At 70.3% G+C, this 56,059-nt stretch carries 53 protein-coding genes and 4 tRNA genes (1 of these 57 cut by a window edge); 15 read left to right on the top strand and 42 right to left on the bottom strand.

Translation table 11 applies throughout. The features are described 5' to 3' along the window. The 6 genes in view from carB to pyrR are tightly spaced (each overlapping or abutting the next) and all read right to left on the bottom strand, a layout consistent with a single transcriptional unit that may run on beyond the window. Positions 1-2,610 carry the 5' portion of a carbamoyl-phosphate synthase large subunit gene (carB, locus tag ACVFI9_RS11350; protein ID WP_474762333.1) on the bottom strand. 678 nt of this gene lie to the left of the window's left edge, so the window shows 2,610 of its 3,288 coding nt (coding positions 1-2,610); its start codon is at positions 2,608-2,610; its stop codon lies off the left edge, out of view. Next, entirely contained in the window at positions 2,610-3,767 is a 1,158-nt protein-coding gene (gene carA / locus ACVFI9_RS11355) for a glutamine-hydrolyzing carbamoyl-phosphate synthase small subunit (RefSeq protein ID WP_474762334.1), read from the bottom strand. The genes carB and carA overlap by 1 nt, the downstream gene beginning before the upstream one ends. Next, positions 3,760-4,311 carry a PH-like domain-containing protein gene (locus ACVFI9_RS11360; RefSeq protein ID WP_474762335.1) on the bottom strand — a complete coding sequence of 184 codons (552 nt, stop codon included), beginning with the start codon at positions 4,309-4,311 and terminating at the stop codon, positions 3,760-3,762. Before ACVFI9_RS11360 ends, carA begins: the two co-directional genes overlap by 8 nt. Continuing rightward, positions 4,304-5,647: a dihydroorotase gene (locus ACVFI9_RS11365; RefSeq protein ID WP_474762336.1), complete on the bottom strand. Its 1,344-nt coding sequence runs from the start codon at positions 5,645-5,647 to the stop codon at positions 4,304-4,306. Before ACVFI9_RS11365 ends, ACVFI9_RS11360 begins: the two co-directional genes overlap by 8 nt. Continuing rightward, complete coding sequence (locus ACVFI9_RS11370; RefSeq protein ID WP_474762337.1) at positions 5,647-6,597, bottom strand: aspartate carbamoyltransferase catalytic subunit; 951 nt, start codon at positions 6,595-6,597, stop codon at positions 5,647-5,649. Before ACVFI9_RS11370 ends, ACVFI9_RS11365 begins: the two co-directional genes overlap by 1 nt. Next, positions 6,597-7,139, bottom strand: coding sequence for a bifunctional pyr operon transcriptional regulator/uracil phosphoribosyltransferase PyrR (gene pyrR / locus ACVFI9_RS11375; protein ID WP_474762338.1), 543 nt, complete (start codon positions 7,137-7,139; stop codon positions 6,597-6,599). The genes ACVFI9_RS11370 and pyrR overlap by 1 nt, the downstream gene beginning before the upstream one ends. A gap of 119 nt (positions 7,140-7,258) precedes the next feature. On the opposite strand from pyrR, the gene ACVFI9_RS11380 reads away from it, so the two are divergent. Then, positions 7,259-7,948, top strand: coding sequence for a hypothetical protein (locus ACVFI9_RS11380; protein ID WP_474762339.1), 690 nt, complete (start codon positions 7,259-7,261; stop codon positions 7,946-7,948). A gap of 45 nt (positions 7,949-7,993) precedes the next feature. Here ACVFI9_RS11380 and nusB read toward each other — a convergent pair whose 3' ends face one another. From nusB to ACVFI9_RS11445, 13 genes are all read right to left on the bottom strand, one after another. Then, entirely contained in the window at positions 7,994-8,407 is a 414-nt protein-coding gene (nusB, locus tag ACVFI9_RS11385) for a transcription antitermination factor NusB (RefSeq protein WP_474762340.1), read from the bottom strand. Then, the gene (gene efp, locus ACVFI9_RS11390; RefSeq protein ID WP_474762341.1) at positions 8,407-8,970 is read right to left on the bottom strand and encodes an elongation factor P; all 564 of its coding nucleotides are present in this window, start codon (positions 8,968-8,970) and stop codon (positions 8,407-8,409) included. Before efp ends, nusB begins: the two co-directional genes overlap by 1 nt. 75 nt (positions 8,971-9,045) lie before the next feature. Further along, the gene (locus tag ACVFI9_RS11395; protein WP_474762342.1) at positions 9,046-9,486 is read right to left on the bottom strand and encodes a type II 3-dehydroquinate dehydratase; all 441 of its coding nucleotides are present in this window, start codon (positions 9,484-9,486) and stop codon (positions 9,046-9,048) included. A gap of 79 nt (positions 9,487-9,565) precedes the next feature. After that, positions 9,566-10,648, bottom strand: a complete 1,083-nt coding sequence (gene aroB / locus ACVFI9_RS11400; RefSeq protein WP_474762343.1) for a 3-dehydroquinate synthase — start codon at positions 10,646-10,648, stop codon at positions 9,566-9,568. Then, on the bottom strand, positions 10,645-11,163 hold the full coding sequence (locus ACVFI9_RS11405) for a shikimate kinase (RefSeq protein ID WP_474762344.1): 519 nt from the start codon (positions 11,161-11,163) through the stop codon (positions 10,645-10,647). Before ACVFI9_RS11405 ends, aroB begins: the two co-directional genes overlap by 4 nt. Beyond that, complete coding sequence (gene aroC / locus ACVFI9_RS11410; RefSeq protein ID WP_474762345.1) at positions 11,156-12,376, bottom strand: chorismate synthase; 1,221 nt, start codon at positions 12,374-12,376, stop codon at positions 11,156-11,158. Before aroC ends, ACVFI9_RS11405 begins: the two co-directional genes overlap by 8 nt. A gap of 24 nt (positions 12,377-12,400) precedes the next feature. Continuing rightward, positions 12,401-13,231 carry a shikimate dehydrogenase gene (locus tag ACVFI9_RS11415; RefSeq protein WP_474762346.1) on the bottom strand — a complete coding sequence of 277 codons (831 nt, stop codon included), beginning with the start codon at positions 13,229-13,231 and terminating at the stop codon, positions 12,401-12,403. Further along, on the bottom strand, positions 13,221-14,969 hold the full coding sequence (gene mltG / locus ACVFI9_RS11420) for an endolytic transglycosylase MltG (protein WP_474762347.1): 1,749 nt from the start codon (positions 14,967-14,969) through the stop codon (positions 13,221-13,223). The genes ACVFI9_RS11415 and mltG overlap by 11 nt, the downstream gene beginning before the upstream one ends. A gap of 47 nt (positions 14,970-15,016) precedes the next feature. After that, positions 15,017-15,493, bottom strand: a complete 477-nt coding sequence (gene ruvX, locus ACVFI9_RS11425) for a Holliday junction resolvase RuvX (protein WP_474762348.1) — start codon at positions 15,491-15,493, stop codon at positions 15,017-15,019. A gap of 7 nt (positions 15,494-15,500) precedes the next feature. Continuing rightward, a complete protein-coding gene (gene alaS / locus ACVFI9_RS11430; protein ID WP_474762349.1) occupies positions 15,501-18,158 on the bottom strand; it encodes an alanine--tRNA ligase in 2,658 nt (885 codons plus the stop codon). Between the two features lie 51 nt (positions 18,159-18,209). Beyond that, positions 18,210-18,461, bottom strand: a complete 252-nt coding sequence (locus ACVFI9_RS11435) for a hypothetical protein (RefSeq protein ID WP_474762350.1) — start codon at positions 18,459-18,461, stop codon at positions 18,210-18,212. Positions 18,462-18,549: 88 nt separating this feature from the next. Beyond that, entirely contained in the window at positions 18,550-19,173 is a 624-nt protein-coding gene (rpsD, locus tag ACVFI9_RS11440; protein ID WP_474762351.1) for a 30S ribosomal protein S4, read from the bottom strand. Positions 19,174-19,370: 197 nt separating this feature from the next. Beyond that, a complete protein-coding gene (locus tag ACVFI9_RS11445; protein ID WP_474762352.1) occupies positions 19,371-20,750 on the bottom strand; it encodes a replication-associated recombination protein A in 1,380 nt (459 codons plus the stop codon). Positions 20,751-20,863: 113 nt separating this feature from the next. Between ACVFI9_RS11445 and ACVFI9_RS11450 the strand changes: the two genes are divergently transcribed. From ACVFI9_RS11450 to ACVFI9_RS11460, 3 genes are all read left to right on the top strand, one after another. Beyond that, positions 20,864-21,649: a peptidylprolyl isomerase gene (locus ACVFI9_RS11450; protein WP_474762353.1), complete on the top strand. Its 786-nt coding sequence runs from the start codon at positions 20,864-20,866 to the stop codon at positions 21,647-21,649. Positions 21,650-21,735: 86 nt separating this feature from the next. Then, complete coding sequence (locus tag ACVFI9_RS11455; RefSeq protein WP_474762354.1) at positions 21,736-22,968, top strand: DUF349 domain-containing protein; 1,233 nt, start codon at positions 21,736-21,738, stop codon at positions 22,966-22,968. A gap of 120 nt (positions 22,969-23,088) precedes the next feature. Next, positions 23,089-23,694 carry a type IV toxin-antitoxin system AbiEi family antitoxin gene (locus ACVFI9_RS11460; protein WP_474762355.1) on the top strand — a complete coding sequence of 202 codons (606 nt, stop codon included), beginning with the start codon at positions 23,089-23,091 and terminating at the stop codon, positions 23,692-23,694. Here ACVFI9_RS11460 and ACVFI9_RS11465 read toward each other — a convergent pair. The 13 genes from ACVFI9_RS11465 to pdxS form a co-directional block, all read right to left on the bottom strand. Next, positions 23,673-25,925 carry a RelA/SpoT family protein gene (locus tag ACVFI9_RS11465; RefSeq protein WP_474762356.1) on the bottom strand — a complete coding sequence of 751 codons (2,253 nt, stop codon included), beginning with the start codon at positions 25,923-25,925 and terminating at the stop codon, positions 23,673-23,675. The two genes, ACVFI9_RS11460 and ACVFI9_RS11465, sit on opposite strands and share 22 nt — an antisense overlap. Positions 25,926-25,996: 71 nt before the next feature. After that, complete coding sequence (gene secF / locus ACVFI9_RS11470) at positions 25,997-27,019, bottom strand: protein translocase subunit SecF (RefSeq protein WP_474762357.1); 1,023 nt, start codon at positions 27,017-27,019, stop codon at positions 25,997-25,999. Further along, positions 27,019-28,758 (bottom strand): protein translocase subunit SecD, encoded by a 1,740-nt coding sequence (gene secD, locus ACVFI9_RS11475; protein WP_474762358.1) that lies wholly within the window; start codon positions 28,756-28,758, stop codon positions 27,019-27,021. The genes secF and secD overlap by 1 nt, the downstream gene beginning before the upstream one ends. Before the next feature lie 64 nt (positions 28,759-28,822). Beyond that, entirely contained in the window at positions 28,823-29,209 is a 387-nt protein-coding gene (gene yajC / locus ACVFI9_RS11480; protein WP_474762359.1) for a preprotein translocase subunit YajC, read from the bottom strand. A gap of 69 nt (positions 29,210-29,278) precedes the next feature. Further along, positions 29,279-30,358 carry a Holliday junction branch migration DNA helicase RuvB gene (gene ruvB / locus ACVFI9_RS11485; RefSeq protein ID WP_474762360.1) on the bottom strand — a complete coding sequence of 360 codons (1,080 nt, stop codon included), beginning with the start codon at positions 30,356-30,358 and terminating at the stop codon, positions 29,279-29,281. Then, positions 30,355-30,975, bottom strand: coding sequence for a Holliday junction branch migration protein RuvA (ruvA, locus tag ACVFI9_RS11490; protein ID WP_474762361.1), 621 nt, complete (start codon positions 30,973-30,975; stop codon positions 30,355-30,357). The genes ruvB and ruvA overlap by 4 nt, the downstream gene beginning before the upstream one ends. Continuing rightward, entirely contained in the window at positions 30,972-31,589 is a 618-nt protein-coding gene (gene ruvC, locus ACVFI9_RS11495; RefSeq protein WP_474762362.1) for a crossover junction endodeoxyribonuclease RuvC, read from the bottom strand. Before ruvC ends, ruvA begins: the two co-directional genes overlap by 4 nt. A 10-nt stretch (positions 31,590-31,599) precedes the next feature. Further along, a complete protein-coding gene (locus ACVFI9_RS11500; protein ID WP_474762363.1) occupies positions 31,600-32,358 on the bottom strand; it encodes a YebC/PmpR family DNA-binding transcriptional regulator in 759 nt (252 codons plus the stop codon). Positions 32,359-32,393: 35 nt separating this feature from the next. Next, positions 32,394-33,125, bottom strand: a complete 732-nt coding sequence (locus ACVFI9_RS11505; RefSeq protein WP_474762364.1) for a hemerythrin domain-containing protein — start codon at positions 33,123-33,125, stop codon at positions 32,394-32,396. 69 nt (positions 33,126-33,194) lie between these two features. Continuing rightward, complete coding sequence (locus ACVFI9_RS11510) at positions 33,195-33,731, bottom strand: DUF1697 domain-containing protein (RefSeq protein WP_474762365.1); 537 nt, start codon at positions 33,729-33,731, stop codon at positions 33,195-33,197. Beyond that, a complete protein-coding gene (locus tag ACVFI9_RS11515) occupies positions 33,728-34,363 on the bottom strand; it encodes a hypothetical protein (RefSeq protein WP_474762366.1) in 636 nt (211 codons plus the stop codon). The genes ACVFI9_RS11510 and ACVFI9_RS11515 overlap by 4 nt, the downstream gene beginning before the upstream one ends. A gap of 33 nt (positions 34,364-34,396) precedes the next feature. After that, the gene (gene pdxT / locus ACVFI9_RS11520) at positions 34,397-35,074 is read right to left on the bottom strand and encodes a pyridoxal 5'-phosphate synthase glutaminase subunit PdxT (RefSeq protein ID WP_474766244.1); all 678 of its coding nucleotides are present in this window, start codon (positions 35,072-35,074) and stop codon (positions 34,397-34,399) included. Further along, the gene (gene pdxS, locus ACVFI9_RS11525; RefSeq protein WP_474762367.1) at positions 35,068-35,958 is read right to left on the bottom strand and encodes a pyridoxal 5'-phosphate synthase lyase subunit PdxS; all 891 of its coding nucleotides are present in this window, start codon (positions 35,956-35,958) and stop codon (positions 35,068-35,070) included. Before pdxS ends, pdxT begins: the two co-directional genes overlap by 7 nt. A 123-nt stretch (positions 35,959-36,081) precedes the next feature. On the opposite strand from pdxS, the gene ACVFI9_RS11530 reads away from it, so the two are divergent. Together ACVFI9_RS11530 and pdxY are read left to right on the top strand one after the other, a co-directional pair. Further along, a complete protein-coding gene (locus tag ACVFI9_RS11530; RefSeq protein WP_474762368.1) occupies positions 36,082-37,425 on the top strand; it encodes an aminotransferase class I/II-fold pyridoxal phosphate-dependent enzyme in 1,344 nt (447 codons plus the stop codon). Positions 37,426-37,432: 7 nt separating this feature from the next. Next, positions 37,433-38,284: a pyridoxal kinase PdxY gene (gene pdxY, locus ACVFI9_RS11535; protein ID WP_474762369.1), complete on the top strand. Its 852-nt coding sequence runs from the start codon at positions 37,433-37,435 to the stop codon at positions 38,282-38,284. Between the two features lie 48 nt (positions 38,285-38,332). On the opposite strand, the gene ACVFI9_RS11540 is transcribed toward pdxY, so the two are convergent. Together ACVFI9_RS11540 and thrS are read right to left on the bottom strand one after the other, a co-directional pair. Next, on the bottom strand, positions 38,333-38,896 hold the full coding sequence (locus ACVFI9_RS11540) for an HIT family protein (RefSeq protein ID WP_474762370.1): 564 nt from the start codon (positions 38,894-38,896) through the stop codon (positions 38,333-38,335). Position 38,897: 1 nt separating this feature from the next. Then, positions 38,898-40,799: a threonine--tRNA ligase gene (thrS, locus tag ACVFI9_RS11545; RefSeq protein WP_474766246.1), complete on the bottom strand. Its 1,902-nt coding sequence runs from the start codon at positions 40,797-40,799 to the stop codon at positions 38,898-38,900. A 167-nt stretch (positions 40,800-40,966) separates the two neighbouring features. On the opposite strand from thrS, the gene ACVFI9_RS11550 reads away from it, so the two are divergent. Then, positions 40,967-41,566, top strand: coding sequence for a hypothetical protein (locus ACVFI9_RS11550; protein WP_474762371.1), 600 nt, complete (start codon positions 40,967-40,969; stop codon positions 41,564-41,566). A 36-nt stretch (positions 41,567-41,602) separates the two neighbouring features. Here the strand turns inward: ACVFI9_RS11550 and ACVFI9_RS11555 are convergent, their stop codons facing one another. From ACVFI9_RS11555 to ACVFI9_RS11570, 4 genes are all read right to left on the bottom strand, one after another. After that, positions 41,603-42,646 carry a metallophosphoesterase gene (locus ACVFI9_RS11555; protein ID WP_474762372.1) on the bottom strand — a complete coding sequence of 348 codons (1,044 nt, stop codon included), beginning with the start codon at positions 42,644-42,646 and terminating at the stop codon, positions 41,603-41,605. A 167-nt stretch (positions 42,647-42,813) separates the two neighbouring features. Continuing rightward, positions 42,814-42,888: transfer RNA gene (locus tag ACVFI9_RS11560), tRNA-Val, on the bottom strand. A gap of 23 nt (positions 42,889-42,911) precedes the next feature. Beyond that, positions 42,912-42,985 (bottom strand) — tRNA-Cys (locus ACVFI9_RS11565). Between the two features lie 52 nt (positions 42,986-43,037). Beyond that, positions 43,038-43,110: transfer RNA gene (locus tag ACVFI9_RS11570), tRNA-Gly, on the bottom strand. Positions 43,111-43,339: 229 nt separating this feature from the next. On the opposite strand from ACVFI9_RS11570, the gene ACVFI9_RS11575 reads away from it, so the two are divergent. Then, positions 43,340-43,412: transfer RNA gene (locus tag ACVFI9_RS11575), tRNA-Val, on the top strand. A 128-nt stretch (positions 43,413-43,540) separates the two neighbouring features. Continuing rightward, entirely contained in the window at positions 43,541-44,755 is a 1,215-nt protein-coding gene (locus ACVFI9_RS11580) for an IS30 family transposase (RefSeq protein WP_474762373.1), read from the top strand. A 56-nt stretch (positions 44,756-44,811) separates the two neighbouring features. Here the strand turns inward: ACVFI9_RS11580 and ACVFI9_RS11585 are convergent, their stop codons facing one another. The 3 genes from ACVFI9_RS11585 to zapE all read right to left on the bottom strand — a co-directional run bounded on the left by ACVFI9_RS11585 (position 44,812) and on the right by zapE (position 47,929). Continuing rightward, positions 44,812-45,354 carry a type II toxin-antitoxin system PemK/MazF family toxin gene (locus ACVFI9_RS11585; protein ID WP_474762374.1) on the bottom strand — a complete coding sequence of 181 codons (543 nt, stop codon included), beginning with the start codon at positions 45,352-45,354 and terminating at the stop codon, positions 44,812-44,814. A 65-nt stretch (positions 45,355-45,419) separates the two neighbouring features. Continuing rightward, entirely contained in the window at positions 45,420-46,700 is a 1,281-nt protein-coding gene (locus ACVFI9_RS11590) for an ammonium transporter (protein WP_474762375.1), read from the bottom strand. 173 nt (positions 46,701-46,873) lie between these two features. Further along, positions 46,874-47,929 carry a cell division protein ZapE gene (gene zapE / locus ACVFI9_RS11595; protein ID WP_474762376.1) on the bottom strand — a complete coding sequence of 352 codons (1,056 nt, stop codon included), beginning with the start codon at positions 47,927-47,929 and terminating at the stop codon, positions 46,874-46,876. 141 nt (positions 47,930-48,070) lie between these two features. On the opposite strand from zapE, the gene ACVFI9_RS11600 reads away from it, so the two are divergent. Both ACVFI9_RS11600 and ACVFI9_RS11605 read left to right on the top strand, forming a co-directional pair. Then, positions 48,071-48,973 (top strand): sulfurtransferase, encoded by a 903-nt coding sequence (locus ACVFI9_RS11600; RefSeq protein ID WP_474762377.1) that lies wholly within the window; start codon positions 48,071-48,073, stop codon positions 48,971-48,973. 64 nt (positions 48,974-49,037) lie between these two features. Then, positions 49,038-49,481 (top strand): SufE family protein, encoded by a 444-nt coding sequence (locus ACVFI9_RS11605; RefSeq protein ID WP_474762378.1) that lies wholly within the window; start codon positions 49,038-49,040, stop codon positions 49,479-49,481. A gap of 30 nt (positions 49,482-49,511) precedes the next feature. Here ACVFI9_RS11605 and ACVFI9_RS11610 read toward each other — a convergent pair whose 3' ends face one another. Then, positions 49,512-50,726 (bottom strand): alpha/beta hydrolase family protein, encoded by a 1,215-nt coding sequence (locus ACVFI9_RS11610; protein ID WP_474762379.1) that lies wholly within the window; start codon positions 50,724-50,726, stop codon positions 49,512-49,514. Between the two features lie 89 nt (positions 50,727-50,815). Between ACVFI9_RS11610 and ACVFI9_RS11615 the strand changes: the two genes are divergently transcribed. From ACVFI9_RS11615 to ACVFI9_RS11630, 4 genes are all read left to right on the top strand, one after another. Next, positions 50,816-51,406: a DUF3000 domain-containing protein gene (locus tag ACVFI9_RS11615; RefSeq protein ID WP_474762380.1), complete on the top strand. Its 591-nt coding sequence runs from the start codon at positions 50,816-50,818 to the stop codon at positions 51,404-51,406. Beyond that, a complete protein-coding gene (locus ACVFI9_RS11620; protein WP_474762381.1) occupies positions 51,399-52,595 on the top strand; it encodes a ribonuclease D in 1,197 nt (398 codons plus the stop codon). The genes ACVFI9_RS11615 and ACVFI9_RS11620 overlap by 8 nt, the downstream gene beginning before the upstream one ends. Positions 52,596-52,674: 79 nt before the next feature. Next, positions 52,675-53,883, top strand: a complete 1,209-nt coding sequence (locus ACVFI9_RS11625) for a thiolase family protein (RefSeq protein WP_474762382.1) — start codon at positions 52,675-52,677, stop codon at positions 53,881-53,883. 11 nt (positions 53,884-53,894) lie between these two features. Then, positions 53,895-56,048, top strand: coding sequence for a 3-hydroxyacyl-CoA dehydrogenase NAD-binding domain-containing protein (locus tag ACVFI9_RS11630; RefSeq protein ID WP_474762383.1), 2,154 nt, complete (start codon positions 53,895-53,897; stop codon positions 56,046-56,048). The last annotated feature ends 11 nt before the right edge of the window (positions 56,049-56,059 follow it).

Consider the following 56,059-nt stretch of genomic DNA (forward strand, 5'->3'; position numbering starts at 1 on the left):
GACCATGATCCGCGACGCGGCCTTGGCGAGCGGGATGCCGAGCGCCTTCGACACGAACGGCACCGTGCGGCTCGCACGCGGGTTCGCCTCGAGCACGTAGAGCACGCCGGCGCCGATCGCGAACTGCACGTTGAGCAGGCCCCGCACGCCGATGCCCTCGGCGATGGCGCGCGTCGCCTCGCGAACCCGATCGACCTCGGCGCGACCGAGCGTCACGGGCGGCAACGTGCAGCTCGAGTCGCCCGAGTGGATGCCGGCCTCCTCGATGTGCTCCATGACGCCGCCGATGTAGAGCTCGGTGCCGTCGTAGAGCGCGTCGACGTCGATCTCGATCGCGTCGTCGAGGAAGCGGTCGACGAGCAGCGGATGGCTCGGGCCCACGATGCCCTGGCCCTCGATGCGCTGGAAGTAGTCGACGAGCGACGCGGCGTCGTACACGATCTCCATGCCGCGGCCGCCGAGCACGTAGCTCGGACGCACGAGCACCGGGTAGCCGATGCCGTCGGCCACGTGCACGGCGCCCGCCATGTCGATGGCGGTGCCGTTCTGCGGGGAGACGAGGCCGGCGCGATCGAGGATCTCGCTGAACAGGCCCCGCTCCTCGGCGAGATCGATCGCCTCCGGCGTCGTCCCGAGGATCGGGATGCCGGCCGCCTCGATGCCCTTGGCGAGCCCGAGCGCGGTCTGCCCGCCGAGCTGCACCACGACGCCGACGAGCTCGCCGGTCTGCGACTCGGCGTGGATGACCTCGAGCACGTCCTCGAGCGTGAGCGGTTCGAAGTAGAGCCGGTCGCTCGTGTCATAGTCGGTCGAGACCGTCTCGGGGTTGCAGTTGATCATGATGGTCTCGAAGCCCGCGTCGGAGAGCGCGAACGAGGCGTGCACGCACGAGTAGTCGAACTCCACGCCCTGGCCGATGCGGTTCGGGCCCGAACCCAGGATGACCACCTTGCGCCGGTCGCTCGGCTCCACCTCGGTCTCGAGGTCGTAGCTCGAGTAGTGGTACGGCGTGAGTGCGGGGAACTCCCCCGCACAGGTGTCGACGGTCTTGTACACCGGCCGGATGCCGAGGATGTGGCGCACCTCGCGGGCGTCGGCCTCGCCGAAGCCGCGGAGCTGGCCGATCTGCGCGTCGGAGAACCCGTGGTCCTTCGCGAGCAGGATGAGGTCGGTGTCGAGGGCGTCGGCGGTCGAGATGGTCTCGGCGATCTCGTTGATGAGCACGATCTGGTCGAGGAACCACGGGTCGATCTTCGTGGCCTCGAACAGCTGCTCGACGGTCGCCCCCTTGCGCAGCGCCTGCTGCACGAGCACGATGCGGCCGTCGGTGGGAGTGCGCGTCGCCTCGACGAGCTCCTCGGCCGAGCGCTCCTCGGGGCCCCAGTGGAACGATGATCCGCGCTTCTCGAGCGAACGCAGCGCCTTCTGCAGGGCGCTCGCGTAGTTGCGGCCGATGGCCATGGCCTCGCCGACCGACTTCATGGTCGTCGTGAGCGTGGGGTCGGCGGCGGGGAACTTCTCGAACGCGAAGCGCGGCACCTTCACCACGACGTAGTCGAGCGTCGGCTCGAAGCTCGCCGGGGTCACCCGCGTGATGTCGTTCGGGATCTCGTCGAGCCGGTAGCCGATGGCGAGCTTCGCCGCGATCTTCGCGATGGGGAAGCCGGTGGCCTTCGAGGCGAGTGCCGACGAACGCGACACGCGCGGGTTCATCTCGATGACGATCACGCGGCCGGTCTCGGGGTTCACCGCGAACTGGATGTTGCAGCCGCCGGTGTCGACGCCGACCGCCCGGATGATGTCGATGCCGATGTCACGCAGGTGCTGGTATTCGCGGTCGGTGAGCGTCAGGGCGGGTGCCACGGTGATCGAGTCGCCCGTGTGCACGCCCACTGGGTCGACGTTCTCGATCGAGCAGACGACGACCGTGTTGTCGGCCGTGTCGCGCATGAGCTCGAGCTCGTACTCCTTCCACCCGAGGATCGACTCCTCGAGGAGCACCTCGGTGGTGGGCGAGTTCTGCAGGCCCTGCGTGACGATGCGCACGAGGTCCTCCTCGGTGTACGCGAAGCCCGATCCGAGGCCGCCCATCGTGAACGAGGGTCGCACGACGAGCGGATAGCCGAGGTCGAGCGCGTACTCCTTGGCCTCGTCGAGCGTCTTCGCGACGTGCGAGCGTGCGACATCCGCCCCCGCCTCGACGACGAGGTCCTTGAACAGCTGCCGGTCCTCACCCTTGCGGATGGCGTCGACCTTCGCGCCGATGAGCTCGACGCCGTGCTCGGCGAGGATGCCCGCGTCGTGCAGGGCGATGGCCGCGTTCAGCGCGGTCTGGCCGCCGAGCGTCGGGAGCACGGCGTCGGGCCGCTCCTTGACGATGATCGACTCGATGACCTCGGGGGTGATCGGCTCGATGTACGTCGCGTCGGCGAAGCCCGGGTCGGTCATGATCGTGGCCGGGTTCGGGTTCACGAGGATGACGCGCACGCCCTCGTCGCGGAGCACCCGGCACGCCTGGGTGCCCGAGTAGTCGAACTCGGCGGCCTGGCCGATGACGATGGGCCCCGATCCGATGACGAGGACGCTGTTGATATCGTCGCGCTTGGGCATCAGGCGTTGGTCTCCTTGCTCGCGACGACCATCTCGCGGAACCGGTCGAACAGGTACTCGGCGTCGTGGGGGCCCGCGGCCGACTCGGGGTGGTACTGCACCGAGAACGCCGGGATGTCGAGGCAGTTGAGTCCCTCGACGACGTTGTCGTTGAGGTCGTAGTGGCTCACCTCGACGCGGCCGAAGCCCTCGGTGGACTCGCTCACCCGGTCGATGGGCGCATCCACCGCGAAGCCGTGGTTGTGCGAGGTGATCTCGACGCGGCCCGTGGCCCGGTCGAGCACCGGCTGGTTGATGCCGCGGTGGCCGAACGGGAGCTTGTAGGTGCCGAAGCCGAGCGCGCGGCCGAGCAGCTGATTGCCGAAGCAGATGCCGAAGTACGGCAGCCCCTCGCGCAGGCTCGCGCGCAGCAGCTCCACGTGCCGGTCGGATGCCGCGGGGTCGCCGGGACCGTTCGAGAAGAACAGCGCGTCGGGCGCCATCGCGAGCAGCTCCTCCGGCGTGATCGACTGCGGCACCACCTGCACGTCGAAGCCGCGTTCGGCGAGGAACCGCAGCGTCGAGGCCTTGACCCCGAGGTCGAGGACCGCGACCGACCCGACCCGCTCGCCCTCGGCGGGGATCGAGTAGGACTCGGTCGTCGACACCGCACCCGAGAGGTTGAGCCCGGTCATCTCGGCGGCGCCGAGCACCAGTTCCAGCTGCTCCCCGTGCGTCAGCGACGCGGCGTCGCCCGAGAAGATGCCGGCGCGCATGGCGCCCGCCGACCGGATGTGCCGGGTGATCGCCCGGGTGTCGACGCCGCTGATGCCGACGATGCCGGCCGCGGCGAGGTCGTCGTCGAGGCTGCGCTGGGAGCGGAAGTTCGAGACGACGCGGGAGGGCTCACGCACGACGAAGCCCGCCACCCAGATGCGCGACGACTCCATGTCCTCGTCGTTCATGCCGGTGTTGCCGATGTGCGGCGCCGTCATCATGACGATCTGGCCCGCGTACGACGGGTCGGTGAGGGTCTCCTGGTAGCCGGTCATGCCGGTGGCGAAGACCGCCTCTCCGAGCGTGCGCCCGCGCGCACCGTAGGCGCGCCCCTCGTAGCGGCGCCCGTCCTCGAGGACGAGGACCGCGGGGTCGTGGCTGCGGGTCGGGGTCTCAGTCATCCGAGGCCTCACTCTCCTGTTCCGGCCGCGGCGCCATGGGGGCGGCGGCGATGTCGTTGACGGCCGCGATGATGCGTGCCGCGTCGCCCGGGTACCGGGCCCTGAAGGTGCTGTCGACGTGCGGCGCGACCCGCTCGGGGTCGTCGACCTGCACGATCCAGGTGACCGCGACGAGGCCCTCGGGCTCGACGCCGCGATCGATCACGTAGGTCGCCGCGCCGGCCTCGACGATCCGGTCTGCGGGAAGGAAGATCGCGGGCTCCCCGGCGATGCGGATCACGAGGCCCTCCGGCAGCACCTCGAGGTGCGCGGCACCGCGGAACGCGAGGCCCTGCACGGCGAGCCGCTCGAGGGGCTGCCCGACGGGCGTGGTCGCGACGTAGAGCACCTCGGTCTCGATGAGCGCGTCCCCGTGCTGCGCGGGCGGCGGGTACGCCGACAGGGTCTCGTCGCGCACGGTGCGCCGCTTCCACGACCGCAGCATGAGCCACGCGGCCGCCCCGACGATCACGACGGCGACCACGACGCCGATCCACTTATCCACGCTCGACCCCCCAGACGGCCGCTGCGTCGCGGGCGACGTCCTCGGCCGGGCGCACGGCGCCGTCGAGGAACGTGGGGTACCCACCGTGGAAGGTCGCCACCACGCGTCCGGGAAGGCGACGGCCGAGGTAGGGCGAGTTCACGCTGCGCCCGGCCAGGCGGCCGAGGTCGAACTCGGATGCCGCGGCGGGGTCGTACAGGGTCAGCTCGGGTGCGGCTCCCACGGCGATGGCCTCGCCGTGGCCGCGCAGCCGGCCGATGCGTGCCGGGGTCGACGACATCACGCGCGCGATGTCGGACCAGCCCAGGAGGCCCGTCTCGACGGCCGCCGCGTGCACGACCGACAGGGCGGACTCGAGGCCGACCATGCCGTTGGCGGCCGCCTCCCACTCGCTCTCCTTGGCCTCCACGGGGTGCGGGGCGTGGTCGGTGGCGACGATGTCGATGGTGCCGTCGGCGAGGGCGGCCCGCAGCGCCTCGACGTCTTCCGCACGTCGCAGCGGCGGGTTCACCTTGAAGCGCGGGTCGTAGCTCGACACGAGGTCCTCGGTGAGCAGGAGGTGGTGCGGCGTCACCTCGGCGGTCACGTCGATGCCGCGGGCCTTCGCCCAGCGGATCACCTCGACCGAGCCGGCCGTGGACACGTGGCAGACGTGCAGGCGGCTGCCGACGTGTTCGGCGAGTAGCACGTCACGCGCGATGATGGACTCCTCGGCGACCGCCGGCCACCCGGCGAGCCCGAGCTCACCGGAGAGCGCGCCCTCGTTCATCTGGGCGCCCTCGGTCAGCCGCGGCTCCTGCGCGTGCTGGGCGATGACGCCGTCGAACGCCTTCACGTACTCGAGCGCGCGACGCATGAGCAGCGGATCGGAGACGCAGAAGCCGTCGTCGCTGAACACCCGGACGTCGGCACGCGAGCGGGCCATGGCACCGAGCTCGGCGAGCTGCTCCCCCTTGAGTCCCACCGTGACGGCGCCGATGGGCTGCACGGTGGCGTAGCCGGCGGCGCGACCGAGGCTCGCCTCCTGCTCGACGACCCCGGCGGTGTCGGCGACGGGGAACGTGTTCGCCATGGCGAACACGGCGGTGAAGCCGCCCGCCGCGGCAGCCTGCGTTCCGGTGAGCACCGTCTCGCTCTGCTCGTAGCCCGGCTCGCGCAGATGGGTGTGCAGGTCGACGAGACCCGGGAGGGCGATCAGCCCGTCGGCGTCGATGACGGTCGCGCCCGAGGCATCCGCCACCCGGCCGACCTCGGCGATGATGCCGCCGTCGAGCAGGACGTCGGCCCGCTCGCCCGTGGGCAGCGTGGCGCCGGCGATGAGGAAGCGCTCGCTCATCAGGCCTCACCCCGTTCGCCGGACAGCAGCAGGTAGAGGGCGGCCATTCTCACTGATACTCCGTTCGCGACCTGCTCGCGCACCGTGGACTGCGACGAGTCCGCAGCGCGGGCGGCGATCTCCAACCCGCGGTTCATGGGCCCGGGGTGCATCACCATCGTAGTCGCGGGCAGCCGGTCGAACCTGGCGTCGTCGAGCCCCCAGGTGCGTGCGTACTCTCGGCTGTTCGGGAAGAACGCCTCGCGCATGCGCTCGGCCTGGATCCGGAGCATCATCACCACGTCGGGCGAACCGGCGAGGGAGGCGTCGAGGTCGTACCCGACGGAGGCGGGCCAGGCCGAGGTGTCGACGGGCACGAGGGTGGGCGGCGCGACGAGTTCCACCTCGGCGCCGAGGGTCGTGAGCAGCCACACATTCGAGCGGGCGACGCGTGAGTGCAGGATGTCTCCGACGATGGCGACGCGCACGCCGTCGAGGCCGCGACCGCGCGAATCGGGGCCGTGCAGGCGGCGGCGGATCGTGAACGCGTCGAGCAGCGCCTGGGTGGGATGCTCGTGCGTGCCGTCGCCGGCGTTCAGCACGCCCGCGTCGATCCAGCCGCTCGTGGCGAGGGTCTGCGGGGCGCCCGAGGCGTGATGGCGGATGACCACCGCGTCGGCGCCCATGGCCTGCAGGGTCTGCGCCGTGTCCTTCAGGCTCTCGCCCTTGGAGACGCTCGAGCCCTTCGCGCTGAAGTTGATGACGTCGGCCGAGAGGCGCTTCGCGGCGGCCTCGAACGAGATGCGGGTGCGGGTCGAGTCCTCGAAGAACAGGTTGACCACCGTGCGGCCGCGCAGCGTGGGCAGCTTCTTCACCTCGCGCTGCTGCACGGCGGCCATGTCCTCGGCGACGTCGAGCAGCTCGACGGCCGCGTCGCGGCCGAGGTCGCGCGTGGAGAGGAGGTGGCGCATCAGTCGTCGCCCCCGTCGATCGTGACGGCGTCGTCGCCGTCGACCTCGGCGAGCCGGACGTTGATGCGCTCGCGCGTCGAGCTCGGCAGGTTCTTGCCGACGAAGTCCGCACGGATCGGGAACTCCCGGTGGCCCCGGTCGACGAGCACCGCGAGCCGCACCGCCCGGGCCCGGCCGAGGTCGGCGAGCGCGTCGAACGCGGCCCGGATCGTGCGGCCCGAGTAGAGCACGTCGTCGACGAGCACGACGGTCTTGCCGTCGATGCCGCCCGGCGGCACCTCGGTCGGCGCGGGCGTGCGGGTGCGGGTGCGGGCGAGGTCGTCGCGGTACATCGTGACGTCGAGCGAGCCCGCAAGAGCGGCCGGCGCATCGGGCTCGATGCGGGCGATGTGCTCGGCGATGCGACGGGCGAGGACGACGCCACGGGTCGGGATGCCGAGGAGGACGAGATCGGAGCTGCCGCGATTGGACTCGAGGATCTCGTGCGAGATGCGGGTCAGCGCCCGCGTGATGTCAGCCTGATTGAGCACGGCACGTGCCACGGACCGACTCCCTTCTCCGCCTCACGGGACGGCCTTAAAGGTTGTCAACTTCAACGAGTCTACCGTGTGCCGCGGATGAGGGATGCCGCGAGGCGCTGCCCCGTCGCTACGCTGCGGTGATGCGCACGCACCCGTCACGGCCGCTCGCCATCGTCGCGGCGGTCGTCGCCGCCCTCTGGGCGCTCTTCCTGTTGCCGCCGCAGCAGCAGGCCTGGTCGGGGGTCTACGCACCGCGATGGCTGCGGATGCTCGACGACCTGCCCGTCTACGACGCGATCCGCGGCTGGCTGCACTCGTTCGGTCAGCACGACTTCTACCTCGCCTTCGGTGCCGCCTCCGCGCTGTCGTTCGTGCTCATCTGGTGGGCGACGGGCCCGACGCTCGCCGCGCTCGGCTGGAGCGGCCGGGTGCTGGGCTGGCTGCTACTGCTCGGCGCAGCGGTGACGGCGCTCAGCTACCTGAACCACCCAGCGGATGCCCCGTTGCACGCGTTGTGGGGCGGCGAGGCGTTCGTGCTCATGGCGATCGGCGTCTGGGCGGTGGTGGCGGCGATCGTCGCACCACGCCAACGCGGCATCCCGGGTTGGGAGCGCGCCCTGCTCGCCGCGACGCTGCCGATCCTGGTCCTTTCGACCATCGCGTTCAGCTACTGGCCGCACGGGACGCTCATCGGCTTCGCCGTCGAGGCCGCCGTGCTGGCGGCGTTCGCGCCCCGGGTCGCACCTCGGGTCCGCCCCTCCTCGCTGACGAGTGTTGATGTTCCAGCCGGGCGAGGCAGCACAGCGTCATCAGCCGGCACGGGACGTTAACACTCGCGGAAGGAGTGCTCGAAGGGGGACGGTGGGAGGCAGCGGCTAGGCCTTCGCGTGCGAGATGGCCGCGAGCAGTCCGTTCACGAAGCCGGCCGAGTCATCCGTCGACAGCACCGTGGCCGCCTCGACGGCCTCGGAGATCGCCACGGGGTCGGGCACGGCGTCGTTGTACACGATCTCCCACACGCCGATGCGCAGCAGGGCACGGTCGACCGCGGGCATGCGTTCGAGGGTCCAGCCGCGGGAGTGGGTGGTGATGAGCTCGTCGATCTCGTCGCGGTGGTCGACGATGCCGTCGACGATCTCGCGGGCGTACAGCCACGAGGCCTGGCGCTCGGGTTCGCTCACGGCGCGCTCGGCCTCGACGGCGAGCACCTGCTCGACCGGCACCTGGCGCATGTCGGCCGAGTAGAGCATGTCGAGGGCGCGCTTGCGCGCCTTCGTGCGGGCGCTCACTAGTCGTTCACGCGGCCGAGGTACTCGCCCGTGCGAGTGTCGACCTTGACCTTGGTGCCGGTCTCGAGGAAGAGCGGCACCTGGATCTCGTAGCCGGTCTCGACGGTCGCGGGCTTCGTGCCGCCCGTCGAGCGGTCGCCCTGCAGGCCCGGCTCGGTGTACGTGATCTCGAGCACGACCGACGCCGGGAGGTCGACGTAGAGCGGGTTGCCGTTGTTCAGGGCGATCGTGACCGACTGGTTCTCGAGCATGAAGTTCGCGGCGTCGCCCACGGTCGCGGCGGGCACCGTGATCTGGTCGTAGTCGGTCGCGTCCATGAACACGAAGCCGTCGCCGTCGTTGTAGAGGTACGTGAAGTCGCGACGGTCGACGTTCTCGATGTCGACCTTGGCGCCGGCGTTGTACGTGCGGTCGACGACCTTGCCGGTGACGACGTTCTTCAGCTTCGTGCGGACGAAGGCACCGCCCTTGCCGGGCTTGACGTGCTGGAACTCGATGACGTTCCAGAGCTGGCCGTCGATGGAGAGAACGACGCCGTTCTTGATGTCAGCGGTGCTTGCCATTGGGAGTGTTTCCGATCGATCGTGGGAAGTCAGCGGGCACGCGCGATCGCGTGCGACTGATCGAGTGTAGTCGACTCACCCCCGCGAACGCAGAACCCAGTCGACCGCGAGCCGATAGGAGTCGGCGCCGAAGCCCGCGATGACCCCCGTGGCCACCCCCGAGATGACGCTCGTGTGCCGGAACGTCTCGCGCGCGTGCGGGTTCGAGAGGTGGACCTCCACGAGCGGGACGCCCACGGAATTCAGCTGTGCGGCCGCGTCGCGCAGCGCGTAGCTGTAGTGGGTGAACGCCGCGGGGTTCAGCACCACCGGCAGTCGCCGGTCGACGGCCTCGTGGATCCAGCCGATGAGCTCGGCCTCGTCATCGGACTGCCGCAGGTCGATCTCGACATCGTCGGGGGTGGATGACGCGAGCCCGGCCCCGATGTCGGCGAGCGTCTCGCTGCCGTACACCTCGGGCTCGCGCGTGCCGAGCCGGCCGAGGTTGGGGCCGTTGAGGACGAGGATCGTGGTCATGCCCGAAGCCTAGCCAGCCCGTTGGTCGAGGAGCGCGCGAAGCACCCGTCTCGAGACCCGTCGACCGCAACCCGCGGCGTCACGACGCGATCTCCTGATACGCCGCGAACAGCAGCGACTGGTCGGGCGCCTGCATCACGGTCGGCTTCGCGAGGTCGTCGAGCACGATGAAGCGCAACTGCCCGGCGCGCGCCTTCTTGTCGCGCTGCATCGTCGCGAGCAGCGTGTTCCAGCGGCCCGCGGGGTACGTCGTGGGCAGGCCCAGCAGGTCGAGCACGCGCTTGTGCCGATCGGCGACCTCGTCGGAGAGCCGCCCCGAGAGCCGGCCGAGCTCGGCGGCGAACGCCATGCCCACCGAGATCGCCGCACCGTGCCGCCACTGGTAGCGCTCGGCGTGCTCGACCGCGTGACCCAGCGTGTGGCCGTAGTTCAGGATCTCGCGCAGCCCCTGCTCGGTGAAGTCCTCGGAGACCACGTCGGCCTTCATCCGGATCGCGAGCTCGACGACCCGGCGGAACTCGGCCGTCGCCGGGTCGGTCGCCACGTCGGGGTCGGCCTCGATCACGTCGAGGATCTCGGGGTACCGGATGAATCCGGCCTTCACGATCTCGGCGAACCCGGCGAGGATCTCGTTGCGCGGGAGCGTGTCGAGCAGTTCGAGGTCGCAGAGCACCGCGGCCGGGGCGTGGAAGACGCCGACGAGGTTCTTGCCCTCGTTGGTGTTGATGCCGGTCTTGCCGCCGACCGCCGCGTCGACCATGCCGAGCACCGTCGTCGGCACCTGCACGATGCGCACGCCGCGCAGCCAGGTGGCGGCCACGAAGCCAGCCAGATCGGTGATCGCTCCCCCGCCGAGCCCGACGATCGCGTCGCTGCGGGTGAAGTCGGCCTGGCCGAGGATCTGCCAGCAGAACGCCGCCACCTCGACACGCTTGCCGGCCTCGGCGTCGGGCACCTCGGCGAGCAGCACCTCGAACCGGTCCTGGAGCTGCTCGCGGATCTCAGCGGCTCGCGCGCCGAGCGTCGGCGCGTGCACGATGAGCACCTTGCGCACCGCCGCGCCGAGCGCGTCGCCGAGGTCGGCGACGACCCCGCGCCCCACGACGATGTCGTAGCCCGACTCGCCCCCGACCCGGATCGTGGTGCGGGCGTCCTGCGTCATCGTGCTCCTCCGAAGTGCTCGGTGATGTCTTCGACGATGCGTGCGACCGAGCGGCGCGACGTGTCGATGTCCAGGTCGGCGAGTGCCCGGTACACGGGGGTGCGCGCCTCGAGGATGGCCGTCCAGGCCGCGAGCCCGCCTTCGGCGAGGAGCGGCCGGTTGCCACCCGCGAGACGCGGCGCGACCGCCTCGGGCGACACTCGCAGCCACACCACCGGGAGGTCCTCGAGATCCGCCCGGGTGTCGGGATGCAGCACGGCGCCCCCGCCCAACGAGATCACGGCCGGCTCGCGCAACGCCTCGGCGACGGCCTCGCGCTCGACGCGCCGGAAGGCCTCCTCGCCCTCGCGGGCGAAGATCTGGTCGATGGGTCCGTGCCGCTCGACGATGCGCGCGTCGGTGTCGATGAAGGGGGCGCCGACGGATGCCGCGAGCCGATGTCCGACGCGGGACTTCCCGGCCCCCATGGCACCGATGAGCACGATCGGCAGGGTGATGCTGGGGCCGTCAGACACGGTCGCCCGCGACCTCCGAGCTCGAGATCTCGGTGAGCAGCGTGTCGGGGATCGCCGCGAGGTACGACTCGAGGTTGCGCCGGGTCTCCGCCACCGAGTCGCCGCCGAACTTCTCGATCACGGCGTTCGCGAGCGTGAGCGCCACCATGGCCTCGGCGACGACGCCGGCCGCGGGCACCGCGCAGACATCCGACCGCTGGTGATGGGCGGGAGCGGCCTCTCCGGTGGCGACGTCGACCGTGGGCAGCGCGTGCGGCACCGTCGCGATGGGCTTCATGCCGGCGCGCACGCGCAGCACGGTGCCGGTGGACATGCCGCCCTCGGTGCCTCCGGCACGATCGCTCGCGCGCACGATGCGTCCGTCATCGAGGTGCAGCTCGTCGTGCGCGGCCGAACCGCGGCGGGTGGTGGTCGTGAAGCCGTCGCCGACCTCGACGCCCTTGATGGCCTGGATGCCCATGAGCGCCGCAGCGAGCTGGGCATCGAGCCGACGGTCCCAGTGCACGTAGGAGCCGAGGCCCGGCGGAAGTCCGTAGGCGAGCACCTCGACGACGCCGCCGAGGGTGTCGCCGTCCTTGTGCGCGGCGTCGACCTCGGCCACCATGCGCTCGCTCGTCTCGGGATCGAAGCAGCGCAGCGGGTCGGCGTCGAGTCGCTCGACGTCGCCCGGCATCGGCAGCGGGCGGCCGTCGGGCACGCGCACCGGCCCGATCGCGATCGTGTGCGCGACGAGCCGGATGCCGAGCTCGCCGAGGAAGGCGCGCGCGACGGCGCCGAGGGCGACCCGGGCCGCGGTCTCACGGGCGCTCGCGCGCTCGAGTACCGGACGGGCCTCGTCGAAGCCGTACTTCTGCATGCCGACGAGGTCGGCGTGCCCAGGCCGCGGTCGGGTGAGCGGCGCACCGCGGCCGCGGCCGAGCGTGGCGGGGTCGACGGGCTCGGGGCTCATGACCTCCTGCCACTTCGGCCATTCGGTGTTGCCGATGCGCAGGGCGATGGGGCTGCCGAGGCTCTGTCCGTGCCGCACGCCGCCCGAGATCGCGAGCTCGTCCTGCTCGAACTTCATGCGGGCGCCGCGGCCGTAGCCGAGCTTGCGCCGCGCGAGATCGGCGCGGATGGCGTCGAGTGAGACGGGGATACCGGCGGGAAGACCCTCGAGGATCGCGACGAGCTCAGGCCCGTGCGACTCTCCGGCAGTGAGCCAACGGAGCATGCCTCCTATCCTTCCACAGCCGGATCAGAGGGAATCGCGCATGACGGCGAGCACGGCGCCCTCATCGGGCAGCTCCGTGCCGGGATCGCCGGTGACGAAGATCCGCACCTGGAGGAGAGCCTGGTGCAGGAGCATCCCGAGACCGTGCACCACCTCGCCGCCGGCGGCGGCCCAGCTCGAGCCGAGCGGCGACGGCCACGGGTCGTACCCCACGTCGAGGAGGTGCGCACGCCGCGCGAGGGCGGCGCTCGGCTCCACGCCGAGGTCGGTGCCGCCCGGCACGGTGCTGACGACGAGGTCCGCGTCCCAGACCCGGCCGAGCTCGTCGAGGCGTCCCTCCTCGACCACGACGCCGAGGCGCCGACCGAGGGCCTCGAGCTCAGCGGCCGCTGCGGCCCGGCGCACGAGGACGCGCACCCGCGCGGCACCGAGCTGCGACATCGCGACGAGCGCCGACCCCGCGGTGGCGCCGCCGCCGATGATCAGGCCATGGTGCACTCCACCGACGCCGGCCTCCCGGAGCGTGCGCACGATGCCGCCCACATCCGTGTTGAAGCCCCGCCGCCTGCCCTGGTCGAAGAGCACCGTGTTGGCCGCCCGCGTGGTCGTCGCGATCTCGTCGAGATCGTCGAGGAGGGGCAGCACATCCTGCTTCAGCGGCATCGTGAGCGACAGGCCGCGCCACGAGGCATCCAGCCCGCCGATGAACTCGGCGAGTTCATGGCCCTGCATCTCGATCGCGGTGTACTCCCAGTCGAGCCCGAGCCGTCGATAGGCGGCGCGGTGCAGTGCGGGGCTCTTCGAATGCGAGATGGGCGAGCCGAGCACGGCGAGCCTGCGCACCTCACTGCCCATAGTCGGGGTGCTCCTCGAGCCACTGGTAGAACTGCTCCGCCGCCGCCTCGTGCTCTTCCAGCGTCGAGGTGAAGATCGTCTCGCCGGTCTCGGGGTTGACGGTCACGAAGTACAGCCACGGGCCGTCGGCGGGGGTGAGGGCGGCCTGGATCGCCTCGGCTCCCGGATTGCCGATCGGGCCGGGCGGCAGGCCCGGGTGCACGTACGTGTTGTACGGGTTGGCGGCGTCCTCGCGCTCGGCGTCGGTCGTCGTGACGACCGAGTTGTCGCCGAGGCCGTAGTGCACCGTCGAGTCGAACTGCAGCGGCATCCCCTGTTCGAGGCGGTTCTGGATGACCCGGGAGACCTTCGTGAAGTCCTGCGGCAGGCCTTCGCGCTCGATGAGCGAGGCGAGCGTCGCGACGCGATATCGGTCCTCGGGGGCGACGCCGGCCGCGTCGAAGGCGGCGAGGCTCTCGGTGACCATGGTCTGCACGATCTCCTGCGCGGTGGCATCGGGGTTGAACGTGTACGTCGCCGGGAAGAGGAACCCCTCGACGCTGGTCGCCTCGGCCGGCAGGCCGAGGGCCTGCGGGTTCGCGGCGGCGGCCTGCAACTCCTCGATCGGGATCTCGAGTACCGCGGATGCCTCCGCCAGCGCGTCGCGGGCCCAGGTGCCCTCGGTGATGAGCACCGTGTTCTCGAGCTTCTTCGCGGGATCGAGCAGGGCATCGAGCGCCGCCCTCGCGCTCATCTGCTCGGCGAGCTGGTACGCACCCGGATGGAACTCGGGCTCGGGCACCTGCTCGAGCAACAGGTCGTAGAAAGCGTCGTACGAGGCCGTGACGCCTTCGTCGACGAGGTTCTCGGCGATGTCGGAGCCGGTGTCTCCGTCGTGGATCATGAAGATCACCTCGCCGGTGCCCGATCCCTGGAAGTCCTCGGCCGGGGTGAAGCGCTCGATCAATGCGGTGATCGGGCCCTGCAGGAAGAAGTAGGCGCCCGCGGCGAGTGCGCCGACGACGAGGAGCCCGATGAGGCATCCCCACCCGCCCTTTCGGCGTGGTCGCTCGTCGTCGTGGTACCCGCCGCGTTTGAGCGCTCGTCGCTCGGCACGGCTGAGCCGCCCGTGCGGCTCGTCGTCGGGGTCGTCGGTGAGGGTCTGCAGCTGGTCGTTCCACGGGAGTCCGCCCTGCTGGTCGTCATCGCGAGCGGACGCGCGGGGGTCGTCGAGCTGCCACCGGAACGTGGTCTCGGCCTGAGTCGGCTGCTGCTCGGCCGGCCAGTGCTGCGCGGGGGGCTGCTGCGTGGGCGCCTCCTGCTGCGGCTGCCATTGCTGCTGCGCCTCCCATTGTTGCTGCGCCTCCCACTGCTGCTGCGCCTCCCATTGTTGCTGCGCCTCCCACTGCTGCTGCTGCGGCCGCCACTGCTGGGGCGGTTCCGGATGCTGGGGCGAGAGCGGGAGTTGCGGCTGCCGCGGCAGTTGCGTGTGCTGCGCCGGTTGCGGGAGCTGCGGCTGGACCGCGGTCGCCTGCTCCTCGGGTCGGCTCGGGACATCGCGGTCGTACACGGGCCGCCGGGGCGCGGTGAGCGGTCCTGCGGGCGGCGGGGCGGCGGCCGCCGGAGCGGCCTGCCACTGCGGCTGCGCCGGCGGTGGCTCGTGCGACGGCGGCAGCGACGGCACGGCGGCCTGCTCCTGCTGCTGGGCGAGCAGTTCCGCCCTCCGCTGCTCGGCTTCACGGGCCTCGCGTCGGGTCATCGGAGGCCGCTCTCGTCCGCCGCCCGGTGAGGCGGGAGGGAGGTGGGTCACAGGGGGGACGACCCTTCGTCTCTCGTGAGCAGCCGCCCGGGCTCGACGCCCGACGCCCGCTCCGTGTCGATGGCGTGTTGCAGAATGATAACGGCTGCGACTTGGTCGACGACTGGGCGCTGGCTGCGAGTCGACCGGCCGGCGGCACGCAGGGCGTGCTGCGCGCTCACGGTCGACAGGCGCTCATCGACCAGCCGCACGGCGGCCCCTGCCGCCGCCAGCCGCTCGGCGAAGCCCACCGCGTCGTCGGTCGAGGCCGTCGGAGTGCCCGACAGTGACAGCGGATGCCCCACCACCAGCTCGAATGCCCCGTACTCCTCGGCCAGCTCGAGCACACGGCGCACATCTGCGTCGCCCTCGACCGCCCGCGGCACCGTTTCGACGGGCACCGCGAGGAGCGCCCCGGCATCGCAACGCGCGACGCCGATACGGGCACGCCCGACGTCGATGCCGAGCCTCACGCCCGATCGCATGCGCCGACTACCGGCCGACCTCGCGCCGCACCGCGTCGAGTGCGGCCGGGATGGCCGACAGGTCGCTGCCGCCGCCCTGCGCGAGGTCGGGCTTGCCGCCGCCGCCCCCGCCGAGGACCCCCGCCATCGTCTTGGCGAGCGCTCCGGCGTTGGCACCGGCGTCACGGGCCGCCGGCGAGGTCGCGACGATCGCGACGGGCTTGCCGCCGACCTCGGCGGTCAGTGCGACGACGGATGCCGCGTCGCCGAGCTTGGCCCGCACGGCGGTCGCGAGCGATCGCAGCTCGTCGCCCGAGCCGAGCCGGCCGACCGTCTCGGCCACGAGGAGCACGTCACCCGTGCGCACGGCGTTCGCGGCGAGCGCCGGCACGCGGTCGCTCAGCGCCCGCGCCTCGAAGGCCTGGATCTTCTTCTCGGCCGCCTTCAGGCTGCTGACGAGTTCGCCGACGCGATCGACGAGCTGCTCGGGACGCGTCTTCAGGGTGCTCGTGAGCTCGTTGACGAGCGCGCGTTCGGCCGCGAACCGCTTGAACGCATCGCGTCCGACGAGCGACTCCACACGCCGGTTGGACGCACCCACCGAGGACTCTCCCACGATGTTGATCATGCCGATCTCGGCGCTCGACGAAACGTGCGTGCCCGCGCAGAGTTCGCGCGACCACGGCCCGCCGATGTCGACGACCCGTACGACGTCGCCGTACTTCTCACCGAACAGGGCCATCGCGCCGAGCGACTTCGCCTCGTCGAGCGGCATCTCCCTGGTGACGACCTCGAGGTTGTCGCGGATGGCGTCGTTCGAGATCTCCTCGATCTCGCTGCGCGTGGCCGTGGAGAGCGCGGAGTTCCAGCCGTAGTCGAGTCGCAGGTAGCCGGCCTTGTTGAACGACCCGGACTGGTGCGCGTTCGGGCCGAGCACCTGCCGCAGCGCCGCGTGCACGATGTGGGTGCCCGAATGCGCCTGGGTCGCGCCGCGGCGGTAGTCCTCGTCGACGAGGGTCGTCGCCGGAACGCCGACGCCCACCTCGCCGGCCGTCACCTTCACCGTGTGACTGATGAGGCCCTTCACGGGTCGCTGCACATCGAGGACCTGCAGCTCGAACCCGTCGCCGACGATGCGGCCATGATCGGGCGCCTGGCCGCCAGACTCCGCGTAGAGCGAGGTCTCGGCGAGGATCACCTCAGCCGTCTGCCCGGCCGTCGCGACCTGCACCGGCTGCCCGTCGACGATCACGCCGAGCACGGTCGACTCGGTGGTGAGGTCGGTGTAGCCGGTGAAGATGGTCTCGCCGAGGGCGCGGAACTGCCCGTACACCGAGAGATCGGCGAGCACCTTCTTCTTCGACTTCGCGTCGGCCTTCGCACGCGTGCGCTGTGCGGTCATGAGCTCGTCGAATGCGCCGCGGTCGACCGCGAGGCCGGCCTCCTCGGCCATCTCGAGGGTGAGTTCGATCGGGAAGCCGTAGGTGTCGTGCAGGAGGAACGCCGTGTCGCCCGCCAGTTCGCCGCGCCCCGACTGCTTCGTGGACGCGACGGCGGTGTCGAGGATCGAGGTGCCGGCGGCGAGGGTGCGCAGGAACGTCTCCTCCTCGCCGAGCGCGAGCTGCTCGATGTGCGCGTAGTCGTGCGCGACCTCGGGATAGGCCGCCTTCATGGCGTCGCGCGACGCCGCGAACAGTTCGCGGAACGTCGGACCGTCGACCCCCAGGAGGCGCATCGCCCGGATGGTGCGACGCAGGAGCCGACGGAGGATGTAGCCGCGGCCCTCGTTGGAGGGTGCGACCCCGTCGCTCATGAGCATGAGCGACGACCGCACGTGGTCGGCGATGACGCGCATGCGCACGTCATCGTCGTGGTTCGCCCCGTACGTGCGACCCGACAGCTCCGCGGCACGATCGAGCACCGGCCGCACCTGGTCGATCTCGTACATGTTCTCGACGCCCTGCTTGATGAAGGCGACGCGCTCGAGCCCCATGCCGGTGTCGATGTTCTTCTTGGGCAGCTCGCGCACGATGCGGAAGTCGGTCTTCGACGTCACGTCGTCGATGAGGTACTGCATGAACACGAGGTTCCAGATCTCGACGTACCGGTCGTCGTCGGTGGCCGGCCCGCCGTCGACGCCGTACGCCGGTCCGCGGTCGAAGAAGATCTCGGAGCAGGGACCCGCGGGCCCGGCCTGGCCGGTGTGCCAGTAGTTCGTGTCCTTGTCGAGGCGCTGGATGCGCTCGTCGGGCAGGCCCGCGACCTTCTTCCACAGCTCGATGGCCTCGTCGTCGTCCTTGTAGACGGTGACCCAGAGGTCGTTCTTGTCGAACCCGAGCCCGCCCTCGGCCTCGGGGGTCGTGAGGAACTCCCACGCGAACGCGATCGCGCCTTCCTTGAAGTAGTCGCCGAACGAGAAGTTGCCGTTCATCTGGAAGAACGTGCCGTGCCGAGGGGTCTTGCCGACCTCCTCGATGTCGTTCGTGCGGATGCACTTCTGCACGCTCGTGGCGCGCGGGTACGGCGCGGGGACCAGGCCGGTGAGGTACGGGACGAATGGCACCATGCCGGCGACCGTGAAGAGCAGCGTCGGGTCGTCGGAGACGAGCGAAGCCGAGGGCACGACGGTGTGGCCGCGCGCGGCGAAGTAGTCAAGCCAGCGCTGGCGGATGTCTGCAGTCTGCATGATTCCGTTCTGGTTCAGCTGCCCGGGGCGCCGGGCGGTTCGAGGGGGCGGTCAGCTCGTCGCTGCGGTGTCGCCCTGTGCGCGGAGTTCGGCGTCGCGCTCGTGGTAGCCCTCGGCGATGGCCTTGCCGAAGGCCCTGGCCTTTGCGTCGATCGAGGAGAAGAACTCCCGGCCCTGCTTCGTCTGGTTGAGCTGGTGCGCGGCGACGAAGCCGGTCGCGACACCCACGGCGAACCACAGCATGCTCTTCACGAAGTGCTCCTCTGACGATTCGAAGCCGTGCGACCACCGCCCGGCACGCATCCATACAGTCTAGTGGCGGGCCATGCCGCCGAAGACGGCAACAGGGGCCGGGGGTTGCCCCCGCGGCCCCTGCTCGTACTGTGCCGGATCAGCGAGCGGCGTAGTACTCGACGACGAGCTGGACGTCACAGGTCACGGGGACCTCGGCGCGCTTCGGGCGACGCGTGAGGGTCGCCTGCAGCTTGTCGAGCTGCACGTCGATGTAGCCCGGGATCTTGGGCAGCACGTCGACGTGGCCGCCGGCTGCGGCGACCTGGAACGGCTCGGTGCCCTCGGAGCGCTGCTTGACGCCGATGGTCTGGCCGGGCTTCACGCGGAACGACGGACGGTCGACGATCTGGCCGTCGACGAGGATGTGGCGGTGCACCACGAACTGGCGCGCCTGTGCGATGGTGCGGGCGAAGCCGGCGCGCAGCACGAGCGCGTCGAGGCGCATCTCGAGGAGCTCGACGAGGTTCTCACCGGTCAGGCCGTCGGTGCGACGGGCCTCGTTGAACGCGATGCGGAGCTGCTTCTCGCGGATGCCGTACTGGGCGCGGAGGCGCTGCTTCTCGCGGAGGCGCACCGCGTAGTCGGAGTCCTGCTTGCGCTTGGTGCGGCCGTGCTCACCCGGAGCGTACGGGCGCTTCTCCATGTACTTGGCGGCCTTCGGGGTGAGGGCGACGCCGAGGGCGCGGGAAAGCCGGGTCTTGCTGCGTGACTGGTTCGACACGAATGTCCTTTCGGAAGAATCTCAAGTGTGAATTCACGGCGCGGTCGCGCACCGGAAGTCTGTGTCAGAGGGATTCGCCAAGGGCGGATCGGCTACAGATCGCACCCATTCGCCGATGACTCTCTCGCAGCCGCGCTCGAGAATCTGGCTTCAGGCCAGCGATCATGCTATCACGCCGCCCTGATCGGCGCACCGCCTCAGCGACCGCCGCGCACGATGCGGCGGAGCTTCGCCAGCCGGGCCGAGACGTCGCGCTCGTTGCCGTGCTCGGTGGGCTCGTAGTAGACCGCGCCGCGGAGGGGATCCGGCAGGTACTCCTGCGTGACGACGCCGATGGGATCGTCGTGGGGGTAGACGTACCCCCTGCCGTGGCCGAGCCGCTTCGCGCCCGGATAGTGCGCGTCGCGGAGGTGCTTCGGCACCCGTCCCGCCTTGCCCGCCCGCACATCGGCGATCGCCCGGTCGATGCCGAGGTACGCCGCATTCGACTTCGGGGCGGTCGCGAGGTGCACCACGGCCTGCGCGAGCGGGATGCGCCCCTCGGGCATGCCGATGTACTGCACCGCGTCGGCGGCGGCAACGGCGACGCCGAGCGCCGTCGGGTCGGCCATGCCGATGTCCTCGGAGGCCAGGACGATGATGCGGCGGGCGATGAACCGCGGGTCTTCGCCCGCCTCGATCATGCGCGCGAGGTAGTGCAGCGCCGCGTCGACGTCGCTGCCCCTCACCGACTTGATGAACGCGCTGATGACGTCGTAGTGCTCGTCGCCGTTGCGGTCGTACCGCAGGAGCGCTCGGTCGACGGCGCGCGCCACGACCTCGGCGGTGATGACGGGCTTCGGCCGCTCCGCGGCATCCGTCGCCTCATCGTCGGCAGCGGCAGCGGCCTCGGCGGACGTCTGCCCGGCGGCCACCGCGGCGGCCTCGAGGGCCGTGAGGGCACGCCGGGCATCGCCGGAGGCGAGCCGGATGATGGCGGCCCGCGCCTCGGGTTCGAGCTCGACCCGGCCCGCGAGTCCACGGGCGTCGACGAGGGCGCGGTCGACGAGCACGCCGAGGTCGTCGTCGGTGAGGAGCTCGAGCGTGAGCAGCAGCGAGCGCGAGAGGAGCGGCGAGATGACCGAGAACGACGGGTTCTCGGTCGTCGCGGCGACGAGGATGACCCAGCCGTTCTCGACGCCCGGGAGCAGCGCGTCCTGCTGCGCCTTCGTGAAGCGGTGGATCTCGTCGAGGAAGAGCACGGTTGAGAGGCCGTACAGATCACGGCTCGCCCGCGCCTCCTCCATGACCTGGCGGACGTCGCGAACGCCGGCGGTGACCGCGGAGAGCTCCACGAACTTGCGGCCCGACGACCGGGCGATGGCCTGCGCGAGCGTGGTCTTGCCGGTGCCCGGTGGGCCCCACAGGATGACCGAGACCGAGCCCGACTCCCCCGAGCGGTCGCTCGCCAGCGCGACGAGCGGCGACCCGGGCGTCAGGAGGTGACGCTGGCCGGCGACCTCGTCGAGGCTCGTGGGCCGCATGCGCACCGCGAGCGGAGTCGCGCCGGAGCGCAGCCCCGGGCCGGAGTCCACCATGCCCTCAAGCGTAGCCGCGGCATCCGACACCGAATCCCGCCGCCCCGCACGATTGGTGCCGAAACCGGGGCTTGCGTAGAGTCGGCTCGCAGGAATCCCGAGAAGGAGCATGCGTGGCATCGAACGACCGTCAGGCGCGCGAGGAACGGGCGCGCCTCCGCACCTACCAGGCCCGCCAGGAAGTGCATGTCCGCAAGCAGCGCCGGCGCACCCGGGACAACGTGATCGCGGTCGCCGCCCTGGTCGTCGTGCTCGCGCTCGCCGTCGCGGCGCAGCTGCTGTACTTCAACGGCGGCCCCGGGAGCCCAGAGGCCGAGCCGACCGCCACGCCGACGCCGACCGCGACGCCGCCCGCCGGCGAGAACCAGGGCGACGTGCCCTCTCCCGACCTCGCCGAGGGCCGCACCTGGACCGGCACGCTCACCCTCAACGACATCCCGCTCGGCGTCGAGCTCGACGGTGAGGCCGCACCGCAGGCCGTCTCGAGCGAGATCAGCCTGATCCAGTCGGGTTTCTACGCCGACACGTCGTGCCACCGGCTCACCAAGGACAACATCTGGGTGCTCCAGTGCGGCGATCCCTCGGGCGACGGCAGCGGCGGCCCCGGCTACAGCTACGGCCCCGTGGAGAACGCTCCCGAAGACGGCCAGTACCCCGCCGGCACGATCGCCATGGCCCGCCAGCAGCAGAACGCGTACAGCCAGGGCAGCCAGTTCTTCATCGTCTACGAGGACACCACCCTCACCCCCGACGAGGCAGGCGGCTACACGGTCATCGGACGCGTGACCAGCGGCCTCGAGGAGCTTCGCTCCGGGATCACCGACGCCGGCACCGCCGACGGCGCCACCGATGGAGCACCTGCGGTGCCCGTGACGATCACCGGATTCACCATCGAGTGACGTCCGGCACCGCCCGCGAGCGGTGCAATAGGCTTGATGCCGTCATCGCCGCCGCTGGCGGCATCCGACCACGACAGGGTGAGGCCGTGACCGATTCAGAGCAGCAACCGTGGGGCCGCGTCGACGAGACGGGCACCGTCTTCGTACGCACCGCCGACGGCGAGCGAGAGGTCGGCCAGTACCCCGACGCCACCCCTGAGGAGGCGCTCGCCTACTTCGAGCGGAAGTACGCCGACCTCGCCGGCCAGGTCGGGCTCCTCGAGCAGCGCGTTCGCCGGGGGGCTCCGGCAGCTGACGTCGCGAAGGCCGTCGCCACCCTGCGCGAGTCGGTCGCGGGCGCCAAGGCGGTCGGCGACCTCGACTCGCTCGCCCGTCGGCTGGAGGCCCTGTCGGGCACGACGAAGGAGCTCACCGAGCAGCAGCAGGCCGAGGCCAAGGCGGCCGTCGGCGAGGCCATCGCCGAGCGCACCCGCATCGTCGAGCAGGCCGAGGCGCTCGCCGCGCAGGATCCGGCGAAGACCCAGTGGAAGCAGGCGACGGCCGAGCTCGACGCACTGTTCGCGAGGTGGCAGCAGCACCAGCAGGAGGGCCCGCGCCTTCCGAAGAACGAGGCGAACGAACTCTGGAAGCGGTTCCGAGCCGCTCGCTCGACCATCGAGCAGCACCGCAAGGCGTTCTTCGCCGAGCTCGACGCCACGCACCGCGACGTCAGGTCGCGGAAGCAACGCCTCATCGAGCGCGCCGAGGCCCTGGCTCCCCGAGGTGCCGACGCCGTGGCCGACTACCGCATGCTGCTCGACGAGTGGAAGCAGGCCGGTCGCGCTGGCAAGAAGCTCGACGACGCGCTGTGGGCGAAGTTCAAGGCCGCGGGCGACGTGCTCTTCCAGGCGAAGGCCGAGGTCGACGCCAAGGAGGACGAGGCGTACCGCGCCAACCTCACCGAGAAGCTCGAGCTCCTCGAGGAGGCCGAGAAGCTGCTCGCCGAGAAGGACCCCAAGCAGGCGCGTTCCGCCCTCAACCGCATCCAGCGCCGCTGGGACGAGATCGGCAAGGTCCCCCGCGACCAGGTGCGTCCCGTCGAAGACCGCCTGCGCAAGGTCGAGACCCACGTGCGCTCCCTCGAGGACCAGCAGTGGGAGCGCGAGGACCCCGAGAAGAAGGCGCGCTCCGAGGGCATGGTCGGCCAGCTGCAGGACGCCATCGTCAAGCTCGAGACCGAGCTCGCCGCCGCCGAGGCATCCGGTGACCGCCGCGCCGCCGACGCCGCGCGCGAGGCGCTCGAGGCGCGCCGCGCCTGGTTGCGGGCCGTCGGCGGCTGACGCCGCCGCGGAAGGCCGACGACGACCCCACTCCCCCGCGCCTCGAGCCGGACGGCCGGGTTCTCCACAGCCGCTCGCACGTCTCCGGAGTGGCTCGACGCCATGCCCCAGCATGGGCGCATGGCCCGACTTCCCATGGTGCTCGGCACCGTCGACCTTCCCATCGCCGAACTCTGCGCGGCGCGCCTCGACGGCGAGCTCTTCGCGATCGACGACGGGTGGGCGCCGGTCGATGAGCCCGACCTCCCCGCCTTCCGCGCAGCGGTGATCGCGCTCCGGATGCCGCGACCGCTCGTCATTGAGCGCATGTCGGCGGCATGGGTGCACGGCGCCCTGTCGATGCCGCCGGCGGTCGCGCAGTTCTGCGTGCCGCACAGTGCGCGCATCGCGCCGATCGGCGATCATCGTGCGACCGTACGCGAGGTGAAGCTCGACGACTCCGAGGTCGTCGAGTTCGGGGACGTCCGCTGCACGTCCGTCGTGCGCACCGGCTTCGACCTGCTGCGCGACGCCGACTACGACGCCGTCGACGGCGAGGGCACCGTCAGGGCGCTCCTCGCGCCGAGGCCGTGGCTCGGCTCAGCGCTGCATGCCCGATTCGACGCCGCCGCACGGATGCCGCACAAGACGCTCGCCCTCGCGCGCCTCGAGCACGCGATCGCCGGTGCCGACGCCGTCTCGGCCGACCCGAACGCGATGCCGCGTCAGCCGTCGCTCACCCGGTAGACGTCGTACACCGCGTCGATGCGTCGCACGGCGTTCAACACGCGGTCGAGGTGCGTCGTGTCGCCCATCTCGAACACGAAGCGGCTGAGCGCGAGGCGATCGGTGGAGGTCGACACGTTGGCGGAGAGGATGTTCACGTGATGCTCCGACAGCACGCGCGTGACGTCGGAGAGCAGCCCCGCCCGGTCGAGGGCCTCGATCTGGATCTGCACGAGGAACAGGCTCTTCGAGCTCGGCGCCCACTCGACGTCGATCATGCGTTCGGGCTCGCGCATGAGGCCCTGCACGTTGTGGCAGTTCGCCTGGTGCACCGAGACGCCCGAGCCGCGGGTGATGAAGCCCACGATCTCGTCGCCGGGCACCGGGGTGCAGCAGCGCGCGAGCTTGACCAGGATGTCGGGTGCGCCCCGCACGAGCACGCCCGAATCCGAGTTGCGGGGCATCGGGCGCGACCGCACCGGCACCGGCAGCTCGGGCTCGTCGCCCTCGTCGACGTCGCGCACGAGCGCCACGACCTTCTCGAGCACCGACTGGGTCGACACATGGCCTTCGCCGACCGCGGCGTACAGCGACGAGACGTCGTCGTACTTCAGCTGCGCGGCGACCTCGGCGAACGACTCCTGGCTCATCAGCTTCTGGAGCGGGAGGTTCTGCTTGCGCATGGCACGGGCGATCGCGTCGCGGCCCTGCTCGATGGCCTCGTCTCGGCGTTCCTTGGTGAACCACTGCCGGATCTTGTTCCGGGCACGCGGGCTCTTCACGAACGTGAGCCAGTCCTGGCTCGGACCGGAGTCGGGGTTCTTCGAGGTGAACACCTCGACCACGTCGCCGCTGTTCAGCTCGCTCTCGAGCGGCACCAGCCGCCCGTTGACCTTCGCGCCCATCGTGCGGTGGCCGACCTCGGTGTGCACGGCATAGGCGAAGTCGACCGGGGTGGCGCCGGAGGGCAGGCCGATCACGCGGCCCTTCGGTGTGAAGACGTAGACCTCCTTCGCGCCGATCTCGAAGCGCAGCGAATCGAGGAACTCGCCCGGATCGGCGGTCTCGGCCTGCCAGTCGGAGATGTGCGCGAGCCACGCCATGTCGGTCTCGTTGGCGCCCGCCATCTCGGTCGTGCGACCCGAGTTCATCCGCTCCTTGTACTTCCAGTGCGCCGCGACGCCGTACTCCGCGCGCTGGTGCATGTCGTGCGTGCGGATCTGGATCTCGACCGGGCGGCCCTTCGGACCGATGACGGTGGTGTGCAGCGACTGGTAGAGGTTGAACTTCGGCGTCGCGATGTAGTCCTTGAAGCGACCGGGCAGCGGTGTCCACCGTGCGTGGATCGCGCCGAGCACGGCGTAGCAGTCGCGCACCGAGTTCACGAGCACGCGGATGCCGGTGAGGTCGTAGATCTCGTCGAAGTCGCGCCCCCGCACGATCATCTTCTGGTAGATCGAGTAGTACTGCTTCGGCCGGCCCATGACCTTGCCGCGGATCTTCGCGGCCTTGAGGTCGTCGCTGACGAGGTCGATGACGTTCTGCACGAACTCCTCGCGCTGCGGCGTGCGCTGCTTCACGAGGCTCTCGATCTCGGCGTAGAGCTTCGGGTAGAGCACCGCGAACGACAGGTCCTCGAGCTCGAGCTTGATCGCCTGGATGCCGAGCCGGTGCGCGAGCGGCGCGTAGATCTCGAGGGTCTCGGTGGCCTTGCGGGTGGCCGATTCGGCCGGCACGAAACCCCACGTGCGGGCGTTGTGCAGCCGGTCGGCGAGCTTGATGATGAGCACCCGGATGTCCTTCGACATCGCGACGATCATCTTGCGCACGGTCTCGGCCTGCGTGGAGTCGCCGTACTTCACCTTGTCGAGCTTGGTGACGCCATCGACGAGCATGGCGATCTCGTCGCCGAAGTCGGCGCGCACCTGGTCGAGCGTGTAGGCGGTGTCTTCGACCGTGTCATGCAGCAGCGCGGCCGCGACCGTCTTCGACCCGATGCCGAGGTCGGCGAGGATCTGCGCGACCGCGACGGGGTGCGTGATGTACGGCTCGCCGCTCTTGCGCTTCTGGCCCTCGTGCGCGCGCTCAGCGACCGTGTAGGCGCGCTCGACGAGGGCGAGATCGGCCTTGGGGTGGTGCATCCGCACCGTTCGCATGAGCGTGTCGACCGCGCCGGACGGCTGTGCCCTCGAGAAGATGCGAGGCACGAGGCGGCGCAGCGAAGCGGTCGAGTTGACTCCCGCTTCCGTCATGCGCACACCTCCAGAACTCAATTATCGCCGTTCCGAGCCCTGGTTCGTGCCGCTCTCGCCCGAGGCGAACGTCATGCGGTGGGTACCGCTTCCGCCGAGGCGCCGGATGCCGCGCCCGCACGCTCGCGCTCCTTGAGCACCTTCTGGTCGTGCCGCTTGATCGCGGACTCGCCCTCGCGCAGCTGCGAGTACAGCGGCGCGGCGAGGAAGACCGTCGACCAGGTGCCGACGGTGATGCCGATCAGCAAGGCGAGCGAGATGTCGCGGAGCGTGTCGGCCCCGAGCACACCCGCCCCGAGGAAGAGGATCGCCGCGACCGGCAACGCGGCGACGACACTGGTGTTGATCGATCGCACGAGGGTCTGGTTGACCGCCAGGTTCACCGACTCGGCGAAGGTGCGTCGAGACTCTTGGCCCTCTTCCGCGGTGTTCTCGCGGATCTTGTCGAACACCACGACGGTGTCGTACAGCGAGTAGGCGAGGATGGTCAGGATTCCGATGGTGGCGGCCGGACTGATCTCGAAGCCGACCGCCGCGTAGATCCCGACCGTGACGACGAGGTCGACCATCAGTGCGAGGATCGCGGCCAGCGACATCTTCCAGGTGCGGAAATAGAACGCCATGATGATGCCGGCCAGCAGGAGGAAGGCCACGAGACCCACGAGCGCCTGTCGTGTGACATCCGCGCCCCAGCTGGGCCCGATGAACGATGAGGTGACCTCGCTCTCGGGCACGTTGTACGCCTCGGCCAGGGCTGTGGTCACGGCGCGGGAGTCCGCCTGTTCGAGCTGGTCGGTCTGCACGCGCACCCCGTTGCCGCCGACGATGGTCACGTGCGCGGTCGCGTCGGGGACGACGGCCGCCACGGCGTCGGTGGCGAGCCTGGGCTCCGCGTTCTCGACCCCGGCGATCTGGAACTGCGAGCCGCCGCGGAACTCGATGCTGAAGTTGATACCACGAAGCACCGGGATCGCGACGGACAGGATGATCAGCACCGCGATGATCGCATACCACTTGCGACGGCCGCCGACGAAGTTGAACGAGCGCTTGCCCGTGTAGAGGTCGTTGCCGAATGTCGTGAGCCGGTTGGCCATCAGGATTCCTTGCCTTCGCTCGTTCCGCTGCCGACGCCCGCGGTGGCCTTCCGCTCTGCGATGGTCTGGCGCTTCTGCGCCTCCTTCGAGCTCGAGGCGACCTTGCTCGCCGGCACGGCGACGGGCTTGCGGAACTCGGCTCGCCCTCGGTAGACGGCGCCGAGTGCGTTCGGATCGAGGCCCGACCAGGGGTTGCCGCTCGAGAAGAACCGGGTCTGGGCGAGCAACTGCAGCATGGGGTGCGTGAAGAGGATCACGATGACGACGTCGATGATCGTCGTGAGGCCGAGCGTGTAGGCGAAGCCCTTGACGCTGCCGACGGCGAGGATGAACAGCACGATCGCCGCGAGGAGGTTGGTGCTCTTCGACGCCAGCACGGTGCGGAACGCGCGCTTCCATCCTGCTTCGACGGCACCGACCAACGGCCGGCCGTCGCGGAGCTCGTCGCGAACGCGCTCGAAGTAGATGATGAACGAGTCGGCCGTGAAGCCGATCGCCACGATCAGACCCGCGATGCCGGCGAGCGACAGGCGATAGCCCTCGCGCCAGGACAGGATCGTGATCATCAGGTAGGTGATCACGCCCATGATCACCAGCGAGGCGATCGTGACCGAGGCGAGTGCTCGGTACTGGAAGAACGAGTAGACCACGACGAGGAGCAGGCCGATGAGGCCGGCGATCACGCCCGACTGGAGCTGCGAGGTGCCGAGCGTCGCCGAGATCGTGTCGGACGACTGCACCGTGAAGCTGATCGGCAGGGCGCCGAACTTCAGCTGGTCGGCCAGGGTCTTCGACGATTCCTGCGTGAAGTCGCCCGTGATCTGTGGGCGACCGTCGGTGATGGCCCCGTTCATCTGCGGAGCGGTGAGCACGGCGCCGTCGAGGACGAACGCGAACTGGTCGCGGGGGCTGGCACCTTCGGCCTGCAGGGCGAAGAGGCGCGTCGAGACCTGTCCGAAGTCCTCGGTGCCCTGCTCGTCGAACTGGATGTTGACCGCCCACTGGCCCGTGCTGGCGCCGGTCTGCGTGGTCACCATGCCGTTCGTGGCGTTGACGATGTTCTCGCCGCTCGCCTCGACGGGCCCGAGCAGGTACTTCGCGGCACGGTCGACGTCGCACGTGACGAGCGGTTCATCGGCGGGGGCGATGTTGGTGGCCGCCTCGTCGAGCGTCGAGCAGTCGAACGTGTCGAACTCCTGCTGCAGCGCCGGGGTGACCCAGGCGAGGTCGCTGCCGTCGGTCGGCTCGGCCGTGGGCGTCGACTCGAGCTCCTCGGCGGGCTCGGTCGGCTCGGGGCTGGCGCTCGGGTCGATCGACTGGTCGGTCGCGACATCCGCGAGCAGCACCGCGCGCAGTTCGAGCTTCGCCGACGACTCGATGCGGTTCCGCGTCTGATCGTCGAGCTCACCGGGGATGCGCACGACGACGTTGGAGCCCTCGGTGTTGATCTCGGCCTCGGCCACGCCCGACGCGTCGACGCGCTGGCGGATGATCGACACGGCCTGGTCGAGCTGCTCCTGGGAGACCGACTGACCGGTCTCGACCCTCGGCTCGAGGATGATCTGCGTGCCGCCCTCGAGGTCGAGCGCGAGCTTGGGCGTCCAGGATCCGCCGCCCCAGATCACGCCGGCGGCATTGATCGCGAAGAGGCCGGCGATGATGACGCCGAGCCAGGTCAGCGATCGCCAGGCCTTGCGAACGGGGGTCGGCCTCGATGACCGCTTGGATGGTGCAGCCACGTGTTCTGCTTTCTCTGCCGGAGCCCGCGCGGATCACGCGCGGGCCGAGCCTCTGTGGGGAGCCTTAGTCGTCGGACTTCTTGGTGTCGGGCTTCTCGTCGCTCGGCGCCTCGTCGACCCGCTCGCCGAACTCGGGCGTGACGTCGCCCGCGGTAGGCTCCACCTCGGTGACGGGAGCGGACTCGACCGGCTGCACCACGCGCGCGATGGTCTGGCGGTGCACCGTGAGCACGGTGCCCGGCGAGGTCTCGAGCAGCACCTGGTTCTCCTCTTCATCGATGGAGAGGATGGTGCCGAAGACGCCGAAGTTGGTCATCACCTTCGCGCCCGGCTGCACCTTCGTCTGCAGTTCGCGCGCCTCGGCCTGCCGCTTGCGGGAGTTGCGGAACATGAAGAAGATCAGCACCGCCAGGACGGCGAGCATGATGATGGTGAACGGATCGAACGTCATGAGGGAGAGAACCTTCCGGTGCGGCGTGCCGCACGAAGTCGAGGGCGTTGAGGACCAAGCCTCCATGGATTATAGGTCATCGATGGGAAGGGTCGCTGCGCCCTCCGATGCCTCGTCCACCAGTCCGAAATGCCGCCAGGCCGCGGGGGTCGCGACCCGCCCGCGAGGGGTGCGCGTGATCAGCCCGATGCGCACGAGGAACGGCTCGACCACGGCCTCGATGGTCTCGGCCTCTTCGCCCACCGAGACCGCGAGGGTGTTGAGACCCACAGGGCCGCCGCCGAACCGGGTGAGGATCGTCTGCATGACCGCGCGGTCGAGCCGGTCGAGGCCGAGCGGGTCGACGTCGTACAGGTCGAGCGCGGCGCGCACGGCCTCGACATCGGCGCCGCCGCGGCGGCCCGAAGCGGCCGACGGGTGCACGAGCGCGTAGTCGCGCACCCGGCGGAGCAGGCGATTGGCGATGCGCGGGGTGCCTCGGCAGCGCCCGGCGATCTCGGCGATCGCCTCGCGGTCGATGTCGAGTCCGAGCATCGTCGCGGCTCGTGCGAGCACCTGCTCGAGCTCGGCCTCGTCGTAGAACTCGAGGTGCGCTGTGAACCCGAAGCGATCGCGGAGCGGGTTGGGCAGGAGCCCCGCACGCGTGGTCGCGCCGACGAGCGTGAACGGGGCGAGGTCGAGCGGCACGGAGGTCGCACCGGCGCCCTTGCCGACCATGATGTCGATGCGGAAGTCCTCCATGGCGAGGTACAGCATCTCTTCGGCGGAGCGCGCCATGCGGTGGATCTCGTCGATGAAGAGCACCTCGCCCGGCACGAGCGAGCTGAGCACCGCCGCGAGGTCGCCTGCGTGCTGGATGGCGGGCCCGCTCGACATGCGCAGCGGCCGGCCGCCCTCGTGCGCGACGATCATGGCGAGCGTCGTCTTGCCGAGACCGGGCGGACCCGCGAGCAGGATGTGGTCGGGCGTGCGCTGCTGGAGCGTCGCCGCGGTGAGGAGCAGCTGCAACTGACCCCGCACCCGGGTCTGCCCGACGAACTCCGCGAGGCTCCGAGGACGCAGGGCCCCCTCGAATGCGAGCTCGGCCTCTGATGCGAGCACCGGGTCGGTGAGGTCGAGGTTCTCCTCGCTCATGTCGTTGCGGGTCATCGCACCCGCCCGGCCTGCTGGGCCGGCCCGAGCCGCGACAACGTGAGGCGCAGCAGTGCGGGCACCGACGCCGCCTCGGTCTGCGATGCCTCGGCCATGGTCTCCTCGACGGCCTCGGCGGCGACCCGCTCGGACCAGCCGAGGCCAGTGAGCGCCGCGAGCACGCTCTCGGCCACGCCGCCCGTGGCGACCGCCGTCGGAGCCGGCTTCGTGGTCGGCGCGACGAGCTTGCCGGCGAGCGAGACGGTGATGAGCTTCGCCGTCTTCGGCCCGATGCCGCTGACCTTGCGGAACACGGCGTCGTCGTCGGCCTGCACGGCGGCGGCGACCTGTTCGGGCGACAGCGCCGAGAGCACCCCGAGCGCCGACCGGGGACCCACGCCGGTGACCCCGATGAGCAGCTCGAACACCTCGAGCTCGTCGCGCGAGGCGAAGCCGAAGAGCGTCAGCGCGTCCTCGCGCACGATGAGGCTCGTGTGCACCGTGATCTCGTCGCCCTCGCGACTCGCGAGCGCCAGTGCGGGCGTGGAGTTGACGTGGAACCCGACGCCGCCGACCTCGATCACGACCGAGTTGCCGGCCGCGCGCAGCACGCGACCGCGAAGAGAGGAGATCACTCCTTCAGCCTACGGGCCGCCCCCGACACGGCGGCGGAACGCTCGGCGGCGATCCATGCACGCTGCGCCGGCGTGAGTGCTGAGGCATCCGTCGCCGTGGCCGTCGCGGCGGCCGAATCGAGCACGGCGGCACCGGCCACCCCGCCGGTGCGCCAGGCGTGGCAGATCGCCAGGGCGAGCGCGTCGGCGGCATCCGCCGGTTTCGGGACCGCGTCGAGTCCGAGGATGCGTGCCACCATGGCGCCGACCTGGGCCTTGTCGGCGCGTCCGTACCCGGTGATCGCGGCCTTCACCTCGCTCGGGGTGTGCAGGGCGACGGGCAGCGCCCGACGGGCGGCGATGAGCATCGCGACCCCGGAGATCTGCGCGGTGCCCATGATGGTCGAGACATCCGACCGCGCGAAGACGCGCTCGAGGGCGACCGCCTGGGGGCGGTGCTCCTCGACGATGGCCTCGAGTCCGTCGGCGATGCGGGCCAGCCGACGGGGCGTGTCGAGATCGGCGGGCGACCGTAGCACGACCACGTCGACGAGCCGTGCGGTGCGGTTCGGCTCGACATCCACCACGCCCACGCCGCAGCGCGTGAGGCCGGGGTCGATGCCGAGCACGCGCACGGCGATCGGCCTAGTCCTCGGCCTCGAGCTCGGCCTGGACCTCGGGCGACAGGTCGAAGTTGCTGTAGACGTTCTGCACGTCGTCGCTGTCTTCGAGCGCGTCGATCAGCCGGAAGACCTTGCGGGCCGTGTCGGCGTCGATCTCGACCTTGAGGTTCGGCACGAAGGCGGCGTCGGCCGAGTCGTAGTCGATGCCGGCGGCCTGCAGCGCGGTGCGCGCGGCGACCATGTCGGATGCCTCGGTAATGACCTCGAACGTGTCGCCCTCGTTGGTGACCTCCTCGGCGCCGGCGTCGAGCACCGCCGCGAGCACGTCGTCTTCGCTGGTGCCCTCTGCCGGCACCACGATGACGCCCTTGCGAGCGAAGTTGTAGGCGACCGAGCCCGGGTCGGCCATGGTGCCGCCGTTCCGGGTCATGAGCGTGCGCACCTCGGCGGCGGCGCGGTTCCTGTTGTCGGTGAGGCACTCGATGAGGAGGGCGACGCCGTTCGGGCCGTACCCCTCGTACATGATCGTCGCGTAGTCGATCGACTCACCGGTCAGCCCGGCGCCGCGCTTGATGGCGCGGTCGATGTTGTCGTTCGGGACGGAGGTCTTCTTCGCCTTCTGCACGGCGTCGACCAGCGTCGGGTTGCCCGAGAGATCGGCGCCGCCCATCTTCGCGGCGACCTCGATGTTCTTGATGAGCTTCGCGAACGACTTGGCTCGGCGTGCGTCGATGACCGCCTTCTTGTGCTTGGTCGTCGCCCACTTGGAATGCCCGGACATGTGTCTCCCGTCGGGGTGGTCAGTACCCCGACATTCTAGGCCAGCCGACGCGTCGCCTCCTGCGAGGACGCGGCGGGCCGGAGGCGCCGGAGCTCCCGCTGGTAGCGGCGGTGACCGAGGAGCCGGTACGCCAGGCGCATGGGGCCGGGCAGCTCGCGCGCCATCCAGGCCTCGCGCTCTCCCTCGGGGAGGCTGTCGATGATCAGCCCGAGCAGGAGGAACAGCGGCAGCGGCGGCTTCTCGCGACCGACCTCCGCCTGGATCTCGTCCCATTCCTCGTCGCTCAACACGGCGTCGAGCACCGGGAACGCGTCGCGCTCCTCGTCGGCGAGGTGCTGGCCGAGCGTGCGGTCGACCTCGTCGAGCGCGACGGCGAGGTGTTCCGCGTCGAGCACGTCGGCTTCGGTCGTCCAGACGTCGATGAGGCTGTCGACGGCGTCGAGCTGGTCGGACAGCGTCCGGTGCTGGCTGCGCATCAGCGACACGTGCAGCCCGCACGCCGGAGCACGCTCCTCCATTCGACCCCAGAAGAAGTCGTCCTCGGCGCGGTGGTGCACGTGCAGCATCCGGGTCAGCCCGTGCAGGTGGCTGGCCACGAAAGCCGCCCGCTTGATGTCGGCGGGGGCGACGTCGCGCACGAGCGCGGGCGCCTCGCCGAAGAGTCGCCGGAACACCCGGTGGATGACCACCACCTCGTCGCTGCGGCAGGTGGTGGTGGGAACGTCGGGCGCGGTGGGCGCGCCGGTCGAGGGAAGGCGTTCGGTCATGACCTCCAGCGAAGCGGATGCCGCGGCCGTGCGCCCCCGGGCAGACCCTGAACTCGGCGCACGGTCCGGTCAGTCGAGGAGCTTCCGCAGCGTCCTGAGGTTGCGGTTGGTGGTCGTCGGCTTGTACTTCGCCTTGGCGATGAGCTTCGCGAAGGGCGTGTCGACGGTGGTGCCCTTCACCGGATTCCAGTAGACGACGCCGTCGCCGCGCGCGAGCGGGTCGACGGCGTCATCGAACCGCCGAGTGTCGTCGAGGAGCTCGTCGACGACGGCGGCGTCAGAGGCGAAGACGACATACGGCTGGCGATGCGCGTCGGCCGCGTCGAACGGGAACCCGTCGACGGCCCGTTCGAGCTCGTCGTGCGTGACGAGCACGATCCACGCGTCGTAGCCGAACCGCTCGGCGAGCGCCCGCTCGATACGCGACTTCAGCTTCGTGGCATCCGCCCGCCCTGCGTGCTCGGCGCTGAACACGACGTTGCCGCTCGCGAGCACGGTGCGCACGTCGTCGAATCCGAGCTCCTCGAAGAGCCGTCTCAGATCGGCGGAGCGGATGGTGATGCGGCCGACGTTCACTCCCCGGAGGAGCGCGATGTATCGCGTCATCCGCTCAGGGTATCGACCGCGGCCCGAGCACCGGGGAATCGGACGCCGACGGCGCGCGCCTGGAGCTCGGCCAGCGCTCGGACCGTCTCGGGATCGCCGCGCCGCCACGCGGCGACCGCGTCGGGGTGGGCGGCCAGCACATCCGTCGGCCGCCGGTGGGCCAGGGCACGCAGCGCGAGCAGGTCGGCGCCGCCCTGCTGCGCGAGCACCGCGGCGGCGGCTCCGGCACGTGCCGCTCGCACCAGCCGGGGCGCGACCCACAGCAGGAGCACCGCCGCGATGGGCAGCGCCGCGATGCCGATCGCGGCGAGCATCGCGATCCAGGCGACGGCGTCCTGCTGTCCGCGACCGACGGACTCGAGCGTCGCTCCGGCGGCACTGGCGCCGTCGAACGGCCGGGCGATGCCGGGTCCGATGAGCGGTACGTCTCCGAGGGTGCTCCCGATCTCCGTCATGCTGCCGCGGAATCCGGTGCCCGCCTCCTCGAGTCTCCGACCGAGGTCGGCGAACCGCGTCACGAATCCGTGTGCGAGCACGGCCGCCCACACCGCCGCCGCGATGATCGCGAGGGCGAGGAGGTCTCCGACGATCTGCACCGCACGGCGGTCGCCGAAATCCGAGTACAGCTTCATGTCCCCACTCTGACGTGGTGTGCGGCTCCTGCGCTACACGGGTGACGACGCCGGGGCGGATGACCCGGAACTCGCGCGTGCGCCGACCTTCGTCAGGAAGTAGCCGTGGAAGCGGTACTCCCCCGTGATCTCGGGGTGGAAGCTCGTGCCCAGGAGGTTGCCCTGCTCGACGGCGACGACCCGGCCGTCGGCGAGCGTCGCGAGCGGAGTGGCGTCTGGGCCCACCGACTCGACGACCGGGCCGCGGATGAACACCGCGTGCACGGGCTCCTCGCCGAGCACGGGGATGTCGAGGTCGGTCTCGAACGACTGGTTCTGCGAGCCGAACGCGTTGCGGCGCACCACCACGTCGAGGCCGCCGAGGGTCTGCTGGCCCGCGATCGCGTCGAGGATCGTGTCGGCGAGCATGATGAGTCCGGCGCACGTGCCGTAGACGGGCAGCCCGTCGGCGATGGCGTGCCGCAACGGCTCGGCGAGCCCGTAGGCACGCGACAGCTTGTCCATGACGGTCGACTCACCGCCCGGGATGACGAGGCCGTCGATCGACGAGAGCTCCTCGGGCCGACGGACGAGCGACACGCGGGCGCCGAGGCGGGCGAGCACGTGCGCGTGCTCGCGGAAGTCGCCTTGGAGCGCGAGGACGCCGACGCGGGGGCCGGCCGAAGCCGGATCCCCCGCGCCGATCGATTCGCTGCGGAGCGTCGTCACCAGCCGCGCTCGGCCAGTCGGTGCGGGGCGGCGAGGTCGCCTACGTTGATGCCGACCATGGCCTCGCCGAGGCCGCGCGAGACATCCGCGATGACCGACGGATCGTCGTAGAACGTGGTCGCCTTGACGATGGCCGCGGCCCGCTGCTCGGGGTTGCCCGACTTGAAGATGCCCGAGCCGACGAAGACGCCGTCGGCGCCGAGCTGCATCATCATCGCGGCATCCGCCGGCGTCGCGACGCCACCGGCCGTGAACAGGACGACCGGGAGCTTGCCGGTCTCGGCCACCTCGAGCACGAGCTCGTAGGGGGCCTGCAACTCCTTGGCGGCGACGTAGACCTCGTCGCGCGTCATCGACTTCAGCTGGTTGATCTCGCTCGTGATCTTGCGGATGTGCTTCGTGGCCTCGGAGACGTCGCCCGTGCCGGCCTCGCCCTTGGAGCGGATCATCGCCGCACCCTCGTTGATGCGCCGCAGGGCCTCGCCGAGGTTGGTGGCACCGCAGACGAAGGGCGTGTTGAACGCCCACTTGTCGATGTGGTTCACGTAGTCGGCGGGCGAGAGCACCTCGGACTCGTCGATGTAGTCGACGTCGAGGGCCTGCAGCACCTGAGCCTCGACGAAGTGGCCGATACGGGCCTTCGCCATGACGGGGATGGAGACCTCGGCGATGATCGCCTCGATGAGGTCGGGGTCGCTCATGCGGGCGACGCCGCCCTGGGCGCGGATGTCGGCCGGCACGCGCTCGAGCGCCATGACCGCGACGGCGCCGGCGTCCTCGGCGATGCGCGCCTGCTCGGGAGTGACGACGTCCATGATGACGCCGCCCTTCAGCATCTCGGCGAGGCCGCGCTTCACGCGGCTGGAGCCGGTCTGGGCAGTGCTCATCAGGGATTCCCTTCGATGGATGACGCGAACTCGCGAAACTTCTCAATCAATGCGGCAGGTTGGCCTAGGCCAAAAAGATAGCATGGACCCGACGCTCCGCCGAGAGCCGTCAGGAAGGGTGGCATGACCCTCGAGATCACCGGCCGATCGGCCGCCGACATCGCCGCAAGCGTGCGTGCGCTCATCGAGCGCGGCACCCTGCAGCCCGGCGACCCGCTGCCGCCCGTGCGGAACCTCGCCGACGATCTGGGCGTGAACCGCAACACGGCCGTCGCGGCGTACCGGCAGCTCACCGCTGCGGGCATGGTCGTCACGCGTGGCCGCGGCGGCACGCACGTCGCCGGCCGGTCGGCCGTCGCCCAGGAGGGGTTCGCCGCCGACAGCGTGCTGCGCGACGTCGCGACCGGGAATCCCGACCCCGACCTCATCCCCGATCCGTCGCGCGCGCTCGCGGGCATGGCGGGCCGGCCGGTGCTGTACGGCGAGCCGGTCATCGACCCCGGCCTTGAGCGATGGGCCGACCAGTGGATGCGCGCCGACCTCGCGCCGGTGGACCTTCGGCTCACGATCACGAGCGGCGCCGCCGACGCGGTCGAACGGCTCCTCGCCCAGGCGCTCGTGCGAGACGACGCCGTCGCGCTCGAGGATCCGTGCTTCCTGACGAGCATCCACACCATCCGGGTCGGCGGATATCGCGCGGTTCCGGTGCCCGTCGACGACGAGGGCATGACGGTCGATGGCCTGCGCTCGGCGCTCGAGCAGGGTGTGCGTGCGGTCGTGTGCACGCCGCGCGCGCAGAATCCGACCGGCGCGAGTCTCTCGGAGCGGCGCGCCCGCGAGCTGCGCGACGTGCTGCGCGCGCATCCGTACGTCCTGGTCATCGAGGACGACCACTTCTCGATGCTGTCCCGCCACCGGTTCCGCTCGCTCATCGGTCCGGAACACCGTCGCTGGGCGCTCGTGCGCTCGGTGTCGAAGTTCCTCGGCCCCGACATGTGCCTCGCGGTCACGGCCTCCGACCCCGACACCGCCGAGCGGCTCGCGATGCGACTGACCCCCGGCACGACCTGGGTGAGCCACCTCCTGCAGCGACTCGTGCTCGCGCTCGTGACCGACTCCGACGTCGCGGCGCGCATCGCCCGGGCGGGCGCGCACTACGCCGCCCGCAACGACGCATTCGCCGCCCGGCTGGCCGCGCTCGGCGTGCCCGCCACCGCCGGCGACGGGCTCAACCTGTGGGTCCCGCTGCCGGTGCCGGCCCGTGACGTGTCCGAGCAGCTGATGCGGCGCGGCTGGCTCGTGCGCGCGGGCGACGAATTCGTGCTCGCCGACGCCGCGACCGCGAGCCGCCGTCTGCGGCTCACCGTGCACGACCTCGCCGATGCCGACGCCGAACGGCTCGCCGCCGACATCGCGGCCGCCGTGCGCGCCGCAGGCGGACGCCTCCTCCCGGCCGGAATGGAATGATCGAGGGGTGAAGGTCCTCTCGATCCAATCCGCCGTGGCCTACGGGCACGTCGGCAACTCCGCGGCCGTCTTCCCGCTCCAGCGCATCGGCGTCGAGGTCATGCCCGTCTACACGGTCAACTTCTCGAACCACACCGGCTACGGCGCGTGGCGCGGCCCCCTGATCAGCCCCGACGACGTGCGCGAGGTGATCGCCGGCATCGAGGACCGCGGCGCGTTCCCGGAGATCGACGTCATCCTCTCCGGCTACCAGGGCTCCGAGGGCATCGCCGACGTCATCCTCGACGCGGTAGCCCGCGTCAAGGCGGCGAACCCCGACGCCGTCTACTCATGCGACCCGGTGATGGGCAATGCGAAAAGCGGATGCTTCGTCGCGCCCGCGATCCCGGTGCTGCTGCGCGATCGCGTGGTCCCCGCCGCCGACCTCATCACGCCGAACCAGTTCGAGCTCGGCTACCTCACCGGCACCGAGCCGGACTCGATCGAATCGACGCTCGAGTCGGTCGACCTCGCCCGCGGGTCGGGGCCGCGCACCGTGCTCGTCACGAGCGTCGAGCGGCCCGACCGCGACGAGGGCACCCTCGAGATGCTCGCCGTCGACGACCGCGGCGCGTGGATCGTGCAGACGCCGCTGCTCCCGCTGAAGGCGAACGGCTCGGGGGATGTCACGGCGGCGCTCTTCACGGCCCACTACCGCCGCACGGGCGACGCGGCCGACGCGCTCGCGCGCACCGCGTCGAGCGTGTTCGACCTGCTCGCGAACACCCACGAGTCCGGCGAACGCGAGCTGCAGCTCGTCGAATCGCAGGAGGCGTACGCGCATCCGCGGATGCAGTTCGAGGTGCGTCAGGTCCGCTGACGCATTCCGATGGTCGAGGAGGCGCGACGCGCCGTCTCGAGACCCGGGTCAGGCCGACCAGGCCTCGGCGATCTCGTGTCTGACCTCGCCGAGCAGGCGCGGCAACGCCTTCGTGCCCGCGATGATCGGGAAGAAGTTCGAGTCGAGCGCCCAGCGCGGCACGATGTGCTGGTGCAGGTGCTCGGCGATGCCCGCGCCGGCGATGCGACCCTGGTTCATGCCGAGGTTGAACCCGTCGCACCTCGAGACGCGCTTCAGCGTGCGCATCGCGATCTGCGTCAGCTCGCCGATCTCGGCGACCTCGTCGGCGCTCGCCTCGTCGTAGGTGGCGATGTGCCGGTACGGGCATACGAGCAGGTGCCCGCTGTTGTACGGGTACAGGTTGAGGAGCACGAACGCATGCGTGCCGCGCGCGACGATGAGCGACTCCTCGTCGCTCATCTCGGGCGCCCGACAGAACGGGCAGGCATGCTCGTCGGGTTGCTGGCCCTGCTGGATGTACACGAGCCGATGCGGCGTCCAGAGCCGCTGGAACGCGTCGGGAACCCCGGCGATGTCGGTGGAGGCATCCGTCGGCACGCCCTCGAACTCATCGGGCTGGTAGGCGCTCACGTCAGAGATCGTCCTTCGTCATGACCTGGCGGCGGTCATCGATGGCGGCCCGGATGCGCCGGATCGCCTCGGCGATCGGCACGCCGTTCTCCTGGCTGCCGTCACGGAACCGGAAGCTCACGGTCTCGGCGGCACGGTCGTTCTCGCCCGCGATGAGCTGGAACGGCACCTTCTGCTGGGTGTGCGTGCGGATCTTCTTCTGCATGCGGTCATCGCTCGTGTCGAGCTCGGCCCGAACACCCGCCCGACGCAGTTCGTCGACGATGCCGCCAAGGTACTCGGCGTACTCGTCGGCCACGGGGATGCCGATGACCTGCACGGGCGACAGCCACACCGGGAAGGCGCCCGCGTAGTGCTCGATGAGCACGCCGAAGAAGCGCTCGATCGACCCGAACTTGGCGGAGTGGATCATGACCGGCTGCTGGTGCGTGCCGTCGGCGGCGGTGTACTCGAGTCCGAAGCCCTCGGGCTGGTTGAAGTCGTACTGGATGGTCGACATCTGCCAGGTGCGGCCGATGGCGTCACGCGCCTGCACCGAGATCTTGGGTCCATAGAACGCCGCGCCGCCCGGGTCGGGCACGAGCTCGAGTCCGGATGCCTCGGCGACCTCGCGGAGGACGTTCGTCGCGACCTCCCACTGCTCGTCGGAGCCCTTGAACTTGTCGGAGTTCTCGTCGCGCGTCGACAGTTCGAGGTAGAAGTCGTCGAGTCCGAAGTCGCGGAGCAGGCCGAGCACGAAGTCGAGGAGGTGCTTGATCTCGCCCGGCGCCTGCTCGGGGGTGACGTAGCTGTGCGAGTCGTCCTGGGTGAGCCCGCGCACGCGCGTGAGACCCTGCACGACGCCCGACTTCTCGTAGCGGTAGACCGTGCCGAACTCGAAGAACCGCAGGGGCAGCTCCCGGTAGGAGCGCCCGCGCGACCGGAAGATGAGGTTCTGCATGGGGCAGTTCATCGCCTTCAGGTAGTACTCGCTGTTCTCGAGCTCCATCGGCGGGAACATGGTGTCCTTGTAGTACGGCAGGTGCCCCGACAGCTCGAAGACGTGCGCCTTCGTGATGTGCGGGGTCGAGACGTACTGGAACCCCTCCTCGATGTGGCGGCGGCGGACGTAGTCCTCCATCTCGCGCTTGATGATGCCGCCCTTGGGGTGGAACACGGGCAGGCCCGAGCCGATCTCCTCGGGGAACGAGAACAGGTCGAGCTCGGTGCCGAGCTTGCGGTGGTCGCGTCGCGCGGCCTCCTCGAGCCGGTGCTGGTAGGCGCGCAGCTCGTCCTTCGTCGGCCAGGTGGTGCCGTAGATCCGCTGCAGCTGACGGTTCTTCTCGGAGCCTCGCCAATAGGCCGCCGCGACGCGCATGAGCGCGAAGCCGTTGCCGATCATGCGGGTGTTCGGCAGGTGCGGGCCTCGGCAGAGGTCCTTCCAGACGGTCTCGCCGGTCTTGGAGTCGACGTTGTCGTAGATCGTGAGCTCGGCGCCGCCGACCTCGACCGACTCGCTCTCCTCGAACTGCTCGGTGCCGCTCGCGTGGCCCTTGAGCCCGATGAGCTCGAGCTTGTACGGCTCGTTCGCGAGCTCGGTGCGGGCCTCGTCGTCGCTCACCACGCGGCGCACGAAGCGCTGGCCCGAACGGATGATGCGGGCCATCTCCTTGTCGAGCGACTTGAGGTCGTCGGGGGTGAACGGCTCGGCGACGTCGAAGTCGTAGTAGAAGCCGTCGGTGATGGGCGGCCCGATGCCGAGCTTCGCCTCGGGGTTCACCGACTGCACGGCCTGCGCGAGGACGTGCGCGGTGGAGTGCCGGAGGATGTCGAGGCCGTCGGGCGAGTCGATCGTGACGGGCTCGACCACGTCGGCGTCGGTCACCGTCGTGGCGAGGTCCTTGAGCTCGCCGTTGACGCGCATCGCGACAACGGAACGATCGGTGAAGAGCTCGAAGCCGTCGGCCACTGTGATCCACTTCCTGTGAGTCGAAACGAACCCTTCAACTGTAGTGCGACGGCATGCACCCGTCCGCCGCGTCCGTGCATGCCCTGATGACGCCGGGGCCATGCAGTTCTAGAGTCATCCTCATGTTCAGTTCAGATCCGGATGTCGGGGACCGGGGTCCCGACGCCGACGCTGCACGCCTCCCCGAGTTCGAGAACGACCTCACCGCCGAGGACTGGGCCACGAAGTTCAGGGCCGGCGATCTCCTCCACAGCCCCCTCTTCTGGGCGCCGATCGAGGTGCTCTCGCCCGTCAAGACCGTCGGGCTGGGCCGCACGAACCTCACCCTCATCCGCCCCACCATCCTGCAGACCGACGCCGCCGCCCCGTACACCGGATTCGATCGGCGGGAATCGCCGAACCGCAATCCCGTGGTGTCGGTGCACTTCAACCCGGGCGCCTACGGCGCGACCGGTCTCGGCACGTACGTGTTCACGTTCGCCGTCGAGGCCTTCGGCACCGCGACGTACGCGCCGACGGGGTATGCGGGCAGCGGCACGGTGGATGCCGCGGGCTCGGTCTCGTTCAGCGGACGCCGCGTGATCACGGTCATCCTGCGGAACGTGCAGCCCGGCCAGGACACGTGGGCGGCCATCGAGCAGACGGGTGGCGAGGCATGGTCCTGGTTCAGTACGCGGATCAGCCACCCGCCGCTCGTGCTGGATCAGTTCGTGAACGGCTGAGCCTCGAGCAGGCGGCGAGCCGAGTGACCCGCCGCGTCAGTCGTGAGCGACGATCCGGAACCGATCGGTGAAGGAGCCCACTGCCGGTACGAACCTGCCCTCGAGCCGATCCTCCGAGAGGCGGACCTCGAGGTTGCCCCAACTCGGTTCGGCGTTGGCCCCCGACCAGGCGGCGAAGTATCCAGCCTCCTCATCATCGCGGTGAACGTCGCGCAGCGCCGTGCCTCCCGTGCCCACGGTGACGAAGACCGTGCCGCGCCCCTGATCGACGGATGCCCCGTCGTCGACCACGCAGGCACGGCTGACGCGTTCCGGGGCGATCGAGGTACAGGCGCTCCCGAGGCCGAGCTGCACCGAGCGCTGATACAGGTGCTCGTGTCCGCTCACCACCAGGTCGACGCCGCTCGCGACGAGCAGATCGACGAGATCGGAGCCGGGGTCGCATCCGTAGTTCCCGATCGTGAGACACGGCTTGTGCATGCCGACGACCACCCACCGGATGCCCGCCTCCCGCGCGCCCTCGATGGCCTTCTTCGTCCATTCGTACCGCTCGGACCCGGGGGCGTACGACCACGCGCCGTCGTCGAACGTCAGGCCGGGCGAGATCATCACGAACCGCACGAGCGGGGCGGTTTCGGGGACGTCGAGGACGTATCGCCTGGCGTACTCCCCGACCAGCCCGGGCAGCCGGTTCGGCAGACACTCCGCGAAGGCATCGATGTGGCCGTTGAGCCCGTCGGACTCGTGGTTGCCCGCCAGGAGCTGGAACGGGAGGTGTCCGCCGATCCGTTCCCTGACGAACTCGCACCACGCACTCTCCTCGCCGGGCTCCCCATAGGAGAGATCGCCGAGCGCGAGGTGCAGGTCGGGGTCGAGCGAACGGATCTGCTCGAGCGTCCTCGCCGATTCCTCGGTCGCGCCGATGTCGCCCGATGCGGTGAAGGTGACCTCCGCGAGGGGCGCGAGAGATGTTGCGCCCCGGGACGCCGGATCGTCAGGCACAGCCGGGCCCACGCAACCGGCGAGCGCGAGCGCGACCGCGGTGAAGGCCACGGCGGCCGGTCCGCTCCGCAGCCGCATGATCACCCCCGCGCGAAACCCCATCGCAGACGCCCGCCCGCTCGCGCATCGGGTGACGTTCGCAGCAGCGTACCGCGGTGCGCCGGGAGGCGTTCCTCGTGCTCGGGCCCGGCGTACTCGGCTGAACACGAAACGGCCCGGATCCGTGGATCCGGGCCGTTGATGCGTGGTGGGCGATACTGGGATCGAACCAGTGACCTCTTCCGTGTCAGGGAAGCGCGCTACCGCTGCGCCAATCGCCCGAGTCGAGTGCGAGGACTCGGCTTGGAGGTGGATACGGGATTCGAACCCGTGTATACGGCTTTGCAGGCCGCTGCCTCGCCTCTCGGCCAATCCACCGTTGCTTGGGTTCACCACCAAAGAACAAACCGGCTTGCGCCGGCCTGATCAGAGCGGATGACGAGACTCGAACTCGCGACCCTCACCTTGGCAAGGTGATGCGCTACCAACTGCGCCACATCCGCGTTGCCCGCTGTTTTGCGTGCAGAGAGACTCTAACTGATTCGGTGAACGATTCACAAACCGAGGGGGCCGGATGACGCGTTGAGGCCGGTCATCGTGACAATCCGTCCCGTTCGCCGGGCGTGTCACGGTTTGCCGGCCTCGCGGCCGGGGCGCGCCGATGTGCATTCGCCCGCCCGCGTCGGCTAGTATCGAATCCGTGGTCGAGACGAGTTCAGATCGCATCACCTTGGGCGATTGGCGCAGCTGGTAGCGCGCTTCCTTCACACGGAAGAGGTCGTCGGTTCGAGCCCGGCATCGCCCACGAACGCCCCCACTCCACTGGGGGCGTTCTTCATTTCCGCCGCGCGCCTGCGACCCCAGCTCGTGCAGGAGAATGGGCCCCATCCCCCGGGCGGATTCATACGGTCGTTGCAACATGGGAGGTGTTGCGTGGGTGGCCGGAGGTTGTATCCGGATGCGGTCCGGGAGCGGTTCGTGTCCTTGGTGCTGGGTGGGGAGTCGGTCTCGTCCGCGGCACGGTTGCTCGGCGTGCCGGTGCCGACGGTGGAGCGGTGGTGGAAGGCTGCCAGCGTGGGTGTGCCGTTGCGGAAGGGGCGTCGGGGCGGGCTGGTCGAACCGTTGCCGCCGCCGCATGGGAAGTCGGGCCGGTACCTGTCGGACGCGGATCGGGCGGTGATCCAGGCAGGGCTGGCGTGGAAACTGACCCTTGCCCAGATCGGCGCGATGATCGGCCGGGACAAGTCCGTGGTCAGCCGGGAGGTGACCCGGAACCGGGGCGCGGACGGGGTGTACCGGGCCGCGTTGGCTGATCGGGCCGCGGCCGCGAAGCGGCGCCGCCCGAAACGCGTCAAGCTCGCCGGGAATCCGCGGCTGCGGCGGCAGGTCGAGGAGTGGATGGATGATGGCTGGAGTCCGGGGCTGATCGCGCGGATGCTCGCCGCCGACCCCGACCGGGATCAGACTGGACGGGTGAGTCACGAGACGATCTACCGGGCCCTGTACGTGCAGGGGCGCGGCGTGTTGCGGCAGGACCTGGCGCGGAAGCTGTCCACTGGCCGCACCCGTCGCAAGCCTCGGGGCAGCGTGGATCGACGCGGTCGGGCGATCTACGAGGACGCGTTCACGATCAGCGACCGACCGGCCGAGGTCGCGGACCGGGCGGTGCCCGGGCACTGGGAGGGTGACCTGATCATGGGCGCCGGGAACCGGTCCGCGATCGGGACGCTGGTGGAACGCTCGACCCGGTTCGTGATCCTGCTGCACCTGCCGGACCGGCATACCGCGGACGAGGTCGCGGGCGCGATGATCGAGCGGATGGGCGAACTGCCTGACCATCTTCGCCGGTCGATCACGTGGGACCGTGGTGTCGAGCTGGCCGGCTACGAACGGATCCAGCTCGCCCTGCGGGCGCCGGTGTACTTCTGCGACCCCCACTCACCATGGCAGCGTGGGTCGAACGAGAACACCAACCGGCTCCTCAGGTTCTGGTTCACCAAGGGCACCGACCTGAACGCCTGGGACGCCGACGCGCTACGCCGCGTCCAGGACACCCTCAACCGGCGCCCCCGACCCACCCTCGACTACCGCACCCCAGCCCAAGCCCTCAACGAGCTCCTCACCCGACAAGTTGCAACGACCACTTGACATCGCCCCGCCCACGGGCGAGGTCGCATCAGATCTCCTGCACAAGCCTCTGGCTCTCAGCGCCAGCCGTACCGCTCGCGCAGCGCGGCCGCCAGCCGCGCATAGCGCTCCGCATCGAGCGACGCGGCCTCGCGGCGCATCCCGCCCGCTCGCACCCGGAAGACCCGATCGATGCGCGCCCAGCTGGGCCGACCCTGCGGGTCCCAACCCCCGACGCCGAGTGCCACGTGGTTGCGATCGCCGTCGCGCGGCTTGCTCGTGAGCTGCAGCGCGAGGAAGTCGCCCGAGCCCGATGCGGCCACGATCACGACCGGGCGATCCTTGCCGCGTCCGTCGTTCTCCTCGTAGGGCACCCAGGTCCAGACGATCTCGCCGGGGTCGGGGTCGCCGTCGGGTCCGGGCGTGTAGGCGAGCCGCACCCGCCGCAACGAGCGCGGGTCGAGTTCGACCGTGGCGTCGGGGCCCGTCTGCCCCGGTGAGAGCAGCCCGGTCGCGGTGGACCCGCGGCTCGGGACATCCGCCGCTCCCCCGGAACCGCCTCTCGCGATCGACCGGATGACGCGCCCGAGGGCGGTGAGGAAGCGGCTGGTGTCTGGCACACCCGCACACTACCCCACCGCCCTCGCGGCCCTTCGACAGGCTCAGGGACCGAAGACCGGTCGGTCTAGACGGTCTCGAGCTTGTACCCCTCCTCGCCGTGCACGACCGTGTCGATGCCGGCGATCTCGTCCTCGTTCTTGACGCGGAAGCCGATCGTCTTCTGGATGGCCCAGCCGATCGCGTAGCTCAGCACGAAGGAGAAGATCATGACCGTGAAGGCCGCGATCGCCTGCACCATCAGCTGCGTGGCGTCACCGCTGTAGATGAGGCCCGTGCCGTTGGCGAAGAAGCCGAGGTAGAGCGTTCCGATGAGACCGCCGACGAGGTGGATGCCCACGACGTCGAGCGAGTCGTCGAACCCGAACTTGAACTTCAGGTCGATCGCGAGGGCGCACACCGCTCCGGCGACGAGACCGAGCACGATCGCCCAGAACGGCGTCAGCGAGGCGCACGCCGGGGTGATCGCGACGAGACCGGCGACGGCACCGGAGGCCGCACCCACCGACGTGGGCTTGCCGTCGCGGATCTTCTCGACGACGAGCCAGGCGAGGAGCGCCGCGGCGGGTGCCGCGATGGTGTTGACGAACGCCAGTGCCGCGGTGCCGTCGGCGGCGAGCTCGGAGCCCGCGTTGAAGCCGAACCATCCGAACCACAGGAGGCCCGCGCCGAGGAGCACGAAGGGCGGGTTGTGGGGCACGTGGGCGCCCTTCTGGAAGCCGACGCGCTTGCCGAGCACGAGGGCAAGGGCGAGGGCGGCCGCACCGGCGTTGATGTGCACCGCGGTGCCGCCCGCGAAGTCGATCGCGCCGACGCCGAAGGCCTCCTGCATGCCGTAGGTGATCCAGCCGCCGTCGGTGAAGGCGAGGGTCTCGGGGTCGAGCGTGAAGTTGAACACCCAGCTCGCCACGGGGAAGTACACGAGAGTCGCCCACACGCCCGCGAAGATCATCCACGCGCCGAACTTCGCCCGGTCGGCGATGGCGCCCGAGATGAGCGCCACGGTGATGATCGCGAAGGTCGCCTGGAAGGCCACGAACGCGAGCGGCGGGAATGCAGCGCCCTCGGGCGTCTCGAGGAGCCCGGCGAGGCCGAGGTTGGCCACGTCGATGCCGACGAGGCCGTCGATCCCGAGGTAGCCGTCGGTGCCGCCGTTGGCGAACGCGATCGCGTAGCCGAAGAGCACCCAGAGCACGCCGATGAGGCCCATGGCGCCGAAGCTCATCATCATCATGCTGATGACGCTCTTCGCCTTGACGAGTCCGCCGTAGAAGAATGCGAGTCCTGGCGTCATCAGCAGCACGAGCGCTGCCGCTATCAGGATGAACGCGGTGTTGCCTTGATCCATCTCGAACCTCTCTCGGGAATCAGGTGGGGGATCCTGTTCGCCAAGTTTCACGAGGGGACGTTTCGAGCGGCTCCGTCTCAGGTTTCGGTGTTGTTACGTCGTCGGCGCCTGTGTAAACAGCGCGTTTCGGGCGGCGGTGGAACGGATGGGAATCCGGATGCCGCGGCCGCGGGTCAGTCGTGCGGAGGCAGTTCGCCCGTGGTGAGCGCGATCATGCGGCTCATCGCCCGGAGGTACTTCTTGCGGTAGCCGCCGGCCATCATCTCGTCGTCGAAGACCTGGTCGAGGGGCACGCCGTTCGCGACGATCGGCACCTCGGCGTCGTAGACACGGTCGATGAAGGCGACGAGCCGGAGCGCGGCGTTCTGGTCGCTCAGCTCGTGCACGCCCTGGAGGGCGATGATCTCGAGCCCCTCGATGAGCTTGATGTACTTCGAGGGGTGCACGGTCGCGAGGTGGGCGATGAGGGCGTCGAACCGGTCGAGCGACACGCGGTGACCACGACCCGAGAGGGCGTCAGCGGCGTGCGCGACGGCCTCGTCGTCGGCGAGCGTCTCGGCGTGCCCTTGGGTGTCGCGCCGGCGGTAGTCGAGGCCGTCGATGCGGAGGGTCTCGAAGTTCGCCGAGAGCGCGTGGATCTCGCGCAGGAAGTCGGCGGCGGCGAAGCGTCCCTCGCCGAGCGCGTTCGGCGGCGTGTTGCTCGTGGCGGCGACGCGCGTGCCTCCGGCCATGAGCTCGCCGAGGAAGCGGGTCATGAGCATGGTGTCGCCCGGGTCATCGAGCTCGAACTCGTCGATGCAGATGAGGCGCGCGCCGCGCAGGAGCTCGACCGCCTGCGCGTAGCCCAGGGCGCCCACGAGCGCCGTGTACTCGATGAAGGTGCCGAAGTACTTGGGGCCGTGCGCGACGTGCCAGAGCGCCGCGAGCAGGTGGGTCTTGCCGACGCCGAAGCCCCCGTCGAGGTACACGCCCGGCAGCTCGATCCGGGCGGGACGCTTGCGGGAGAAGAAGCCGCCCGGCCGCTGCGCGGCCCGCCACGCGCCGGCGAACTCCTTCAGGCGGTCGAGCGCCGCCTGCTGCGACGGGTAGTCGGCGTCGGGTCGGTACGACTCGAACGAGGCGTGCTCGAACTGGGGAGGCGGAACGAGCTCCGACGCGATCTCGGCGGCCGAGATCGACGGGTTCCGCTCGACGAGTCGAACGAGGGCATGGCTCGAGGCCGTGGTCATGGTGGAGGAGCTCCCGTGTTGCACCGGATGTCGGGCATGCTGACTTCCACCCGCACGCCGCGTAGATTCGAGGTGGACAGGTCACCAGCCTAGTCCGCTCCCCGCACGCCCCCGTCCGACCGGACGATCCCTGGAGGTTCCATGTCCGCAGAGTTCGACTCCGCAGCCAAGTTCGCCGAGTACGCGCATCCCGAGCGCCTCGTCAGCACCGAATGGCTCGCTGAACACCTCGGGCAACCGGGTCTCGTCGTGGTCGAGTCCGACGAAGACGTGCTGCTCTACGAGACGGGCCACATCCCCGGTGCCGTCAAGGTCGACTGGCACACCGAGCTCAACGATCCCGTGGTGCGCGACTACGTCGACGGCGAGCAGTTCGCCGCGCTCCTCGGCTCGAAGGGCATCGCCCGCGACACGACGGTCGTCATCTACGGCGACAAGAACAACTGGTGGGCCGCATACGCCCTGTGGGTGTTCACGCTGTTCGGGCACGAGGACGTCCGTCTCCTCGACGGCGGCCGCGACCTCTGGATCGCCGAGGGCCGACCCATCACCACCGAACCGCCCGTGGTGCGGCCGGTCGAGTACCCCGTGGTCGAGCGCGACGACTCACGCGTGCGCGCCTTCAAGGACGACGTGCTCGCGAACCTCGGCAAGCTGCCGCTCATCGACGTGCGCTCCCCCGAGGAGTACACCGGCGAGCGCACCCACATGCCCGCATACCCCGACGAGAGCGCGCTTCGCGGCGGGCACATCCCGACCGCGGCATCCGTGCCGTGGGCCAGGGCCGCCGCGTCCGATGGCACCTTCAAGACGCGCGAGGAGCTCGACGCGATCTACCGCGACGAGGCCGGCCTCGGCGAGGCCGACGACGTGATCGCCTACTGCCGCATCGGCGAGCGCTCGAGCCACACCTGGTTCGTGCTGACGCACCTGCTCGGCTTCGAGAAGGTACGCAACTACGACGGCTCGTGGACCGAATGGGGCAGCGCTGTGCGCGTGCCCATCGTCACCGGCACCGAACCGGGCGAGCTGCCCGCGCACTGACCGGCGATCCCACGCCTCGGCGGCGTCGGGCGAGCACACCGCCATCGGTGGGAGAATGGACCGGATGGATGCCACGACCCTGCCCGCCCGACTCGCCGAGACGCGCGAGGACTTCCTCGCGCTCGGCGTGAAGGACCGCCTGCTGCTGCTGCTCGAGTTCTCGAACGAGCTCCCCGACCTCCCCGAGCGGTACGCCGATCACCCCGACCTGCTCGAGCGCGTCGTGGAGTGCCAGTCGCCGGTCTACATCTTCGTCGAGCTCGACGACGAGGGGCTGGTGCACATGCACGCCACCGCGCCCGCGGAATCGCCGACGACGCGGGGCTTCGCGTCGATCCTCGCCCAGGGCCTCGAGGGGCTCACGGCCGACGACGTGTTCGGCATCCCCGACGACTACCCGCAGTCGCTCGGCCTCGGCGAGGCGGTGTCCCCGCTCCGCGTGCGCGGCATGACCGGCATGCTGGCCCGCGCCAAGCGTCAACTCCGCGAGCGCGTCGGCGCCGCCTGACCGGGGTCTCCGCCGGGCGCGTGCGGCCGCCTAACCGGCGACCTCGGCCTCTTCGCTGATGCGTTCGGGCGACTCGGAGCTGCGTTCGAGCCACCCGCGCACGAGCCCGGTCCACCGCTCGGGTTCGTGGTTCCAGAGCTTCGTGTGGCGGGCCCCCTCGAACACCTCGAACTCGATGAGGTCGGGGCGCGCCTCGGCGAACCGGCGAGAACCGTCGATCGGCACGAAGCCGTCGTCGACGCTGTGCATGAGCAGCATGGGGACGTCGAACTCGTCGGCGCGGGCGACGGGATCGAGGTCGGTGACGTCGATGGGTGCGGCCAGACCCGTGAGCCCGCCGCTCCACGGTCCGCCGATCAGCCGCGAGACGACGTCGCCGAGGCCGCGCGGAAGCCCGAGCGCCTCGCCCTGGAAGCGCAGGATGTCGATCCAGTCGATCGCCGGCGAGTCGAGCACCACGCCGACGAGGCGCTCGCGCACCGCCGGGGCGCGCAGGATCGACTGCAGCACGATGGCGCCGCCCATCGACCAGCCCATGAGCACGATGCGCTCGGCGCCGTGCTCGCGGGCGAAGTGCACGGCCGAGACGACGTCGGCCCACTCGGTGCCGCCGAGGCCGTAGCGGCGGTCCTCGCTCTCGGGCGCCTCGCCGTCGTTGCGGTACGAGACGAGGAGCGTGGTCCAGCCGGCCTCGTGCGCGGGTGGGACGGCACGCAGCCCCTCCTGCCGCTTCGCGCCGCGGCCGTGGACCTGGATGACCCACCGATCGGACGCGCCGGCCGCAGGCACCACCCACGCCGGGGCCGGGCCGAGGGGGGTGTCGACGACGACGTTCTCGTACGGCAGCCCGAGCTCCCATGGGCCGAGGTGGTAGAAGCCGTTCATGCGGCCGCGCTCGGCGCGCTCGAGCCGGCCGAAGTCGACACGCTCGATTCGCCGGCGTACGTGGCGGGCGTCCTCGTCGATGACCTCGCCGAGGCGGGCGTGGCCGGACTCGCGCTCGAACCAGAGCCCGTACCGGCCGCGCATGCGGGACTCGTCGGATGCCACGAGCACGATCTCACCCCGCGGCAGGTCGACGGCGCTGATGCGCACGTCCTCCTCGCGCACGGCCGGCGGGATGACGACCCTCCGGGCGAAGACCACGACGGTGACCGCCGCCGCGGCCGCCGCGGCGGCGGTGAGCAGCCCGGCCGCTGCGGCGGCCACGCCGACGGTGCCTCGGACTCCCGCGCGTCGACTCATCCGCACCCCTTTCGTGAAGCGATTCCGTCTGCACGGCGCGTGCGGCGTGCCGCCCGCATCCGCCCCATCCGAGACTCTAGTCTGCACACGTGCCCGACTCCGCGACGCAACAGCCACCTGAGTTCGAGGCCGCGCTCGAATCGCTGCGTGCGGCCTCGCCACGGCCCGAGCTGCGCCTCTCGGAGATCCCCGCACCCGGCTCGCTCGCCCCCTACGCGGTGGCCCTGTCGGCGGATGTCTCGCCGAGTCGCCACGGCGACGACTCCGACCTCGGTACCGGCCGATTCGTGCTCCTCTACGACCCCGACGAGCCCGAGGCGTGGGGCGGCCGCTTCCGCGTGGTCTGCTTCGCGCAGGCGCCGCTCGAGACCGACATCGGCCTCGACCCGTTCCTGGCGGATGTCGCGTGGTCGTGGCTCGTCGATGCCCTCGATGCGCGCGGTGCCCGCTACATCGCGGCATCCGGAACCGCGACCAAGATCCTCTCCACCGGGTTCGGCGAGCTGGCCAGGCAGGGCGACGGCGCCCAGATCGAGTTGCGTGCCTCCTGGACGCCGCTCGACGCCGCAGTAGGCGCCCATGTGGAAGGCTGGGGAGAGTTGTTGTGCATGCTCGCAGGACTGCCGCCCCGATCCGAGGGGGTGACCGCCCTGCCGCGACGGAGGACCAAGCGTGGATGAGTTCCGGGTGATCACCTCGCCCGCCGAGTTCGGCGATGCCGTTGCACGACTGGCCGACGGAACGGGACCGGTCGCCGTCGACGCCGAGCGGGCCAGCGGTTTCCGGTACTCGCAGCGGGCGTACCTGATCCAGATGTACCGTCGCGGCTCCGGCACGTTCCTGTTCGATCCGCCCGAGATCCCCGACTTCTCCGAACTGCAGTCGGCGCTGCGCCCCGACGAGTGGGTGCTGCACGCCGCGAGCCAGGACCTCGCGTGCCTCCGCGAGGTCGGCCTCGATCCCGAGCACATCTTCGACACCGAGTTGGCGGCCCGCCTGCTCGGGATGCCGCGGGTCGGTCTCGCCTCGGTCGTCGAGGAGCTGCTCGACATCAGGCTGGCGAAGGAGCACTCGGCGGCCGACTGGTCGACCAGGCCGCTGCCGCAGTCGTGGCTCCGGTATGCCGCGCTCGACGTCGAACTCCTCGTCGACGTGCGCGACCGGCTCGTGGAGCGCCTCGACGAGTCCGGCAAGGCCGACCTCGCCCGCCAGGAGTTCGAGGCCGTGCTGCACCGTGAGGCGAAGCCGCCGGCCGCCGAACCGTGGCGTCGCCTCTCGGGCATCCACGGCGTGCGCGGCCAGCGCAATCTCGCCGTGGCCCGCGAGCTGTGGCTGGCGCGCGACGCCCGCGCCGCCGAGCTCGACATCGCTCCGGGCCGCATGGTGCCCGACGCGGCCATCCTCGCCGTCGCGAAGGCGCTGCCGCAGAGCAAGCGGGCACTCGCCGACCTGCGTGAGTTCACCGGGCGCGCGAGTCGCACCGAGCTCGACCGCTGGTGGTCGGCCATCGAGCGCGGGCTCGCGACGACCGACCTGCCGGCCGTGCGCGTGCCGAGCGACGCGCCGCCGCCCCCGCGCGCGTGGGCGATGCGCAACCCCGAGGCCGACGCGCGGCTGCGACTCGCGCGACAGGCGGTGGCCGAGGTCGCCGAACGCCTCGAGATGCCCGTCGAGAACGTGCTGACGCCCGACCACCTGCGTCGTGTGGCGTGGTCGCCCCCCGCCGAGACCACGGCCGCCGCGATCGGCACCGTCCTCGAGCGGCTCGGCGCACGGCCGTGGCAGATTGACGCAACCGCACAGACGATCGCCGATGCCTTTGTCGACGCGGAACAATCGCTGCAAGATGCGGTCCACGGGGCTTCGTAGGTTCCGTCAAGCGATTCCGCCCCGTTCGAGGGCCTCCATAGGATCGAGGCATTCCTGACCGATACGAGGGAGCTGCAGCGTGGCTGAACGAGCTGAAGTCGTGTTCGTCGACGGGGTCCGTACCCCGTTCGGACGAGCCGGCGAGAAGGGCATGTACTGGAACACGAGGGCCGATGACCTCGTGGTGAAGGCGATCGTCGGATTGCTGGAACGCAACCCGAGCGTGCCGAAGGATCGCATCGACGACGTCGCGATCGCCGCCACCACGCAGACCGGCGACCAGGGCCTCACCATCGGGCGTTCCGCGGCGATCCTCGCCGGCATCCCGAAGTCCGTCCCCGGCTTCGCCATCGATCGGATGTGCGCGGGCGCCATGACGGCCGCCGCGATGATGTCGAGCTCGATCGGGTTCGGCATGTACGACCTCGCCATCGCCGGCGGCGTCGAGCACATGGGCCACCACCCCATGGGCTCGGGCGTCGACCCCAACCCGCGCTTCGTGAGCGAGAAGCTCGTCGGCGAAGACGCCCTCGTGATGGGCGCGACCGCCGAGCGCATCCACGACCGGTTCCCGAAGCTCACGAAGGAGCGGAGCGACCGGTACGCGCTCGGAAGCCAGCAGAAGACGGCGGCCGCCTACGAGGCCGGCAAGATCCAGCGCGACCTGGTGCAGGTCGCCGTCCGCACCGAGGAGGGTTGGGGCCTCGCCACGCGCGACGAGGTCATGCGCCCCGAGACGACCATGGAGGGCCTCGCCGGGCTCAAGACGCCGTTCCGGCCGCACGGCCGCGTCACGGCCGGTAACGCCTCGGGTCTCAACGACGGCGCGACCGCCGCGATGCTCGCATCCGGAGCGCTCGCGAAGGAACTCGGCCTCACCCCCAAGATGAAGCTCGTGAGCTTCGCCTTCGCCGGCGTCGACCCCGAGATCATGGGCATCGGCCCGATCCCCGCGACCGAGAAGGCGCTTCGCAAGGCGGGCCTGAAGATCGACGACATCGACCTCTTCGAGATCAACGAGGCGTTCGCCGTGCAGGTGCTCTCGTTCCTCGACCACTACGGCATCGACGACGAGGACCCGCGGGTCAACCCGTGGGGCGGCGCGATCGCGGTCGGCCACCCCCTCGCCTCGTCGGGCGTGCGCCTCATGAACCAGCTCGCGAGCCAGTTCGCCGAGCGTCCCGACGTGCGCTACGGCATGACGACCATGTGCGTCGGCCTCGGACAGGGCGGCACGATGATCTGGGAGAACCCGAACTACTCGCGCAAGGCAGCGAAGAAGGCCTGAGGACGACGACGATGACCGACTACACCACGATCGACTTCTCGCCGCTCGCAGCCCTCTCCGACGACGAGGTCGTCACGCACTCGTATGTGCGCGACGTGCCGATCTCGGGCGGGCGCACCCTCGCGCTCGTGACCCTCGACAACGGGCGCGACCACACTCGGCCGAACACCCTCGGCCCCGTGTCGCTGCTCGAGTACGCGAAGACGCTCGACGAGCTGAAGGCACGCGCGGCGGCCGGCGAGATCCACGCGGTCGCCGTCACGGGCAAGCCTTTCATCCTCGCCGCGGGCGCCGACCTCAGCAAGGTCGCCGAGATCCCGAGCCGGGAGGTGGCGCTCCGCATGGGGCAGCTCGGCCACTACGCGCTCGGCAAGCTCTCGGAGCTCGGGGTCCCCTCGTTCGCGTTCGTCAACGGGCTCGCCCTCGGCGGCGGCCTCGAGATCGCCCTCAACGCCGACTACCGCACGGTGGATGACTCGGCTCCGGCCGTCGCGCTCCCCGAGGTCTTCCTCGGCCTGATCCCGGGCTGGGGCGGCGCGTACCTGCTGCCGAACCTCATCGGCATCGAGAACGCCCTCAAGGTCGTCATCGAGAACCCGCTGAAGATGAACCGCATGATGAAGGCCGACGACGTGTTCGAACTCGGCATCGCCGACGCGCGCTTCCCGTCGGTGAGCTTCCTCGAGCACTCCATCAGGTGGGCCGACGACGTGATCTCAGGTCGCGTGAAGGTGAAGCGCCCGAACGAGCCCGGCAAGATGGAACGGCTCGTGAAGTGGGACGCCGCCATCGGCATCGCCACGAAGATGCTGAAGAGCCGCATCGGCACGGTGCCGAAGTCTCCGTACGTCGCGCTCGACCTGCTCAAGGCGGCCAAGTCCGGGACGAAGGCCGAGGCATTCGCACGCGAGGACGAGGCGCTGGCCGACCTCATCGTCGGCGACCAGCTGCACGCATCCGTCTACGCCTTCAACCTCGTGCAGAAGCGCGGCAAGCGTCCCGCCGGCGCGCCCGACAAGGCACTCGCGAAGCCCGTCACGAAGGTCGGCGTGCTCGGCGCCGGCTACATGGCCAGCCAGCTCGCGCTGCTGTTCGTGCGCCGCCTGCAGGTGCCCGTCGTCATCACCGACATCGACCAGGAACGCGTCGACAAGGGCGTGGCCTACATCTCCGACGAGGTCGACAAGCTGCTCGAGAAGGGCCGCATCTCGCCCGACGAGGCCAATCGCCTGAAGGCGCTCGTGAGCGGCACGACCGACAAGGCCGACTTCGCCGACTGCGACTGGGTCATCGAGGCCGTGTTCGAGGAGCTCGAGATCAAGCAGCAGGTGTTCGCCGAGGTGGAGCAGTTCCTCTCCCCCGAGGCCGTACTCGCCACGAACACGTCGTCGCTGTCGGTCGAACAGATCGGCGCGAAGCTCGCGCACCCCGAGCGCCTGGTGGGCTTCCACTTCTTCACGCCCGTGGCCGTGATGCCGCTCATCGAGGTCGTGAAGACGCCGGCGACGGATGACGCGACGCTGTCGACCGCGATGGTGACCGCCGCGAAGCTGAAGAAGACCGCGGTCATCACGGCGGACACGCCCGGCTTCGTCGTGAACCGGCTCCTCGCGGTGCTGCTCGGCGAGGCGATGCGCGCGGTCGACGAGGGCACCTCGTTCGCGACGGTCGACGAGGCCATTGCACCCCTCGGCCTGCCCATGCCGCCGTCGCAGTTGCTCGACCTCGTGGGGCTCAAGGTGGGCGCGCACGTGCTCGACACGCACCACGCGGCCTTCCCCGACCGGTTCTACCGCTCGGAGAACCTGCACCGGCTCGCCGACCACGGCACCCTCCTCGACAAGGACGACAAGGGCAAGGTCAAGGGCTTCGACAAGGGCGCGCTCAAGCTCGTCTCCGGCGGCTCGAACCCCTCGACGCCCGACGAGATCCTCGTGCGCCTGCAGGACGGCCTCGCCCGCGAGGCGAAGCTCATGCTCGACGACGGCGTCGTCGCCGAGGCGGAGGATCTCGACCTCTGCATGGTGCTCGGCGCCGGCTTCCCGTTCCAGATGGGCGGCGTGACGCCGTACCTCGACCGCGTCGGCGCCTCCGAGCGGGTGTTCGGCGACACGTTCCACCACCCGCCGGTCGCCGGCCCGCGCGTGGAGGCCGCGGCCGCGTAGCACCGGACCTC

Source organism: Agromyces sp. NSFZ (assembly GCF_056156205.1).

Excerpts from the sequence above, each read along its gene's own strand:
- carA (WP_474762334.1), bottom strand. The coding sequence starts at position 3,767 with ATGACTGAGACCCCGACCCGCAGCCACGACCCCGCGGTCCTCGTCCTC.
- ACVFI9_RS11365 (WP_474762336.1), bottom strand. The coding sequence starts at position 5,647 with ATGAGCGAGCGCTTCCTCATCGCCGGCGCCACGCTGCCCACGGGCGAG.
- ACVFI9_RS11370 (WP_474762337.1), bottom strand. The coding sequence starts at position 6,597 with ATGCGCCACCTCCTCTCCACGCGCGACCTCGGCCGCGACGCGGCCGTC.
- ACVFI9_RS11380 (WP_474762339.1), top strand. The coding sequence starts at position 7,259 with ATGCGCACGCACCCGTCACGGCCGCTCGCCATCGTCGCGGCGGTCGTC.
- efp (WP_474762341.1), bottom strand. The coding sequence starts at position 8,970 with ATGGCAAGCACCGCTGACATCAAGAACGGCGTCGTTCTCTCCATCGAC.
- ACVFI9_RS11395 (WP_474762342.1), bottom strand. The coding sequence starts at position 9,486 with ATGACCACGATCCTCGTCCTCAACGGCCCCAACCTCGGCCGGCTCGGC.
- aroB (WP_474762343.1), bottom strand. The coding sequence starts at position 10,648 with ATGACGCAGGACGCCCGCACCACGATCCGGGTCGGGGGCGAGTCGGGC.
- aroC (WP_474762345.1), bottom strand. The coding sequence starts at position 12,376 with ATGCTCCGTTGGCTCACTGCCGGAGAGTCGCACGGGCCTGAGCTCGTC.
- ACVFI9_RS11415 (WP_474762346.1), bottom strand. The coding sequence starts at position 13,231 with ATGGGCAGTGAGGTGCGCAGGCTCGCCGTGCTCGGCTCGCCCATCTCG.
- mltG (WP_474762347.1), bottom strand. The coding sequence starts at position 14,969 with ATGACCCGACGCGAGGCCCGTGAAGCCGAGCAGCGGAGGGCGGAACTG.
- ruvX (WP_474762348.1), bottom strand. The coding sequence starts at position 15,493 with ATGCGATCGGGCGTGAGGCTCGGCATCGACGTCGGGCGTGCCCGTATC.
- alaS (WP_474762349.1), bottom strand. The coding sequence starts at position 18,158 with ATGCAGACTGCAGACATCCGCCAGCGCTGGCTTGACTACTTCGCCGCG.
- ACVFI9_RS11435 (WP_474762350.1), bottom strand. The coding sequence starts at position 18,461 with ATGCGTGCCGGGCGGTGGTCGCACGGCTTCGAATCGTCAGAGGAGCAC.
- ACVFI9_RS11445 (WP_474762352.1), bottom strand. The coding sequence starts at position 20,750 with ATGGTGGACTCCGGCCCGGGGCTGCGCTCCGGCGCGACTCCGCTCGCG.
- ACVFI9_RS11460 (WP_474762355.1), top strand. The coding sequence starts at position 23,089 with ATGGCCCGACTTCCCATGGTGCTCGGCACCGTCGACCTTCCCATCGCC.
- ACVFI9_RS11465 (WP_474762356.1), bottom strand. The coding sequence starts at position 25,925 with ATGACGGAAGCGGGAGTCAACTCGACCGCTTCGCTGCGCCGCCTCGTG.
- secF (WP_474762357.1), bottom strand. The coding sequence starts at position 27,019 with ATGGCCAACCGGCTCACGACATTCGGCAACGACCTCTACACGGGCAAG.
- yajC (WP_474762359.1), bottom strand. The coding sequence starts at position 29,209 with ATGACGTTCGATCCGTTCACCATCATCATGCTCGCCGTCCTGGCGGTG.
- ruvB (WP_474762360.1), bottom strand. The coding sequence starts at position 30,358 with ATGACCCGCAACGACATGAGCGAGGAGAACCTCGACCTCACCGACCCG.
- ACVFI9_RS11500 (WP_474762363.1), bottom strand. The coding sequence starts at position 32,358 with ATGTCCGGGCATTCCAAGTGGGCGACGACCAAGCACAAGAAGGCGGTC.
- ACVFI9_RS11505 (WP_474762364.1), bottom strand. The coding sequence starts at position 33,125 with ATGACCGAACGCCTTCCCTCGACCGGCGCGCCCACCGCGCCCGACGTT.
- ACVFI9_RS11510 (WP_474762365.1), bottom strand. The coding sequence starts at position 33,731 with ATGACGCGATACATCGCGCTCCTCCGGGGAGTGAACGTCGGCCGCATC.
- ACVFI9_RS11515 (WP_474762366.1), bottom strand. The coding sequence starts at position 34,363 with ATGAAGCTGTACTCGGATTTCGGCGACCGCCGTGCGGTGCAGATCGTC.
- pdxS (WP_474762367.1), bottom strand. The coding sequence starts at position 35,958 with ATGAGCACTGCCCAGACCGGCTCCAGCCGCGTGAAGCGCGGCCTCGCC.
- ACVFI9_RS11530 (WP_474762368.1), top strand. The coding sequence starts at position 36,082 with ATGACCCTCGAGATCACCGGCCGATCGGCCGCCGACATCGCCGCAAGC.
- thrS (WP_474766246.1), bottom strand. The coding sequence starts at position 40,799 with ATGCGCGTCAACGGCGAGCTCAAGGACCTCGCCACGACGGTGACCGAC.
- ACVFI9_RS11550 (WP_474762371.1), top strand. The coding sequence starts at position 40,967 with ATGTTCAGTTCAGATCCGGATGTCGGGGACCGGGGTCCCGACGCCGAC.
- ACVFI9_RS11555 (WP_474762372.1), bottom strand. The coding sequence starts at position 42,646 with ATGCGGCTGCGGAGCGGACCGGCCGCCGTGGCCTTCACCGCGGTCGCG.
- ACVFI9_RS11590 (WP_474762375.1), bottom strand. The coding sequence starts at position 46,700 with ATGGATCAAGGCAACACCGCGTTCATCCTGATAGCGGCAGCGCTCGTG.
- zapE (WP_474762376.1), bottom strand. The coding sequence starts at position 47,929 with ATGACCACGGCCTCGAGCCATGCCCTCGTTCGACTCGTCGAGCGGAAC.
- ACVFI9_RS11600 (WP_474762377.1), top strand. The coding sequence starts at position 48,071 with ATGTCCGCAGAGTTCGACTCCGCAGCCAAGTTCGCCGAGTACGCGCAT.
- ACVFI9_RS11605 (WP_474762378.1), top strand. The coding sequence starts at position 49,038 with ATGGATGCCACGACCCTGCCCGCCCGACTCGCCGAGACGCGCGAGGAC.
- ACVFI9_RS11610 (WP_474762379.1), bottom strand. The coding sequence starts at position 50,726 with ATGAGTCGACGCGCGGGAGTCCGAGGCACCGTCGGCGTGGCCGCCGCA.
- ACVFI9_RS11630 (WP_474762383.1), top strand. The coding sequence starts at position 53,895 with ATGACCGACTACACCACGATCGACTTCTCGCCGCTCGCAGCCCTCTCC.